The organism is Micromonospora coriariae (assembly GCF_900091455.1).
Classification (GTDB): Bacteria; Actinomycetota; Actinomycetes; order Mycobacteriales; family Micromonosporaceae; genus Micromonospora; species Micromonospora coriariae.
Window position 1 is genome coordinate 3,526,326 of record NZ_LT607412.1, and the last position, 56,667, is coordinate 3,582,992.

Here is a 56,667-nt window from a genome sequence, read left to right on the forward strand (position 1 = left end):
CTGGTCTTCGCCGGTCTGATCAGCGCGATCTGGTGGTTGTGGTTCAGCTTCTCCTATTTCGCCGATCTCTTCGACGACGACCGTCCGCCGAGCCGCCTGGCACAGCTGACCGCGATGCTCGGGGTCCTCGCGTTGGCAGCTTCCCTCCCCGGTGAGGCCGCTGCGAACGCCAGCCGCTTCGCGGTGATCTACGCGCTGCTGCTGGCGCTGCTCACCGCGATGTACGTGGTCGTGGGCTGGCTCGATGTCGAGGCACGGGAATTCTGCTGGTGGAACGCCGCCGGCTTCCTGGCCGCCGCCGGGCTCTGGTGCGGCTCGCTCCTGGTGTCCCCACCCGTGCAGTACGGCATCTGGGGCGTCGCACTCGTCGTCAACGCCACTATCGCCGGGCCACTGGCCTACGCACTGGTGGGCCGGGCGCCGACGCAGAAGTCCCACATGCCCGAGCGGTTCGGTCTGTTCACAATCGTCGTGCTCGGGGAGGCGGTCCTGTCGGTCGCGAACGGCATCGACGCCACGGGTTGGCGGGGTGTCTCGGTGGTGATCGGGATTGGCGGCTTCGTCATCGCGAGCGGGGTGTGGTGGGTGTACTTCATCGCCACGTTCGACAGCGAGGCGGGGAACAGGGCGCTGCGCGCCGGGCGACAGGCGGTGGTCCGGAGCTACCTCTACGCCTACGGACACCTGCTGGTCTACGCGGCGATCGTGACCGCGGGCGTCGCCGTCGAGTTGGCGGCGGAGGAGGCGGGGGCCCACCGAGGGCCCGGACAGGACGTGGCCGGGCGGCTGCTGGGCGGGAGTCAGCTGGCGATGATCGTCGGCTGCGTCATCATCTACCGGGGAATCAGTCTGTCGGTCAGCCGCCGGGTCGCGCTGGCTCAGGCCGGGGTGGGGCTCGTCGCGCTGGTGGTCGCGCTGGGGGGACTGCCGCCGCTGGTGGCGGTTTGGCTCAGTGCGGTGGCCTGGGTGGTGCTGACGGTCGTCGAACAACACGCCGCGTCGCTCCGGTCCCGCTGACGGTCTTTCCCGTAGTGCCGCGACCGCCGGTCACGCACGGGGCGCCCCAACTCGGCTGGCCGCGGCCCGCCCCACGGTCGGAGCACCGTGAAGCGGGCCGCGAGGTGGTGCCGGGCACCTCAGACGGCGATGCGTCCACCGTCGACGGGCAGCACCGCGCCGTGCACGAAGCTCGACCGATCGGTGGCCAGGAAGGCGACCGCCTCAGCGATCTCCTCGGCTGAGCCGGGCCGGCCGGCCGGTGCCATGGTGGCCAGCTGGTCAAGGTTGTCCCCCATGCCGGCGGTGCCCTCGGTGCGGGTCGGGCCGGGGCTGACCGCGTTCACCCGGACGCCCTGCGGCCCGTACTCGGCGGCCCAGGACTTTGTGAGCAGGACCAGCGCGGCCTTGCTCGACCCGTAGAGGCTCATCCCCGCCTGACCGAACTCGGCGACCATGGTCGTCAGGTTGATGATCACGCCGTGGCCGCGCTTCGCCATCTCTGGCGCGAGTTCGGCGACCAGGAAGTACGGGGCCTTCACGTTCAGCGCGAACACCGAGTCGAAGTCCTGCTCGGTGGTCTGCTCGGTGGGGCCGAACGGGTAGATACCGGCATTGTTGACCAGTACGTCCACCTGCCCGACCAGCTCCCTGGTCCGCGCGGCCAGGGACCGGGCCGACGCCTCGTCACGCAGATCGGCGACGAGGAAGTCCGCCCGTCCGCCTGCCGCACGGATCTCCCGGACCACGTCGCCGCCCCGGGTCTCGTCCCGCCCGGTGATCACCACGTGGGCACCGAGCGTGGCCAGCGCCAGCGCGGTCGCCCTGCCGATGCCGCTGTTGCCACCGGTCACCAGCGCCGATTTTCCTCGAAGGTCTGTCATCGTTTCTCCACCCACATTCAGTTCCGCCAATCGGCGGCTTCGGTCGGGGCTGTCCCGACCAGTGGGTGCAAGTCGTCCAGGGGCTCAGCGTTTCCCATCGCCCTCTGCGGGCTGCTTATGGTCGCCATAAGCACAGCGGTCGTGCGGCTGCCGGAGCTACTCCGGGCCCCGCAGTTCCAGCGCGGCGATGAAATGACCGAGGTCGCGCCGGTGGGAGTCGGCCGGCCAGGCCGCCCAGGTGCGCCGGACCAGGGGATGCCCGACCAGTGGTGACCAGGTGACCGGGTCGGGAATCGGTGGTGACCAGTCGGGTGGCGCCAACGCGAAGGCTGCGCCGGCGGTCACGGCGGCGAGCTTCACCGCGGGGATGAGTTCCTGTCCTTCCGGCGCGGCGGGCCCGAGATCGAGCCCATGGCTGCGCAGGATCGCGGTGAGTTCGTCGTACCAGGCGGGGCTCCCGGCGCGAGGGAAGCCCACCCAGCTCAGCCCGGCCAACGCGTCCAGGCGAATCCCGGCGGGCCCGGCGATCTTGGCGGCCTGTTCGGTGGCCAGCAGCACACCCAGCCGTTCCTCGATGACCAGCACAGCGTCCAGGTCCGGGCCGACCGGGTGTTCCCGGACCAGTCCGACGTCGATGCCGCCGGCCCGCAGTGCGGCGACCTGCGCCGCAGTGGACATGTGGCGAGCCTGCACCCGGGTGCCCGGGTAGGCCGCGGCGAGGTCGGCCAGCGGTCGGGAGAGCAGGTCGGTGGGGAGTTCCAGCGGGATCCCGAGTCTGAGCACGCTGGCGCCGACGGAGGTGTGCCGGGCGACGGCGGCGACTGCCTGGTCGTGCCGGGCGAGCACCGCGCGAGCCTCGTCGAGCAACGTCATGCCCGCCTCGGTGGCCCGCACTCCCGTGCTGCCACGAATCAGCAACTGCACGCCGAGTTGTCGCTCCAAGGCGTTCATGCTCTGCGACAGGGCGGGCTGGCTGACGTGCAATCCGCGCGCGGCCGCGGACAGGCTCCCCTCCTCAGCGACCGCGACGAACGCCCGCATTTCCCGTATTTCCACCCGCTCATTCCACCACGCGGGCCGATACCCCTTTCGCGGCAAGCTCCCGGATGTCTGGGTAGGCGTCGCCGCCGCGCCCCGGTGACGGGGCGCGGCGGCGAGTGTCGGTGTCGGTGTCGGTGTCGCGCAGGTGGGACCGCTCAGGCGACGTTGCGCTGGGCCGGGACGGTGGACTTGTGCGGGCGGCCCAGCCGGGCCTCCAGGCGGGCCACGTCGACCCGGGTCTGCCGGCGGTCCGCCAGGTCCTCCCAGCCGACGGCGAGCAGGCGCAGCCGCTCCGACTCGCTGAAGCCGCCCCACACGCCGTACGGCTCGCGGACCGACAGCGCGTGCGCGGCGCACTCGGCCCGGACCGGGCAGGCGCGGCAGACGGTCTTGGCGGCGGACTCCCGACGCAGCCGGGAGGAACCCCGCTCACCGTCGGGGTGGAAGAACTGAGCGCTGTCCCGCCCTCGGCAGGCACCGAGCCGCTGCCAGTCCCAGAGATCGACGATGGGTCCGGGCAGTCTACGTACGTTCGACATCAGCACCCCTCCTCCCGCGCGGCACCGCGAGATCCTTGTGGCCGGCTTCCGGGCGGCGGGCCGCGCAGGCGCACCGTTCCCGGCCTGGACTTCTCGGTACCCGGGCTGTCCCCAACTCACACGTCTGTGATCGGGAACGCCCCGGAAGTTGCGGCTTTTGCCCTATCTGTCGGAAAAGTTCGGAGGATTGCCGGGAACCCCCTCCCCAGCCGACCCCGTCATGGTCTGCTCGTTGGCGGAGAGGAGATCACAGTGCGTACCGTTCTTGTGTGCGTTCGGACACCACTCGCGGCCCAGCACCTGACTTCAGCCGCGGCGCGGCTGGGGTTGTCCGCGATCGTTCGTACCGCAGTCTCCGATCCCGAGGTGATGCTGCGGCTGGCCGAGCGGCCGGCCGACGTGGTGCTGGCTGACACGGCCCTCACCCGGCCGGACAGCGCGGGCTTCGTCCGCCGGGTCCTGGCCCGCGCGCCGCAGGCCGCGGTCGTGCTGCTCGGCGCCGAGGAGTCCGAGGCGGCGGCGGCCACCATCAGCGCCGGGGCCCGGGGCCTCATTCAGAACGCCGACCATGACCTGACCAGCGCGGTGGCCAAGGCTCTGCTGCTGCTCACCGCGCCCGGCCGGGCGTCCCGGCAACGGGTCACCGACCCGGCCCGGGACACCGCGGCGGTCGGCGGGCGCTCCGCGCCGTCGCTGCGCGGCTCGGGCGAGCCCGGCTGGGGCGCCGCCCCGGGCGAGGGGCCGGCGGGCGTGCCGTCGGTACCCGTGCAGCGGGGCGACGACGAGGCCGAGTCGGCGACCGGTGAGCCGGAAGCGGACCAGACCGACCCCGCCCGCCCCGCCCCTGCCGCCCGGCCTGCCCGGGCCATCGGACTCACCGAGCGGGAGCTCCAGGTGCTGCTGGGCATGGCCGAGGGCAAGAGCAACGCGGAGATCGGCCGGGAGCTGTTCGTCTCGGAGGACACCGTCAAGACCCACGCCCGTCGGCTGTTCCGCAAGCTGGGCGCCCGGGACCGGGCGCACGCGGTGGCCGCCGGGTTCCGCGCCGGGCTGGTCGCCTGACCCCCGCTCGCACCAGCCCCGCTGATCGTGCTCGATCCAGGATGTAGTGGCTTCCCGGACCAGGGAGGTCACTACATCCTCGTTGCAGCACGATCTTGCCGGCCGGAACGCGGAGTCGGGACGCGACTCATTCGGCGGCGGTGGGGGTGCCCGGTTCGTCCTCGGTGCCCTCGGTCAGGGTGTCGTGCACCCCGTCGGCGTACCCGCGGGCGTAGTCCCAGGTCACGTAGTGGTCCGGGTCCGGGTCGTACGCCGGCTCGTGCACCCGCGGCCGGCCCGAGTTGAGCAGGTGTCGCAGGTTGCCCCGGAGCAGGTCCCAGTCGAAGTAGTGCGGCTCCCGGCAGTCCTCGCACTCGATCACCAGCCCGCGGACCCCGATGGGCGCCAGCAGCGCCTGGTAGATCTCCAGGTCGGCGAGGTCTTCCAGCACATCCTGCCGCTCGACGTCGGTCAGCGGATCCGGCGTCGCGTCGTCGCCCGGATCGTCCAGCCCCGCGGTCGGATCGGCCGGGTCGCCGTTGAACGGGTCGATGGGCTCGTCGTGCACCCCCTCACCGTAGACCCAAGACGGTGGGAGCGTCCGCCCCCGGCCCCGCGCCGGGCCGGCCCGCCACCGCAGGAGTCGCCCAGCTCACTGGGTACGATGGGACGACGCGCCGGCACCATGGCGCGTTCCGGTGCCCGCCCGCGCCACCTCGCTGAAGCCCATCCGAGCAGCTCAGGGGAGCAATCGTGGAAAATTCGCCCAGCACCGACCTTCCGGCCGGCGCCGAGCACGCCGAGCTGGGCGGCCACCTGCCCGAGCTGCCGGCCGGCTCGGCCCGGGTGGTTCCACTCGGGCTCACCTTCGACGACGTGCTGCTGCAGCCGGGCGAGTCGGACGTGGTGCCCAGCCGGGTCAACACCCGGACGAAGCTCACCCGCAACGTCGAGTTGTCGATTCCGCTGCTGTCCAGCGCGATGGACACGGTGACCGAGGCGCGGATGGCGATCGCCATGGCCCGACAGGGTGGCATCGGCGTGTTGCACCGCAACCTCTCCATGGAGGACCAGGCGCTCCAGGTCGACCTGGTCAAGCGCTCCGAGTCCGGCATGATCACCAACCCGGTGACCGCCAGCCCGAACGACACGCTGCGCGAGGTGGACGAGCTGTGCGGGCGTTACCGCATCTCGGGCGTGCCGGTGGTGGACGGCGACGGGCAGCTGGTCGGCATCGTCACCAACCGGGACATGCGTTTCGTCTCCGAGCCGGACACCCCGGTCCGCGAGATCATGACGCACACCCCGCTGGTCACCGCCCGGGTCGGCGTGAGCAAGGACGACGCCCTGGCGCTGCTGCGTCAGCACAAGGTCGAGAAGCTGCCGATCGTCGACGACGCGGGCCGGCTGCGCGGCCTGATCACCGTCAAGGACTTCACCAAGAGCGAGCAGTACCCGGACGCCAGCAAGGACGACGCCGGCCGACTCCGGGTCGCCGCCGCCATCGGTGTGGGCGAGGACGCCTACAAGCGGGCCCGTGCCCTGGTCGACGCGGGCGTCGACGTGCTGATCGTGGACACCGCGCACGGTCACCAGCGGGCCGTGCTGGACATGGTCCGCCGGCTCAAGGCCGACGTCACTGTCGACATCATGGGCGGCAACGTGGCCACGTACGCCGGCGCGAAGGCGCTTGTCGACGCCGGCGCCGACGGCGTCAAGGTGGGCGTGGGGCCGGGAGCGATCTGCACCACCCGGATCGTCGCCGGGGTCGGCGTGCCGCAGGTGACCGCGATCATGGAGGCGGCTCGGGCCGCCCGTCCGGCCGGCGTACCGGTGATCGGCGACGGCGGGATCCAGTATTCCGGTGACATCGCCAAGGCCCTGGTGGCCGGCGCCGACACGGTGATGCTCGGCAGCCTGCTGGCCGGCTGCGAGGAGAGCCCCGGCGAGCTGATCTTCGTCAACGGCAAGCAGTTCAAGACGTACCGCGGGATGGGGTCGCTCGGCGCGATGCAGTCCCGGGGCCAGGCCAAGTCGTACAGCAAGGACCGCTACTTCCAGCAGGACGTGCTCAGCGACGACAAGCTGGTCCCGGAGGGCGTGGAGGGTCAGGTGCCCTACCGGGGGCCGCTCTCCCGGGTCGCCCACCAGCTGGTCGGCGGTCTGCGACTGGCCATGGGGTACGCCGGTGCGGAGAACATCCCCGATCTGCACCGCCGTGGCCAGCTCATCCGGATCACCGCGGCTGGCCTGAAGGAGAGCCACCCGCACGACATCCAGATGACCGTCGAGGCGCCCAACTACCACACCCGCTGACCCACCACCCCCAACCACCTGGAGTCCCCCATGCGTGACGTGGTCGAGATCGGGCTGGGCAAGACCGCGCAGCGCGGCTACCACCTGGACGACATCGCCATCGTGCCGAGCCGCCGGACCCGGGACGTCGACGACGTCTCGACCTCCTGGCAGCTCGACGCGTACCCCTTCGGCATCCCGTGTGTCGGGCACCCCTCCGACGCCACCATGAGCCCGGCCTCGGCGGTCCGGCTCGGTGAGCTCGGCGGCCTCGGCGTGCTCAACGTCGAGGGGCTGTGGACCCGCTACGAGAACCCGACAAAGGTGCTGGAGGAGCTGGCCGGCCTCGACGAGGAAGCCCGTGCCACCAAGCGGCTCCAGGAGGTGTACGCCGAGCCGATCCGCCCGGACCTGATCGCTGAGCGGGTACGCGAGCTGCGCGCCGGTGGAGGCACGGTGGCGGTGCGGGTGTCCCCGCAGCACACCCTGGCGCTGGCGCCGGTGATCCTGGACGCCGGGGTGGACATCCTGGTCATCCAGGGCACCATCGTCTCGGCCGAGCACGTGTCGACCACCGACGAGCCGCTGAACCTCAAGGAGTTCATCGCCGACCTCGACCTGCCGGTGATCGTCGGCGGTTGCACTGACTACAAGACGGCGCTGCACCTGATGCGTACCGGCGCGGCCGGCGTGATCGTGGGCATCGGCGGCGACGAGTGGTCGACCACCGAGTCGGTGCTGGGCATCCGGGTGCCGATGGCCACCGCGATCGCCGACGCCGCGGCGGCCCGCCGGGACTACCTCGACGAGACCGGCGGCCGGTACGTGCACCTGATCGCCGACGGCGACATCCAGACCTCGGGTGACATCGCCAAGGCGCTCGGTTGCGGCGCGGACGCGGTGATGCTCGGGGAACCGCTGTCGCTCTGCGACGAGGCGCCCGCCGGTGGTGCCTGGTGGCATTCGGCGGCCAGTCACCCGTCGCTGCCCCGTGGCGCGTTCGAGGTGGCCGGCGAGCCGATCGGCTCGATGGAGCAGCTGCTCTTCGGGCCGGCCGACGAGGCCGACGGCCAGCTCAACCTGTTCGGCGGGCTGCGCCGGGCGATGGCCAAGTGCGGTTACCGCGACCTCAAGGAGTTCCAGAAGGTCGGTCTGGTCCTCGACCGCTGACCCGTCTCCCGTACGCCGGAAGGCCGGCCCCGCCACATTGCGGGGCCGGCCTCCGTCGTACCGGGGGCGTCAGCCCTCGGTGAACTCGGGCCGCGCCGGCGTCACTTCCTGAGGTAGATGGTCAGGTCGGACATGTTGCGGTAGCTGGTCGCCGCGAAGTCGAGCGACTGGCCGCGGTTGGCGGCGCCGCCGGGGGCGGTGTCCATCTCCCAGTTGGCGTGGTGGAAGTCCCGCTCGCCGATGGTCTGGAAGAACTGCTGGAAGTTGAGGTCACCCTCGCCCAGCGGGGTCATCTGGTAGCCGTTGGGCACGCTGGTGTCCCGGTCGCCGTCCTTGGCGTGGAAGAGCGGGAACCGGGTGGTCCGGTCGGCCACGGTGAGGATCGGGTCGAACAGGTCGGTCACCTCGCGGCCCGCCGGGTCGACGTACTTCTGGTGCTTGTAGCGGGCCACGTAGGCCCAGTAGATGTCGAGTTCGAAGAAGACGTACCGGGGGTCGGTCCTGCCGAAGAAGTACTCCAGCCGCCGGACGCCGGAGGAGCGGGTGGGCCGGCCCTGGTCGTCCAGCGGACCGGAGTCGAGCAGGAAGCTGTACGCGACATCGTGGTTGTGCGTGTAGAGCCGCATGCCCCGGGCCCGGGCCTGCCGGCCCAGCTCGTTCCAGGTGTCGGCGGCGGCGTCCCAGTCGGCCTTGTACGCGCTGTTGGTCGGGTCGCTGCCGGTGCCGATGTTCTTCATGCCGAGTTCCTCGGCGATGTCCAACTGCTGCTGGAAGGTGGCCGCCTGGATCGAGGCGTGGGTGCCGTTGGCCACCAGGCCGTTGTCGTCGAGGATCTTGCGGATCTCGCGCGGCGTGATCTGCCGGCCGAGGATCTCGGTGCTCTGGGTGTAGCCCGCGAACTCGATCTCCTTGTAACCGATCTCGGCGAGCCGGGCGAGGACCCGCTCGAAGCCGTACGGCACACCGCTGTCGTCGGGCGCGGCGGTGATGCGGTCCCGGACGCTGTAGAGGATGATGCCGCGGTTCCTCGACGGGATCAGCGGCTCGACCCGAAGCTTGCTCTTCCCCTTGTCCTTGGGGTGGGCGAGCGCCGGGGTGCCGGTGGCGAGGACCGGCAGGCCGGCCGCGCCGAGTGCGGCGGCCGCGCCGGCGGACGCGGCGAGCAGTGACCGGCGGCTGAGCCGGCCGGGGGAGGAGGCGTCGGGTGCGTGGTGATCTGGCATCTGTTCCACCTTTCGCGACGGCGGTCGCCGTCGATGTCGATCAGCAGAGGTGCGACGAGGGGTCAGGTCCGCGGAGCGCCGTCGAGCGACCGTTCCGCCTTCCCGACGGGCCGCGAGCGTGCGGGTGCCGCGAGGTCGAAGGGGCAGGTCCACGCCGCCGTCACGGCGTGTGCAACGGGACGGTCGTCCCGTCCGAACGCGACCGGCGTGAATGTTCCGAGCGCGTTACATCCTGGTGGCAGACACTAACGTCGGTCGAAGCCGAAAGAAAGTATTGATCAGAGCCAACTTTTGTCGGATTCGACGAAAGCAAATGATGGTCTTCGATACGGGCTTCCTGCCCGGTGGTGCTGGCTAGGCTCGTCGTGACCCGGGAGGCCGCAGGAGGAGTGTGCATGGTCCTGACCGGACGGTCGCCGGCCCGCCGCCGGCTCGCCGCCGCCGTCACCACGCTTGCCTGTGCGATCGCGGTGGCCGCGGCCGGCTGCACCCGCGACGACGACGGGTTCCGGCCCGGTGCCGCCGACGCCGGAGACCCGTACGTCCCGGGCCGTGGCAACGGCGGCTACGACGTCACGCACTACGGGCTGGACGTCCGCTACGACCCGGCGACCGACCGGCTGACCGGCCGGGCCACCATCACGGCGACCGCCATCCAGGACCTGTCCCGGTTCAACCTGGACCTGGCCGGGCTCGAGGTCAGCACCGTCACCGTCGACGCCGCCCGCGCCGAGCACCGCCGCGACGACGGCGAGCTGCTGGTGACTCCGCACGACGGGCTGTCCCGCGGCCGGCCGTTCACTGTGGCGGTGGAGTACGCGGGCGTACCCACCGCCATCGCCGATGGGGAACTGGGCAGCGGTGGTTTCCTGCACACCGCCGACGGGGCGGTCGCCCTGGGCCAGCCGGACTCCGCCGCCACCTGGTTTCCGGTCAACGACCACCCGTCCGACAAGGCCAGCTACGACCTCGCGGTCACCGTCCCGGACGGCCTGTCGGCGCTCAGCAACGGGGTGCCCGGGCCGAAGACCAGCGCCGACGGCTGGACCACCTGGCGTTGGTCGGAGCGCACCCCGATGGCCAGCTACCTGACCACGCTGGTGATCGGCGACTACCGGGTGGCGAGTGGCAGCCACGCCGGCCGGCCGATGGTCACCGCCGTGGCGGCGAGCCTGCCGGCGACCGGTGGCGCGGCCGACTCGCTGGCCCGCACCGGCGAGATCGTCGACTTCCTGGCCAGCCGCTTCGGTCCGTACCCGTTCGACTCGTACGGCGGGATCGTCGTCGCCGACGACCGGATCGGCTACGCGCTGGAGACCCAGTCCCGCCCGGTCTACGGGCCAGCCTTCTTCGACGACGACCGGCCCAACCCGGGCGTGGTCGCGCACGAGCTGGCCCACCAGTGGTTCGGCGACAGCGTCTCGCTCAGCAGGTGGGGCGACATCTGGCTGAACGAGGGCTTCGCCAGCTACGCCGAGTGGCTGTGGGAGGAGCACGACGGCGGGCGTACCGCGCAGCGCAACTTCGAGCTCCAGTACGCGGCGACCGACTGGTCGCAGCCGTCGGTCGAACCGGGCCGGGAGCGGATGTTCGGCACCGCCGTCTACAAACGCGGAGCGCTCACCGTGCACGCGCTGCGCCGGACCGTCGGAGACGACACCTTCTTCCGCATCCTGCGTACCTGGACCGCCGAGCGGGCGGCGGGCAACGCCACCACCTCCGACTTCGTCGCGCTGGCCGAGCGGGTGGCGAATCGCCAGCTGCGCCCACTCTTCGACGCCTGGTTGGTGGGCGGTGCGGCGCCCACCCTGCCGTGACGGGGCCGTGATGGTCGGTCGATAGGCTGCCGCCCTGCGGTCGGCGGGCGGACGCCGTTCGCGTGGGGCGGCGCGGGCCGCCACCGTACGGGGGAGGGCTCGTGATGTGGGTGACGGGGCACAGGCTGCGGGTGGGTGCCGGTCTGCTGGTGACCGCGGCGCTCGCACTGTCCGGATGCGACTCCGCGACCCCGGAGGCGACGCCGTCCGCGGGTGCCTCCCCGACGCCGTCGCGGACCTTCGCCCCCGGCGCGGCCGGAGTCGGTGACACCTACTTCCCCACCTACGGCAACGGTGGCTACGACGTCGGCCGGTACACCGTCAAGGTGCGTTACGACCCGGCGAAGGACCAGCTGACCGGAACGGTCACGGTGCACGCCACCGCGACCGCCGACCTGTCGTCGTTCAACCTCGACCTGGCCGGCCTGACCGTCAAGACGGTCACCGTGGACGGCGCCCCGGCCCCCCACACCCGGGAGAAGAACGAGCTGGTGATCAAGCCAGCCGTCGGCCTGATCACGGGCAACGGCTTCGTCGCCGAGATCGGGTACGAGGGCCAGCCGAAGCCGTTGAAGAACGAGGTGCTCGGCGACGGCGGGTTCCTGCACACCTCGGACGGCGCGATCGCGCTGGGCCAACCCGAGTCGGCGAGCACCTGGTTCCCGGTCAACGACCACCCCTCGGACAAGGCGGCCTACGACTTCGAGATCACCGTCCCGGACGGTGTGACAGCCGTCAGCAACGGCGTGCCGGGTGGCAAGACCAGCAAGGACGGCTGGACCACCTGGAAGTGGTCGGAGAAGTCGCCGATGGCCAGCTACCTGAGCACGCTGGTCATCGGCAAGTTCCGGATCACCACCGGGAAGCACAAGGGACGGCCGGTGTACAGCGCGGTCACCACGAAGGTGACCAAGGGTGCGGCGGACGCCTCGATCGCAAAGACCGTCAAGGTGGCCGACTACCTGGAGAGCGTGTTCGGGCCGTACCCGTTCGACGCGTACGGCGGTGTGGTGGTCTCCGACAGCCGGATCGGGTACGCGCTGGAGACCCAGAGCCGCCCGGTCTACTCCGCCGCCTTCTTCCGGCGGGGCGAGAACACCGAGGTGGTCGCGCACGAGCTGGCCCACCAGTGGTTCGGCGACAGCGTGGCGCTGGCCAAGTGGGAGGACATCTGGCTCAACGAGGGCTTCGCCACGTACGCGGAGTGGCTCTGGGCCGAGCACACCAAGGAGTACACCGCCGAGCAGGCGTTCGACAGCCGGTACGCCCAGATGTCGGCGCAGGTGTGGAAGACGCCACCGGGCAAGCCCGGCGTGAACGGGCTGTTCAGCGAGTCGGTCTACCAGCGCGGCGGGATGACGCTGCACGCGCTGCGGGTGGCCGTCGGCGACAAGGCGTTCTTCGAGATCGTCAAGACCTGGGCGGCGGAGAAGCGCAACGGCACTGCCACCACCGCCGAGTTCGTGGCTCTCGCCGAGCGCGTCTCCGGCAAGCAACTGGACGATGTCTTCGACACCTGGCTCTACGCCACCAAGAAACCCCCCACCCCCAAGCCCCTCTAGCCCCGGCTCCCCCTCCCTCGCGCCCCCTCCCCGCGCCCCCATCCTCGTCGATCTAGGGCATATAACCGTGAGTTGATCTCCGACAGCAGCGATATGCCCTAGATCAACGGGGGCGGGGCGGCGGGGCGGCGGGGCGGCGGGGCGCGGGGGGACCGGGGCGGCGGGGGAGGGCGGGGTCAGGTTTTGACTCGTAGGGTTGGGTGGGCGGACAGGTAGGCGTCGGCGCGGCCGGCGCGGAGTTCGGTGATGAACTTCTTGCCGACGCTGGTGAGCTGTTCGCCGCGGTAGGCGCTGCCCTTGCCGACGCCCGAGCCGGGCAGGCCGACCAGCACGAAGCGGTTCTCCGGCACCCCGCCCAGCGCGTACGCCAGGTCGACGATCCGGCGACCACCCACGTAGAGCAGGGTGTCGCCCAGTGCGGCGACCACCTGGTCGACCCGCTCCGGCTGCCGGGCCAGGCCCTCGTCCAGGATCTTGCGGGTCAGCGCCCGGATCAGCTGCTGCTGGTGGCGCTGCCGGGCGTAGTCGCCGCCGGTGATGTAGCGCTGCCGCGCGTAGTCCAGGGCCTGCCAGCCGTTGAGGTGCCGGTCGCCCTTCTCGTAGACCATCTGCGGCCCGGTGTACCCGCCGGGGACGCTCTCCCGGTACTTGCCGTCGGGCCGGCGGTGCAGTGAGGCGACCCGCTGGTCGACGTAGATGTCCACCCCGCCCAGGGCGTTCACCAGCCGGTCGAACCCGGTGAAGGTGAGCACCGCGCCGGCGTCGATGCGCAGGCCGGTGTATCCGCTGACCGTGCTGCGCAGCAGCTCGTACCCCTGGGCGGTGCTCGGCTGCTTGGGCTTGCCCGGCACCCGGCTGCCGAAGCTCATCGCGTGGGTGAGCTTGGTCTTGCCGCCGGCGTAGTCGGCCTTCGGGAACGCCGGGATGTCCACCAGCAGGTCGCGGGGGAGCGAGAAGAGGTACGCCCGGCCCAGGCCCTTGGGTACGTGCAGCACCAGCACGGAGTCGGCGTGCGGCTCCCAGCCGGGCACGCTGACCCGGGTGTCCACGCCGACCAGCAGCAGGTTCAGCGGCCCGGTGATGTTGGCGCCCGGCGGCGGCCCGGTCGGGCTGGGGCTGGGCGTGCCGGCCGGTGGTGCGCTCGGCGAGCCGGCCGGTGCCGAGCGGTCCGGCGTGTTGTCGCCGGTCAGCCGGGTGACCACCACCGCCCCGGCCGCGACCAGCGCGACGACGGCGAGGGCCGCCAGCCCCAGCAGCAGCCACCGTCGACGTGGTGCCATCGATCCGAGGACCATCTTGAATTCCCTTCCACCCGTGTCCGGAACAACGCTCCGACGGGTGCTCCGGGTTGCGGCCGGAAGGCGCCGGGTCGGTCGGCCGGAGCATGATCGCGCGAAAACTGCCGCTGGCGCGAGCGCTACTCACCGGTAATGATGCGTTCATGCGGTACGACGTGATCGTCATCGGGTCCGGCTTCGGCGGCAGCGTCACCGCGCTTCGGCTGGCCGAGAAGGGCTACTCGGTCGGCGTGCTGGAAGCGGGCCGGCGGTTCGCCGACGACGAGTTCCCGCGGACATCGTGGCGGGCCCGCCGATTCCTGTGGGCGCCGAAGCTGGGCTGCTACGGCATCCAGCGGATCACCCTGCTCCGTCCGGCCGACCGGCAATCCGGCGGCGGCGTGCTGGTGCTCTCCGGAGCCGGCGTGGGCGGCGGGTCGCTGGTCTACGCGAACACCCTCTACGAGCCGCTGCCGGCCTTCTACAGCGATCCGCAGTGGCGGGACATCACCGACTGGCGCGACGAGCTGGCCCGCCACTACGACCAGGCGAAGCGAATGCTCGGCGTCACCACGTACCCGGTGGACACCGGAGCGGACCGGGCCATGCGGGCGGTGGCCGAGCGGATGGGGGTGGGGCACACCTTCCACGCCACCCCGGTCGGCGTTCACATCGGCCGCCCCGGGCAGCGGGTCGCCGACCCGTACTTCGGCGGCGCCGGCCCGGAGCGCACCGGCTGCCTGCACTGCGGCTCGTGCATGACGGGTTGCCGGCATGGGGCGAAGAACACGCTGGTCAAGAACTACCTGTGGCTCGCCGAGCGGCTTGGCGCCACGGTGCACCCGCTGACCACGGTGACCGCCGTCCGGCCGGCCGCCGGCGGCGGGTACGAGGTGCACACCGTCCGCACCGGTGCCTGGCTGCGTCGCCGCCGCCAGGTGATCCGGGCGGACCAGGTGGTCTTCGCGGCCGGGGCGCTCGGCACCCAACGGCTGCTGCACGCCATGAAGGCCGATGGGGCGTTGCCGGGGCTCTCGCCGCGTCTGGGCGAGCTGACCCGGACCAACTCGGAGGCGATCCTGGGGGCGTCGGTGCCGCGCCAGCGCGCCCGGGCCGAACGGCTGGACTTCACCGAGGGGGTGGCGATCACCAGCTCGTTCCACCCCGACCCGCAGACGCACATCGAGCCGGTCCGCTACGGACGCGGTTCCAACGCCATGGGGTTGCTCCAGTCGCTGCTTGTCGACGGCGGCCCGCACCGGGTCCGGCGCTGGCTGGGCAGCATCGTGCGGCAGCCCGGGCTGGCCGCCCGGATGCTCTCGGTGCGTGGCTGGTCGGAGCGCACGGTGATCGCCCTGGTGATGCAGTCGGTGGACAACTCGCTGACCACCCGGTGGCGGCGTGGCGTGCTCGGCCGCCGGCTGGTCACCGGCCCGGGCCACGGCGCGCCCAACCCGACCTGGATCCCGGCCGGCAACACCGCGGCCCGGTTGCTCGCCGACGAGATCGGCGGTACGCCCGGCGGATCGCTCACCGAGCCGTTCGACATCCCGGTGACCGCGCACATCCTGGGTGGCGCGGCGATCGGGGCCACCCCTGCCGACGGGGTGATCGACCCCTACCACCGGGTGTACGGGCACCCGGGGCTGCACGTGGTGGACGGCGCGGCGGTCTCGGCCAACCTCGGCGTCAACCCGTCGCTGACGATCACCGCCCAGGCCGAGCGGGCCATGTCCCTCTGGCCCAACAAGGACCACCCCGACCCGCGACCTCCGCTCGGCAGCCCGTACCGCCGGGTGGACCCGGTCGCGCCGCGCAATCCCGCCGTTCCCGCCGACGCTCCCGCCGCCCTGCGCCCCTGACCTCCCCCCGGCGGCGCGCTGCGGGCGAGCCGGTGCCGGGGCCGGCGGTGACTGTCGGTAGGCTTTGTGCACATGAGCCTGCCTCGCCCCGTCCTCGTGGTGGACTTCGGAGCCCAGTACGCCCAGCTCATCGCCCGTCGGGTCCGTGAGGCGAAGGTCTACTCGGAGATCGTGCCGCACTCGATGCCGGTCGCCGAGATGCTGGCGAAGAATCCGGCCGCGATCATCCTCTCCGGCGGCCCGTCCAGCGTCTACGCGCCGGACGCCCCGCAGATCGACGCCGGCGTGTTCACCGCCGACGTGCCGGTCTTCGGCATCTGCTACGGCTTCCAGGCGATGGCCCAGGCGCTCGGCGGCACGGTCGCGAGGACGGGCAACCGCGAGTACGGCGGCACCCCGCTGCGCCCCCGCCTCCTCGACCCTGGCGTGCTGCTCCGCGACCTGCCGGCCGACCTGCCGGTCTGGATGAGTCACGGCGACTGCGTCACCGAGGCGCCCGAGGGCTTCACGGTGACCGCCGAGTCGGCGGGCGCGCCGGTGGCGGCGTTCGAGGACCTCGCCGGTCGCCGGGCGGGCGTGCAGTTCCACCCGGAGGTCGGGCACACCGCGCACGGCCAGGAGATGCTTACCCGCTTCCTGTACGACATCGCCGGCATCGAGCCGACGTGGACGGCCGAGAACATCATCGACGAGCAGGTGGCCCGGATCCGCGCCCAGGTCGGCGACAAGGAGGTCATCTGCGGCCTGTCCGGCGGGGTGGACTCGGCGGTCGCCGCCGCGCTGGTGCACAAGGCGGTCGGTGACCAGCTCACCTGTGTCTTCGTCGACCACGGCCTGCTGCGCGCCGGCGAGGCGGAGCAGGTCGAGAAGGACTACGTGGCGGCCACCGGCATCAAGCTGAAGGTGGTCGACGCGGCGGACCGGTTCCTGGGCGCGCTGGCCGGCGTGACCGACCCGGAGCAGAAGCGCAAGATCATTGGCCGGGAGTTCATCCGCGTCTTCGAGGCCGCCGCCCGCGAGATCGCCTCGCACGGCGATGTGGAGTTCCTGGTCCAGGGCACCCTCTACCCGGATGTGGTCGAGTCCGGCGGTGGCACCGGCACCGCCAACATCAAGAGCCACCACAACGTCGGCGGCCTGCCGGAGGACCTGAAGTTCGCGCTTGTCGAGCCGCTGCGGACGCTGTTCAAGGACGAGGTGCGGGCGCTCGGCCTGGAGCTGGGCCTGCCCGAGGCGATGGTCTGGCGGCACCCGTTCCCGGGTCCCGGCCTGGCGATCCGGATCATCGGCGCGGTCGACCAGGAGCGCCTCGACCTGCTGCGCCGGGCCGATCTGATCGCCCGGGAGGAGCTGACCGCGGCCGGCCTGGACCGCGGTGTCTGGCAGTTCCCGGTGGTGCTGCTCGCCGACGTGCGCAGCGTCGGCGTGCAGGGTGACGGGCGCAGCTACGGGCATCCCGTGGTGCTGCGCCCCGTCTCCAGCGAGGACGCGATGACAGCCGACTGGTCACGACTCCCCTACGAGGTGGTGGCCCGTATCTCCACCCGGATCACCAACGAGGTGGCTGAGGTGAACCGGGTGGTGCTGGACGTGACCAGCAAGCCGCCGGGCACCATCGAGTGGGAGTGAGCGCAGCTCAGGCGGCCGGCGGGTAGGGCGGCGTCGGGGCGTACCCCGGATCCGGACCGCCGGGCGCGGGCCCGGCGGTGGGCGGCGGGCCCTGCGGCGCCACGCCCGCCGGGTGCGGCCAGGCCGGCGCGCCGGTGGGCTCCTCGGGCATCAGGAACCACATGATCGGGTACGTGAACAGCGCCAGCCCGCCGGTGAGCAGGCCGGTGACCGCGAAGATCACCCGAACCAGTGTGGGGTCGACGTCGAAGTAGCGACCGAGGCCGCTGGCGACGCCGGCCACCATGCGGTCGGTGGTGGGTCGCCGGAGCTGCTTGTACGGGGCGTGGGGAGCGGTGGTGGATGTCATGCCTCCACCATCCGCGCCGATGCCCGGCCCGCCCTCGGTGACCGCCCGGATCCTTACCCTGACCGATCCCTGATCGGGGTCAGACAGTCAGGAATCCGACTCTTTTCCGTTCCGGTAACCCGGCCCGGGGAGAATTTGCTTCCGTGACCACCTTGCTGGAGCCGCTCCGCAGGATCGCGGCATACGCAGTTTGTGCTGACTCAGACGGCCGAGTGTTGCTGATCCGTGCATCGGAGCGCTCCGGCACGCCCGGCACGTGGTCGCTGCCCGGCGGGGCTGTCGACCACGGCGAGGACCCGAACCACACTGTGGTCCGCGAGACCGCAGCCGAGACCGGCCTCTCGGTCGCCGTCTCGGGCCTGGCCGACGTGCTCGCCGACATGCGGGCCCTGCCGGAGCGCGGCATCACCATCCACACCGACCGGCTGATCTACCGGGTGGCGGTGCGCGGCGGCACCCTCGCGGACCGGGTCGGCGAGCGCCCCACAGACCTGGCCCGCTGGTACACCCTCGACGAGGCCCGGCAGCTGCCGCTGCGCTCGTTCACCGCCCGTGCCCTCGGTCTGCCCGCCTCCTCGGCCGACGTGGTGCCCGACGAGGCGCCGGAGTTCCCCTCCTTCTACGCGGTGCCCGGCCCGGACGGGCTGCACCGGGCGCAGCGCTTCGCCGCGTACGCGGTCTGCACCGATCCGGCGGGGCGGGTGCTGCTCACCCGGGTCTCCGACGGCTACCCGGGCGCCGGCTGCTGGCACCTTCCCGGCGGCGGCACCGACTACGGCGAGCAGCCGGGCGCGGCGCTGATCCGGGAGTTGGTCGAGGAGACCGGCCAGACCGGCCGGCTGGTCGAGCTGCTCGGCGTGGCCAGCCACCGCGACGCCGCCTCGCTCGGTCCGGAGGGCTACCCGATCGACTGGCACGGGGTCCGCGCGTTCTACCGGGTGGTGGTCGACCAGCCCAACCCGTTGACGGTGGCCGACGTGGGCGGCTCCACCTGCGAGGCCCGCTGGTTCGCCCGCGAGGAGCTGGGCGCCCTCCCCACCCACCACCTCACCGAGGTAACCGCCGAAGCCGTCCAAGCCGCCCAACTCACCTAACCTCCCCCAACCCCCCCAACCCCCCCAACCCCCCCAACCCCCCAACCCCCCAACCCCCGTCCCCCTCCCCGGCCCACCCCTCCCAGCGTTGATCATGAAGTTATTGTCAGGACACGCCGAGATGGACGGCGATAACTTCATGATCGACGGGGCGATGGCGGGAGCGGGGGGCGGGGAGTGGGATGGAGCTGCGGCGGGGTGTGGGGGTCTACGGGGTTCTGTGGGACTCGGGGCGGGTTCTGGTGGTGCGGGAACGGGGTGGGGACGAGGTTCCCGGGGTGTGGCGGTTGCCGGGGGGTGCGGTGGCGCATGCCGAGCATCCGGAGCACGCCGTGGTGCGCGAGGTCGCCGGGCAGACCGGGCTGACCGTGACGGTGGACCGGCTGCGGGCGGCCGTCGCCGACGTGACCACCTACCCGGAGGACGACGTCGCAGTGCACACCGACCGGTTGGCGTTCGAGCTGAGCACGCGCGGCGGCGCGCTGCGTGACGCCGGGGACGGCCCGACCGACCAGGCCCGCTGGGTCACCATGGCCGAGGCGGAGCGGCTGCCGCTGGCACCGTTCAGCGCCGAGCTGCTCGGCCTGCCGGTCACCCCACTCCCGACCGGAGCCCATCGGCCCGCCGAGCCGTTCCCGCCGGCGCACCCCGACCGTAGGCTGCGCTTCGGGGCGTACGGGCTGGTCACCGATCCGGCCGGGCGGATCCTGCTCACCCAGATCGCGGCCGGCTACCCGGGGGCCGGCAGGTGGCACCTGCCGGGTGGCGGCACCGATCACGGTGAGCAGCCAACCACCGGGCTGCTCCGTGAGCTGGTCGAGGAGGGCGGTCAGCTGGGCCGGGTGGTGGAGCTGCTCGGCGTGGACAATCTGCACAACCCGGCTGCGTTCGGCCCGGAGGGGCGGCCGCTGGACTGGCACGGCGTCCGAGTGATCTATCGGGTGCTGGTGGACGTACCTACCGACGCGGTGGTCACCGAGTCGGCCGGCGGCTCGACGGCCCGGGCCGGCTGGTTCACCCCCGTCGAGGCCGCCGACCTGCCGTTGACCGGGATCGCTGCCTCGGCAATCGGACAGTCGGGTCGATAGCCCCACGCTCGGTGAGCCGACATGGTGACCCTCCGGTACAGTCGATGGCGGGAATGGTGGAGGAAACGGGCGATGAGGCCCGGCATGGGAACAAGAGTGCGGTTCGCGCGGTTTAAGCCAGATATAAGTACCGCCGGCAGCTATCGCCAAGTCCCGTTCCCCTATGCGATGGTGTACTCCGCAAAACGGCTGCCGGGCCACGCAAGGTCCGGCACGAGACAGCCGGACACCCGCCCCACGGCGGGCAGCCGATCCGGTGATGGAGGAAACGTGCCGAGAGCCCTATGGCGCCGGCGTCGTACGACTGACAGTCCGCGCCCCGCCGGGCGTCGCTGGGCGGGCCGGTTGCGCCGCAGCAGCACGTTCGCCCGTCAGGTGCTGCTGGTCCGGGTGGGCCGCCGCGATGGCGACCTGCGGACCACCGACCTGGCGCTGCCCGAGCACCGGTACGCCGACCGGCAGCGCCGCCGCTACGGCCTGGACCGCCTCGGCCGCTCATCGCTCCGCGTCGATCGGTCGGAGATCGAGGCCGTCATGCCGGTCAGCCCGGCGCTGCCGCCGGTGACACACGCCGACGAGGCTTCGTCCCGGTCGATCCCACTGCTCCCCGGCGAGCGCACGGTCGCCCGCCGGATGAAGTTCGGCCTGGTCAACGCGTGCACGCTGGCCAGCCTGATGCTCGGCATGCTCGCCATCTTCCAGGCCATGCAGGGTGAGGTGCGCATCGCCGCGCTCTGCCTGATCGCCTGCGTCGCCTTCGACGGCCTGGACGGCGCGCTGGCTCGCCGGCTCAACGTGGCCAGCCCGTTCGGCGCGCAGATGGATTCGCTGGCCGACATGTGCTCGTTCGGCCTCGCCGCACCGGTCGTGGTCTACGCCTCGCTCGCCGGCTCGGTGTCGACGGCCGCGGCGGCGGTGGCCTGCGCCCTGGTCGCGGCATGTGCCGCGATCCGGCTGGCCCGGTTCAACGTCTCGCCGAAGGACGGCCGCTTCTTCTGCGGGGTGCCCACCACCATGGCGGCGGCGGTGCTCGCCGTGACCGTCGCGATCGGCCTGCCCGTGCCCGGCCCCGTGCTGGTCGCCGGGGTGGCGCTGCTCGCCTTCGCGATGGTCTCCAGCTTCCCGTACGCCAAGCTCGCCCGCCTGGTCAAGCTGCCGCCGTGGCTCTGGCTGGCCCCGGTGATCGGCGCGCTTGTCGACATTCGGCTCACGTTCGCCCTGATCGTGGTGGGTTACCTGGTCAGCGGGCCGGTGCTCTGGCTGCGGCAGCGTCGTACCGCCTGATTCGCGCACAGAGAACGGGGCGCCCGCCGATCGGCGGGCGCCCCGTTTCTCGTTGGACGGGTCAGCGCCAGCGGGCGATGACCGTGGAGCCCCCGACCACCTTGTCGCCCGGCCCGACCAGCGGCTCGGCGGCCTCGGCCGGCAGGTACACGTCGGTCCGGGAGCCGAACCTGATCAGCCCGAACCGCTCGCCCTTCGCGAGCAGCGCGCCGATCGGCGCGCGCTGCACGATCCGGCGGGCGATCAACCCGGTCCGCTGCGCGACCACCACAGTGCCGTGGCTGGTGTCCAGCACTGTGTACGCGGCCACGTTGTGCTCGGCGTCCGGCTTCATCGCGTTGACGAAGCCGCCGTCGGCGACGAAGTAGTCCACCACCTTGCCGGCGACGGGCGCCCGGTTGACGTGCACGTCCAGCACGGACAGGAAGACCGCGATCCGCAGCCACTCACCCTCGCCGAAACGCTCGTCGTGCAGTCGCTGCACCGACAGGACCTGCCCGTCCGCGCTGGCGACCACGGCCGCCGGGTCCTCCGGCACGTCGCGCTGCGGGTCGCGGAAGAACGCGGCCACCGGCCCGGCGGCCAGCGCCGGCAACAGCCAGAGCTTGGACGAGGGGCGCGCCACCCGGGCCAGCACGGCCAGGCCCAGCGTGATGCCCGCCGCGGCGACCCCGTTGGAGTCGATGTGCATGCCACGGGTCAGCGGCACGCTCGACGGCCGGTGCGCCGGCGCCAACCGGTCGGCCGCGGCCGGGCTGGCCGGGGTGAACCGCAGCCGGTAGATCCGGACCGGCGGTGAGTTACGCAGCACCAGGTCCGTGCCGACGCCGTAGAGGGCGTCCTGTCGAACCAGCTCCGCCGCCGCGCCGGTGGTCCGGCCGGGCGTGGCGGTGGTGGCGACGCTCAACACCCCGCCGTCGGCCAGGTGCTTGACCAGCGTCTCGATGGTGTTGCGGGTGTCTTCGGCGGTGCCGGTGAACGCCTCGCCGGCGATGACCACCCCGGCGGCCTCGGCCTCGGCCAGCGAGTCGATCACGCTAACCCGGTCGGCGACCCACCGGCCCTGGGCGGCGACGTGCTCGCGGAGCGCGGTGACGCCGGACGACTCGGCGGGTACCACGGTGAGCCGGTCACCGGGGAGCAGCGCCTCGATCGCGGCGGCCAGCACCGCGGACTCCGGGCTCGCGCCGACCAGGAGGGCGACCTTGGGATCGTTGATCCGGGCCAGCTCGGTGGCGAGCGTACGGGCGGCTCGCTCGCCGATGCGGACCGGACCGGACCGACCGGTGGTACGCACGGCGGGGGACTGGGTCATGTCGGACGGGCTCCTGACGGGGTAGAGACGGGAATCGCGGCGGGGCCGCCATGGCGGGACGGGCCGGCCGGCGGAGGCGAGATCTCCACCGGTCAGCATATGCGCCTGCCCGCGCCGGCCGCACCGCCGGAGCGGTGGAGAAGGCCGGCGCGGGCAGGCGGCGGGTCAGGGCTCTCGCCGCTGGTCGTCCCGTTCGTCCGCCGGGTGGTCGACCCGGGTCGGCTCGTCGGCCCCGGCCGGGCCGGCGAGGAGGCCGGTGGTCGGCTCGTCGCCCCCGTCGGCGCGCTGACCGGAGACCGGGCTGGTTTCCGGCTCGGACGGCGGGTGGGCCAGCCAGGCCGGGTGGATCACCTCAGCGGTCGGCGTCTCCGGTGCCCGCACCTCGGTGGTCGGCGTCTCCGGCGTCGGTCCCACCGAAGGAGCGTCCCAGGTGGAGCGTTCGGCGTCCCAGGACGGCAGGCCCGCGCCGGAGATCGGCGCGGACGCACCGGAGACCGGCACGGCGGAATCGGTGGTGACGGCGTCCTGAGCGGTCGGTTCCGCGTGGACCGGACGGCTGGAGCGCAGTGCGCCGACCAGCCCGAAGACCCCGATCAGGATCAGTGCGCCGGCGAGGAACCAGCCGACCGGCGGCAGTGCGAGCCCGAGTAGTTGGGCGAGCAGCCACCAGGCGGACAGCCCCAGGAACACCAACCCGAAGGCGAACGACACCAGATCCGTACGGTGAGCCTTCACCGGGTCACCTCCAGGTTGCCGGCATTGACGTGGATGTACAGGCGCAGTGTCCCGCCCCCGGGCCCGTCCGCGCCGAGGTCGGTGGACTCCCGCAGGCGCCCGTCCAGCCCGCCGGACCGGTTGCCGAAGATGGTGGCGTCGCCCGCGTTGACGTCCGCCACAGTGGTGACGTCCACGTTCGGGGGCACGACCACTGTCGCCTGGCCGAAGTTGATCGCCACGGTCACCTGGCTGTCCCGCTTGGCGAAGTCGATACCGCGTAGGTCGAGCACGGCGTCACCGAAGCTGTTCTCGTACCGGTCGGCGAGGTCGCGGATGTCGGTGGGCGCCCAGGTGACCGCGCCGTCGACACCGCGGATCCGGTCGTACGACTCGGCCACCGTGGCCGTTCCCAACGCGGCGGCGGTCACCAGGCCGAGCGCGATCAGCCAGCGGGCCCGGCCGAACCAGGTGCCGACCAGCAGCCCCAGCGCGATCGTGGCCAACGCGGCGGCGAAGTACGCCGACGCGCCGACGTCGAAGACGTCCAGCAGGTCGAGCAGGGCGACGACGCCGAGGGCAAGAAAGATCAGCGAGAAGGTCACCGCGCCGAGTGGCGACCGCTCCCGGGGTCGCTTCGGCGGCTTCGGTGGCTTCGGCGGCTTGGGCGGGGGGTACGCGGCCGGTGAGGCGTACGGCCCGTGCGGCGCGAACGGAGGGCGGTATCCGGACGGTGACGGTGGCGTGGCCGGGTAGCCGGCAGCGGGCGCACCGGTCACCGGCGCCGACGGCCAGCCTCCGCTGGGCGTGCCGGTGCTCGGCCAGCCCGGCGTGGCGGCCGGTGGTGCCGGCCAGGCGGCCTGCGGCGCCGTCGTGGCGGTCGGGTCTCCGGACACCGGTCCCACTCCGGACACCGGCTGTGCGCTGGTGACCGGGGCGGAGGCGGCCGGCGCGCCGTACACCGGGGCGTGCGGGGTCGGCGCCCCACTCGGGGAGGCGCCGGCGTACGCCGGATCGCCGCCGGCCAGCGGTGCGGTCGCCAGCGGGCCGGTGGGCGGCACGGCGCCGGAGGCCGGCGCCGGCCAGGCGACCGGCGGGACGGGCCCGGGTGGCGTACCCATCGGTCCGGAGGGCGCCGCCGCACCGGGGACGCCGGGCTGTGGCCCTCGGTTGTCCCGGTTGAGCAGGAGCGCACCGCCGATCAGGATGGCCGCGCCGAGCAGCACCGCGCGGAAGGCGTCGGTGACGATGTAGCCGAAGCTGGCCGCGACGAGGATGCCCAGGATGATCACGGTCACCGGCGACATGCTGGACCGGCCACGCCCGAGCATGGACTCCACGGGGGACGCGGTGTCGCCCTCGTTGGGGATGATCAGCCAGGCGGCGACGTACACCAGGATGCCGATGCCGCCGAAGAACCCGAGCACCGCGAGCAGCACCCGCCAGAGCACCGGATCGGTGTTGGTGGCTCGTCCGATGGCCGCGCAGACCCCGGCCAGGTAGCGCCCGTCACGCGGCCGGACCAGCCCGTACCGCGAGGTGAAGCCGGCGCCGCCCAGCGGCGGTGCCGACGGCCCGGGACCACCCGGCCCGGGTGGCGTGCCCCCGGGCCCGCCCGACCCGTAGCCGGTGCCGGGCGCGTAGCCGGTGCCGGGCGCGTAGCCCGCGCCGCCGGGCTCGTAGCCGCTGCCCGGAGCGCCCGGTGTGGGGTCGGCGGCCGGACCGGCGTCGAAGCCGGTGGTGGCGCCGGTGGGCGGGCCGAACGGGGTGGGCTCGGCCCAGCCGGCGGGTGTCGCGGCTGGTGAGGGCGGTGATGAACCGCCCGGCTGTGCCGACCCGGGTCGGGGCGGCGGGGCAGCTTCCTCGGTCATGCCTCGATCCTGCTGCCAGGTGGGCCCGAGCGACCTCAGGACCCGACCCTGACCCCACCCTGAGATCCGGGCGGCCGGAATGTCGGGGGCGTCCCCGTGGTCGCGGTACGCCGCAGCGTGTGACGATCGGATCCACCAACCTCGCCCGACCCGCCACCGTGACCAGGGAGCCTCCGATCAGCATCGTGACCCCGCCGCCGCGCCTCTACCGCGCCCCCGAGCACCGGATGGCCGCCGGCGTCGCCGCCGGCATCGCCGACCACCTCGGCATTTCGGTGCTGCGGGTGCGGGTCGCGTTCATGGTGCTGCTCGGCCTGAGCGGGCTCGGCCTGCTGCTCTACGCGGCCTTCTGGGCGGTGGTGCCGCTGCGGCCCGGTGACACCGCGGTGCCGCCCCGGCGGGACGTGGCCCAGCTCCTGCCGTTCGTGGGGATCGGGCTCGGCGTCCTGCTGATCCAGGTGATGGTCTTCGACTCGGTCGGCGCGGCGGGCACCGCCGGCTGGCTGGTGGCCATCATCGCGGTCGGCGCCGGGGTCATCTGGCACCAGTCCGCGCCCGAGCGGCGGCGGCGGTGGGGCGACACGATGCCGGTGCCCTGGCTCGGCGCGGTGGTCGAGGAGAGTGACCGGCGAGCCTTCGTGCTGCGGTTCATCGGCGGCGGGGTGCTGGTCGCTGTCGGCATCATCGGCGTCGCGGCGGTCTACTCGCCGGCGCAGAACTTCGACGCGGTGATCAACGGCGTCATCTTCGCGCTGGTCGGGCTGGCCGGGGTCGGTGTGGTCGCCGCGCCGGTGCTCTGGCGTACGTACAGCCAGCTCCGCTCCGAGCGCGAGGGGCGCATCCGCGAGCAGGAGCGGGCCGAGCTGGCTGCGATGGTGCACGACCAGGTGCTGCACACGTTGGCCCTGATCCAGCGCAACGCCGGTGACGTCAAGACGGTGCAGCGGCTGGCCCGGGGGCAGGAACGTTCGCTGCGCAACTGGCTCTACAAGCCCACCGCCTCGCCGAACGAGCGGCTCGCGGCCGCGCTCGAGCAGGCCGCGGCCGAGGTCGAGGACACCTTCGCGATCACGGTGGAGGCGGTGGTGGTCGGCGACCGGGAGACCGACGAACGGGTCGGCGCGCTGGTCGCCGCCGCGCGGGAGGCGCTGGTGAACGCGGCCCGGCACGCGGGGGTGCAGACCGTGTCCCTCTACGCCGAGGTCGAGCCCGATCAGGTCAGCGTCTTCGTCCGGGACCGGGGAGCGGGCTTCGACCCGGATACCGTGGAGGACCACCGGCACGGCGTACGCGGCTCGATCATCGGGCGGATGAAGCGGCACGGCGGACGGGCCGAGATCCGGTCCGGCCCGGGGGAGGGGACCGAGGTCCGGTTGATCCTGCCGATCTCCCGGGACTCGTCCGCAGCGGAGAGGAACAGATGACCATGGCCGAGCAGTCGATGGAGCACCTCGATCCGGCGGACGCCCGCCCCGAGCGGCTGCGGGTGTTCCTGGTGGATGACCACGCGATGTTCCGGGCCGGGGTACGCGCGGAGTTGGGCGCCCACGTCGAGGTGGTGGGCGAGGCGAGCACGGTGGCCGAGGCGGTCACCCGGATCGCCGCGACCGGACCGGACGTTGTGCTGCTCGACGTGCACATGCCCGACGGTGGCGGACGCGCGGTGCTGGAGGCGATGCGGCGCAGCCATCCGCAGGTCAAGTTCCTGGCGCTGAGCGTCTCCGACGCGGCGGAGGACGTGATCGGGCTGATCCGCGCCGGCGCCCGTGGTTACGTCACCAAGACCATCTCGCCGGACGAGCTGGCGGCGGCGATCCGTCGCGTCGCCGACGGCGACGCGGTGTTCAGCCCTCGGCTGGCCGGGTTCGTGCTGGACGCCTTCGCGGCCCGCCCGGACGCCCCGGTGGCCGACCCGGAGCTGGACCAGCTCACCAACCGGGAGCGGGAGGTGCTGAGGCTGCTCGCTCGGGGGTACGCGTACAAGGAGATCGCGAAGGAGCTGTTCATCTCCATCAAGACTGTGGAGACGCACGTGTCGAACGTGCTGCGCAAGCTCCAGATGTCCAACCGCTACGAACTCTCGCGCTGGGCGGCGGACCGCCGGCTCGTGTGACCTGGTGAGGTCGACGGCGTGATCCGGGGCGGGGCCGCCGGCGTCGCCCCGGGTGATGATCAGACAAGCCGCCTCGACGCCCTCGTCCACCCAGCCGGCAATCGTGCCTGTGCAGCCGAAGTCGACATCGTCCGGATGGGCAGAGACGGCCAGCGTGCGCCGGACGTCGGACGGCACCGGAGCGGACGCGGGGGAGCTCACAGCACCCGAGTCTGCGCCGGGCGCCGGTGTCCGGCTGGGCCACGTATTTCCTGCTCAGGGCTGTCCGACCCGACCAGTTTGTGATCGTTTTTCAAGTATCGGCAACGCGGCGGGCAACTAACGGCTTGATAACGGCACCTTCACGGAAGCGGCCGGTGAGTGTCACAGTGGCAGCACCTCACCCTCGGTGTGCGGCACTCCGTACGGCCCACGACCACGACCTCCGCGTTTCGCGGCCGGTTCGTGGCTGTGTCGCCTGCGCCGGGTCGTACCTCGTCGGGTGGGGGAGCCCGGCGGATCGGAACATCAGGGGTGTCTCCAGCTTCCCTGTGAACCCGGCGACCCGCGCCCCGGGGTGGTCGGGCGGTGTCACCCCCAGACGTGCGTGAAACCCACGACGGAACCAGGTTTAGAAAGAGGAGGCCCCTCGGAATGAGAGTCTCGAAGCGGGCGACGAGCGCGATCGCGCTCAGCGCGGCTGCCGCGCTTGTCGCGAGCGGTTGCTCGAGCGGTGACGGCGACGGCGACGCCGCCGCCAGCAAGGACGGCTCGATCGTTATCCACGGCGTCCAGCCGGAGAACCCGCTGGTCCCGTCGAACACGACGGAGACCGGCGGCGGCAAGATCATCGACTGGATGTGGACCGGCCTGGTCGAGTACCCGAACGACGGTGGGGCCCCGCGCAACGCGCTGGCGGAGTCCATCAACACCACGGACTCCAAGGTCTTCACGATCAAGATCAAGAAGGGTACCAAGTTCCACGACGGTACCGAGGTGAAGGCGAAGAACTTCGTCGACGCCTGGAACTGGGCCGCCTACTCGCCGAACGGCGCGCAGAACGGCTCCTTCTTCTCGGACATCGCGGGCTTCGACAAGACCTACACGTCGGACCCGGACGGCGAGGGCCCGAAGAAGGCTCCGGCGCCGACGGCCGAGAAGCTGTCCGGCCTGAAGGTCATCGACGACCAGACCTTCGAGGTCACCCTGGCGGCCCCGACCGCGGTCTTCCCGACCAAGCTCGGCTACAGCGCCTTCATGCCGCTGCCGGACGTGTTCTTCACCCAGAAGCCCGAGGAGTTCGGCAAGAACCCGATCGGCAACGGCCCGGTGAAGTTCGTGTCGTGGGACGACAACGTCCTCATCAAGCTGACGCGCTTCGACGACTACAACCTGCGCGACACGATGAAGGTCAAGGACGTCGACGTCAAGCTCTACCAGGACGAGACGGCGGCCTACAACGACCTGCTGGCCAACAACCTGGACTTCCTGGAGTCGATCCCCACCTCGGCGCTCGCCGGTGACAAGTGGAAGACCGACCTCGGTGAGCGGGGCCTTTCGACCACCACGCCGACGACCGGTCTGATCGCGTTCCCGATCTACGACAAGCGCTTCCAGAACCCGAAGCTGCGTCGTGCCGTGTCGCTGTCGATCGACCGCCAGGAGATCACCGACAAGATCTTCTTCGGTACCCGCAAGCCGGCCGACAGCTGGGCGAACCCGCTGACCCCGGGCGCCAAGCCGGGTAACTGCACCGCCTGCAAGTTCGACAAGGCCGAGGCCCAGCGGCTGCTGGCCGAGGCCGGTGGCTTCACGGGCGAGATGGTCTTCTACTACAACACGGACTCCAGCCACAAGGACTGGATGGACGCCGTTGCGCAGCAGGTCAAGACCAACCTCGGCATCGAGGCTCGCGCCGAGGGCATGCCGACCTTCGCGGTCTTCCGCCAGCAGGTCAACGCGCACAAGATGACCGGCCCGTACCGCGCCGCCTGGCAGCAGGACTACCCGGACGTGGAGAACTGGATCAACCCGCTCTACGTGACTGGTGGCTCCTCGAACGACGGCCTCTACAGCAACCCGCAGGTCGACGCCCTGGCCAAGGCCGCTGGCGCCGCACCGAGCCTGGAGGCCTCGCACGAGCAGTTCGCCAAGGCGGTCGAGCTGGTCGACCAGGACGTCCCGAGCATCCCGGTCTACTTCTACGGCCAGCAGTCCGGCCACTCGGAGAAGGTCAAGAAGCTCGAGCTGAACAACGTCGGCGAACTCGACATCACCTCGGTCGAGCTCTGATCCGAACGGTCTGACCCCGGGTCGGGCTCGCCACATCAGGTGAGTCCGACCCGGGGCCGTTCCGCGAGTGAGTGTTACAACATCCACTCGCCACGTTGTCGCCACCGTGTCGGCCGTCCGACGCGCCCCCTGTCTGGAGGACCACCCCATGGGCCGTTATCTGTTGAGACGGCTGCTCCAACTCGTGCCGGTCTTCATCGGTACGACGTTCATGATCTACGCCCTCGTCTGGGCCGTTCCGGGCGATCCGTTCGCCGGCAAGTGCGGTGACCGCCGCTGCCCGGACCAGTACATCGCCTTCATGACCGAGAAGTACCACCTGGACCAGAACGTCTTCGTGCAGTACGCGAACTACATGAAGAACCTGCTCCAGGGTGACTTCGGTCAGACGTTCTCGCAGCGCGAGATCAGTGACATCATCCTGACGTCGTACCCGAACACGCTGAAGCTGGCCCTGGTGGCGCTCAGCATCGAGGCCGTGATCGGCCTCGGCGCCGGCGTGCTTACCGGTCTGCGGCGCAACGGGTTCCTGGACAACCTGGTCCTGGTCTCCACGCTGTTCCTGATCGCGCTGCCGGTCTTCGTCGTCGGCTTCGTGCTTCAGTGGCTGCTGGGCGTGCAGTGGGGCATCATCAAGCCGACCGTCTCCTCCGAGATGCGGCTCTCCGAACTGATCGTGCCGGGCTTCGTGCTCGGTAGCGCGTCAGTGGCGTACATCGCCCGGGTGGCAAGAACGAGCATCGCGGAGAACCGCCGCGCCGACTACGTGCGTACCGCCATCGCCAAGGGCCTCCCGATGCGCCGGGTGGTGGGCGTGCACCTGCTGCGCAACTCGCTCATCCCGGTGGTCACCCTGCTCGGCACCGACCTCGGTGCCCTGATGGGCGGCGCGATCGTCACCGAGGGCATCTTCGGCATCAACGGAATCGGCCGCCAGGTCTTCCGCGCGATCGTCACCAAGGAAAGCGCTACCGTGGTAGGGATCGTGGTCGTCCTGGTGCTGGTTTATCTCCTGATGAACCTGCTGGTTGACCTGCTCTACGCCGCCCTGGACCCAAGGATCCGCTATGAGTGACCCGAGCACCGCATCGATCGTCAGCACCCCTCCCGCGCAGCCCACCGACGCCGGCACCCCCGCCGCGGCGGGCGTGCCGCAGAGCAACGAGAAGCCGCGCGGCCTGCTCGGCGACGCCTGGCGGGACCTGCGGCGCAAGCCGCTGTTCTGGATCTCGGCCACGCTGATCGTGGTCTTCCTGCTGATGGCGGCCTTCCCGGCGCTGTTCGCCCCGGGCGACGCGGTCAACGGCACGCTGTCCCGGAGCCTCAACAAGCCGTCCGCCGATGGCTGGTTCGGTTACGACGTGCAGGGTCGGGACGTCTACGCCCGGGTCATCTACGGCGCGCGTGCCTCCATCGTGGTCGCCGTGCTCTCCGTGCTCGGCACCCTGCTGGTCGGCGGTGCGATGGGCATCATCGCCGGCTACCGAGGTGGCTGGGTGGACGCTCTGCTCAGCCGGATCGCCGATGTCTTCTTCGGCCTGCCCTTCGTGCTCGGCGCGATCGTCATCCTGACCACGTTCAACGGCTCGAACTCCGGCAACAGCAAGGCCCAGATCATGGGCCTGGTGATCGCCTCCCTGATGGTGCTGAGTTGGCCGGTCGTGATGCGGCTGATGCGTTCCTCGGTGCTGGCCACCAAGGAGGCCGACTACATCGTCGCGGCTCGGGCGCTGGGTGCCGGCACCGGCCGGATCATCCTCAAGCACCTGCTGCCGAACTGCCTGGCGCCGCTGCTGGTCTACGGCACGATCATGGTCGGCTCGTTCATCGGCGCCGAGGCCACCCTGTCGTTCCTGGGCGTCGGCCTGAAGTCGCCGGTGGTGTCCTGGGGCATCATGATCAGCGACGGGCAGCAGTTCATCCGGGTCGCGCCGGGGCTGGTGTTCTTCCCCGCCGCGTTCCTCGTCACCGCCGTGCTGAGCTTCGTGATGCTCGGTGAGGCGGTCCGCGAGGCCCTCGATCCGAAACTCCGCTAGGGGAGATCCAGTTGTCCGACATTCTCGTGTCCGAGCAGTCCGCGCCGGGAACCGGCGGCTCCGGACGTCCCTCCGGCCGGCTGCTCGAGGTCGACGACCTGCGGGTGGAGTTCCGTACCCGGGACGGCGTCGCCAAGGTCATCAACGGGGTCACGTACCACGTCGACGCGGGGGAGACCCTCGCCGTGCTCGGCGAGTCCGGCTCCGGTAAGAGCGTCACGGCGCAGACCATCATGGGCATCCTCGACACCCCGCCCGGCTTCGTCACCGGTGGGCAGGTCCGCTTCCACGGCAAGGACATGCTCCACATGTCCAACGAGGAGCGCCGCCGCATCCGCGGCGAGGGCATCGCGATGATCTTCCAGGACGCGCTCTCCGCGCTGAACCCGGTCTTCACCGTCGGGTTCCAGATCGCCGAGCAGTTCCGGGTCCGGCGGGGCATGGGTCGCGCGGAGTCCAAGAAGCGCGCCATCGAGATGCTCGACCAGGTCAAGATCCCGAACGCCAAGGGCCGGTTCAGCAACTATCCGCACCAGTTCTCCGGCGGTATGCGGCAGCGCGCCATGATCGCGATGTCGCTGGCGCTCGACCCGGAGGTGCTGATCGCGGACGAGCCGACCACCGCGCTCGACGTGACCGTGCAGGCCCAGATCATGGACCTGCTCGCCGAGCTTCAGCGTGAACGGCAGATGGGCATGATCCTGATCACCCACGACCTCGGTGTGGTCGCCGACGTCGCGGACCGGATCGCGGTCATGTACGCGGGCCGGATCGTCGAGGAAGCCGACGTGTACGACCTGTACGCCAAGCCGGCGCACCCGTACACGTTGGGCCTGATCGACTCGATTCCGCGGCTGGACGAGAAGGGGCAGCAGCTCCGGACGATCAAGGGCCTCCCGCCGAACCTGATGAACATCCCGCCGGGCTGCCCGTTCAACCCGCGCTGTCCCATGGCTCAGCCGGTGTGCCGGGAGAAGCTCCCGCCGCTGCTGCAGGTGGGCACCGCACGGGCCAGCGCCTGCCACTTCGCCGAGGAGCTGGTGAACCGTGTCTGAGAACATCATCGAGGTCCGTGACCTGGTCAAGCACTACCCCGTCACCCAGGGCGTGGTGTTCAAGAAGACCGTCGGTCAGGTCAAGGCGGTCGACGGGGTCTCGTTCGGTCTGGGTGCCGGTGAGACCCTGGGCGTGGTCGGCGAGTCCGGCTGCGGCAAGTCGACCCTCGCCCGCGTGCTGATGAACCTGGAGCGGCCGACCGCCGGCAGCGTGGTCTACAAGGGCCAGGACATCTCCAAGCTCTCCGGCGGGGCGCTGCGGCGCCTCCGCCGGCAGATCCAGCTGGTGATGCAGGACCCGTACACCTCGCTGAACCCGCGGATGACCGTCGGTGACCTGCTCGGTGAGCCGTTCGAGATCCACCCGGAGGTGGCGCCGAAGGGCAGCCGTCGGGCGAAGGTCAGGGAGCTGCTCGACCTGGTCGGGCTCAACCCGGAGCACATCAACCGGTACCCGCACCAGTTCTCCGGCGGTCAGCGTCAGCGCATCGGCATCGCCCGGGCGCTCGCGCTGCGGCCCGAGGTGATCGTCTGCGACGAGCCGGTGTCGGCGCTGGACGTCTCCATCCAGGCCCAGGTGATGAACCTGCTGGAGCAGCTCCAGGGCGAGTTCGGGCTCTCGTACGTCTTCATCGCGCATGACCTGTCGGTGGTCCGCCACCTCTCGGACCGCGTCGCGGTGATGTACCTCGGCAAGATCGTTGAGATCGGCACCGAGGACGAGATCTACGAGCGGCCGACCCACCCGTACACCCAGGCACTGCTGTCGGCGGTGCCGGTGCCGGACCCGACCCAGCGGCACAACAAGACGATCATCCGGCTCACCGGTGACGTGCCGTCGCCGATCAGTCCGCCCTCGGGCTGCCGGTTCCGGACCCGCTGCTGGAAGGCGCAGGACGTCTGCGCCGAGCAGGTCCCGCTGCTGGAGATCCGGCGCAGCTCGGACCACCCGAGCGCCTGCCACTTCGCGGAGAAGCGCGAGATCGTCGCGAGCCACGAGGCCGCCTGAGTCACCGGAACCGCCTGCCGACGTCACCATGACGACGGCAGGCGGTTTCGTTTGTCCGGGAACCCGGGCTGCCTCCTCCGGCGGCCACCGGCCAGCCGTGGCGTCGGCCGGTCGCCGCGCGCGCCGGCGAGCGGCTGCCGACCGAGCCGGATGGCCGGCCCGGGCGGCTCACAGCGGGCCGCGCCCCGCCCGGAGCAGCAGCAACGCCAGTTGGGTGCCGTCGGCGCCGAGCGCGACCCGGAAACGCTCCAGGATCTCCCGTTCCCGGGAGAGCACCAGGCGCGTCCCGCCGGACGCCATCCGGGTCGCCCCCACCTCCTGGGACAGCGTGGCCCGCTCGTGCCAGAGCGAGATCAACGCGTTGTCGATCTCGTCGATGCGTTCCCTGATCTGCACGATCCGTGCGGCGGCGGCCGGCTCCGCGGTGCCGGTCCGTGCCCCACCCGGCCCGCCGTCCTCGGCCGGTGGCGCCATTCCCGCCACGGGCTCGCTCCCGTCGACCGGGGGCTGCTCCGCCCCTGGCCGGACCGGCCCGCCGCTCTGCTCCGCCACGTCTGTCATCATCGGGTACCTCTCGCACTGTCGTGCCCGGTGCCCGGATCCCGGGACGAAAAAGCCCCGGGCTCCAGGAGCCCGGGGCTTTCGCAGGTCTGATCGATCAGGCGCGACCTACGGCTGCCGGACTCCCGGTGCCGTAGTAAAAGTAGTAGCGCTGAGCGAACACGCCGTCGAGTATGCCCATGTCGCCCGCCCGTGCGCAAGGATTCCGTGTCAACAGGGCACCTCCCGGGCTCCGGCATTCCGCAGGCGGGCCCCTGAGTGACCACCAGGTTGCCTCCACCGTCATCGTTCCGCGGCGCGGGCGGGCGCGCCGGCGACGCCACCGCACGGTCGGGAAGTGTCTGGCCGGCGGCATAGACTTGTCGCGCGATGCATCCTCTCTTCGACATTCCCGCGTCCCCGCCTGCGCCGGAGTCCGCGCCGGCCCGTCCGGACCGGCCCCGGCCGGCCGCCGTCCGCCTCGATTCGCAGCAGCTGCTCGCCGGGCTGAACGGGCCGCAGCGCGACGCGGTCACCCACGCCGGCTCGCCGCTGTTGATCGTCGCCGGCGCCGGGTCCGGCAAGACCCGGGTGCTCACCCACCGGATCGCCTACCTGCTCGCCGCGCGGGACGTGCACCCCGGCGAGATCATCGCCATCACCTTCACCAACAAGGCGGCCGGCGAGATGAAGGAGCGGGTGGCCGCACTGGTCGGCCCGCGGGCCCGGCTGATGTGGGTGTCGACGTTCCACTCCGCGTGTGTCCGGATCCTGCGCGCCGAGCACGAGCACGCCGGGCTCAAGTCCACGTTCTCGATCTACGACGCGGACGACTCGCGCCGGCTGATGCAGCTGGTCACCCGCGAGCTGGACCTCGACCCGAAGCGCTATCCGGCGCGCGGGTTGGCCGCCCAGGTCTCCAACCTGAAGAACGAGCTGGTCGACCCGGAGCAGTTCGCGGAACGGGCCAAGGGGCCCAACGAGCGGGCGCTCGCCGAGGCGTACACGCTCTACCAGCGGCGGCTGCGCGAGGCGCACGCGCTGGACTTCGACGACCTGATCATGACCACGGTGCATCTGCTCCAGTCCCATCCGCACGTGGCCGAGAGCTACCGCCGTCGGTTCCGACACGTGCTGGTCGACGAATACCAGGACACCAACCACGCTCAGTACACGCTGATCAAGGAGCTGGTCTCCGGCACCGCGGGGCTGGATCCGGCCGAGCTGTGCGTGGTCGGTGACGCCGACCAGTCGATCTACGCGTTCCGGGGCGCGACGATCCGCAACATCCTGGAGTTCGAGCGGGACTTCACCGACGCGCGGACGATCCTGCTGGAGCAGAACTACCGCTCCACCCAGACCATCCTGAACGCGGCCAACGCGGTGATCGACCGGAACACCTCGCGCAAGCCGAAGCGGCTGTGGAGCGAGGCCGGCGCCGGCGAGCAGATCGTCGGCTACGTGGCCGACACCGAGCACGCCGAGGCGGACTGGGCGGCCCGGGAGATCGACCGTCTGGTCGACGCCGACGAGACCCGCCCCGGCGACGTCGCCGTCTTCTACCGCACCAACGCCCAGTCCCGGGTCTTCGAGGAGGTGTTCATCCGGGTCGGCCTGCCCTACAAGGTGGTCGGCGGAGTGCGCTTCTACGAGCGCAAGGAGGTCCGCGACGCGCTCGCGTACCTGCGTTCGGTGGTCAACGACGACGACACGGTGAGCCTGCGGCGGGTGCTGAACACCCCGCGCCGGGGGATCGGCGACCGAGCGGAGGCGTGCGTCGAGGCGCTCTCCAGCCGCGATCGGATCTCCTTCGGCGCGGCGCTGCGGCGGGCCCGCGAGGCGCCGGGCATCTCCAGCCGGGCGGCCAACGGCATCGCCGACTTCGTGGCGCTGCTCGACGGCGCCCGGGAGCTGGCCGAGACCGGCACTCCGGAGGAGGTGCTGGAGGCGCTGCTGACCCGTTCCGGCTACCTCACCGAGCTGGAGGAGAGCCTGGACCCGCAGGACGCCGGCCGGGTGGACAACCTCCAGGAGCTGGTCAGCGTCGCACGGGAGTACACCGAGCGGATCGAGGCGACCGGCGCCGAGGGCGAACGGGCCACCCTGGCGGGCTTCCTGGAACAGGTCGCGCTGGTCGCCGACGCCGACCAGATCCCCTCCGACGATCCCGACCATCAGGGCGTCGTCACCCTGATGACGCTGCACACCGCCAAGGGACTGGAGTTCCCGGTGGTCTTCCTGACCGGGCTGGAGGACGGCGTCTTCCCGCACCTGCGTTCGCTGGGCGACACCCGTGAGCTGGAGGAGGAGCGCCGGCTGGCGTACGTCGGCATCACCCGGGCCCGACAGCGGCTCTACCTCTCCCGGGCGGTGACCCGCTCGGCCTGGGGGCAGCCGGCCTACAACCCTCCGTCGCGGTTCCTGGAGGAGCTGCCGCCGGAGCTGGTGCACTGGGAGCGCACCGAGGGGTCGTACACCTCGTGGGCCGGTGGGGGCGGCGGCGTCGGTGGTCGCGCGGACCGCGCGCCGGGCGTGCGAGGGACCTTCAGCGGGGGAACGCCGAAGGCGGCGCAGCTGGCCAAGCGGCTCGGTGTCGACGGCAGCCGCCTGACCACGGCCAGCGAGCTGCCGCAGGGGCCGAAGGTGGCGGCCGGTGACCGGGTCAACCACCAGCGGTACGGGTTGGGGCGGGTCGTCGCCGTCGAGGGGCACGGCCCGGGTGCCCGCGCGCAGATCGACTTCGGTGACCAGACCATGTGGCTGGTGTTGCGCCACGCCCCGATCGACAAGCTCTGACCCTGAGGACCGCGGGCGCTCAGATCCGCACTAGGTAAGGGAAATGGTGGCCTCCGCATCGCTGGAGGCCACCATTTCCCTTAGGTTGGGTGCGTCGGCTCAGCAGCCCAGGTTGACGCCGTGGGCCCGCATGAACGGCGCCGGGTCGATCTGGTTCCACATGCCCTTGTGCACCTCGAAGTGCAGGTGCGGGCCGGTGGCGTCGCCCGTGGCGCCCTCGTAGCCGATCACCTGGCCGGCCTTGACCTTCTGACCCACGGTGACCGCGATGCGGCTCTGGTGGGCGTAGTGGGTCAGGTAGCCGTTGCCGTGGTCGACGAAGACGGAGTTGCCGTACCCGTCGGCGGCGTCACCGGCCTGGACGACCGTGCCGGCGGCCGCGGCGTGGATCGGCGTGCCGGAGGGCAGCGCCAGGTCGATACCGGCGTGCAGGGTGCCCCAGCGCTGGCCGTAGCAGGACGTGACCGAGGCGCCCGGCATCGGGTCGACCCAGGCCGGCGTCGGCTTGGTGGTTCTCTTCGGCTTGGGCTTCGGCTTCGCGGTGGCCGTCTTCGTCGGCGCCGGGCTGACGCTGGCCGCCGTGGGGGCCGTCGGGCTGGCCGAGGGGGAGACCTGCGCGTTCGGCTCGCGGGCGGAGCGGTCCGCCCGGCTGGCGGCCTCGGCCCGGGACTGCGCGTCCAGGGAGACGGCGGTGGGCGTCGGGCGGTCCGGGCCGGTGGTGGCGACGGCGACGCCGCCCAGGCCGAGGGCCACCAGGGCGGCCGCGCCGAGCACGATCAGGCGGTTCCGCCGGCCGGCGCGCTGCGGCCGCTCGGCGGCGGTGTCGGGGGTGTTCTCGTTCTGGACGGGGCTGTCTTCCTGCACGGCGGACCTTCACAGTCGAGGGGGCACTTGACCTCGAAATACTGGTGTCGGGCAGAGCCGGGACAGGTACGGGGACCGGGTGGCCAGCCGACGGGTCGGGTGCCACCTGTCCGGATATGCCCCGCTCAGGGGTATTCCATCCCGAAAATTGATCTTGGTGTTCAGTGGCGCCGGCCACACTCGGTGCTGTGATCCAGCAGACATTCGGTCCACACCAGCGACAAAAAACCGCCCGGATCAACAGATCCGGGCGGTCAACGGTCAGTACGCAGCGTCAGGACGCGGCTACCTCGTTGTAGATTGCCTCGACTCCCAGCTTGATGTCCACTCTGCGGTCTTCCAGGAACGGCACGGGGTCGATCGGCTCGCCCTTGACATGGATCTCAAGATGCAGGTGGGTGCCGTAGGCGTGGCCGGTCTGGCCGACCAGGCCGAGCTGATCGCCCGCCTTGACCCGCTGCCCCTCCTTGACGCTCAGGGCGGAGGAGTGGCCGTAGATGGCCTCGCTGCCGTCGGCGTGCTGGACGATCACCGCGTAGCCGTACCCGCCGAACCAGCCGGCCTTGGTGACCAGCCCGTCGTGGATCGCCACGTAGGGCGTGCCCTCGGCGACCACCAGGTCCACGCCGGTGTGCATCTTGCCCCAGCGCACCCCGTAGGGAGAGTTGAAGTCGTAGCCCTGCAGTGGCAGCAACCAGAGCTCGGGCTCGGCCGCGTCGTTGCCCCGGTCTGCGCGGGAGGCGCGGTCGGCGTTGTCGGCACGGGCCGCGGCGTCCTGGCTGGTGATCGACGCCTGCTTCAGCTCGTCGAGCACCGACGGGCTGACGTCCTTGGCGTCCGGAAGGGCGCTGGCGCCGAGCGCGACGATGCCGGCTCCGACGAAGGCGGTGGTGACGACCGCGGCGTAACGGCTGCGCGGGGGGGTGGGTACGCGGCGACGACCGCGATATCTATCGGGCTCAGACGACAGGCGCTGGCGCACGCACACCCTCCGTTGTCGGGGTTCCGAGGCGGCCGGTGGAGGTTCGTGAAGCTCCGGTGAACCTCCGCTGACCGCGTCGTCACCCGTCCTTGGACTTGATGACAACCGTGGACACGTTAGCCAACCACCAGACGAGTCACAAGCCAGAGCGCCGAATTGGCGTGTCGGTCTGTCCGTTTGCGTCCATGATTGTCACGCCTCGTGACGTCAATCGGTGCCCTCGTTACTGCCCGTTCGTCGCCGACCGTGACCGGTCCGGCGGAGTCGTCCGGCTTGACGACGAGGGCCGTCGGAGTCCGGCGGGTGCCGACCCGTACTCGCCGTGACCGTTTCCCGGGGCTGGCGCAGCGCCGGGCGTGTTTTCCGGCCCGGATTTCCCGGGCCCGGCCGGCCGGGTTACCGTTCGTTCAGGTGAAGGCCGTGAAGCCGGTGAAAGGTGTGCGCTGATGAGCTCTCGTATTCGGGTCGTCGTCGCCAAGCCAGGCCTGGACGGCCACGACCGGGGCGCCAAGGTGGTCGCGCGGGCCCTGCGGGACGCCGGGATGGAGGTCGTCTACACCGGCCTGCACCAGACTCCCGAGCAGATCGTGGAGACCGCCATCCAGGAGGACGCCGACGCGGTCGGTCTCTCCGTTCTCTCCGGCGCGCACATGACGCTCTTCCGTCGGGTGCTGGAACTGCTCGGCGAGCGGGACGCGCGGGACATCGTCGTGTTCGGCGGCGGCATCATCCCCAACGGCGACATCCCCGAGTTGGAGAAGCTGGGCGTCGCCAAGATCTTCACGCCGGGCGCCACCACCCAGTCGATCGTGGAGTGGGTCCGGCAGAACGTCGCGCAGCCGGTCGCCTGAGGCACGCCGGAACGGATCGTCGGCGGGGCCGGGCACGGGGGAGGGGCCGGACGCACCCCTCACACGTCCGGCCCCTCTATGCACGATGCCCCGCCGCCACCCCTCGACCGACAGGGCATCGGCCGTCTCCCGTCATCGCGCTGATCAGCGCTCCGACACCTGACTCAACGACGCCCCGACGGCCGGGTTACGCACCCTCGGCAACATCGCCCGGACGGCTGACGCCGCCCGCGCCGCGCCGGGAACCGGCCGTGTCCGACGCCTGGTTGTGCATTACCGCACACCGTGCACCCGCTCGGTTGCCGGTCGTGCCCACCTCGCTAGGCTGCGGCCAATGGCCTGTGTCAAGTGATGACAGGCGTCAAACTGTTTTCTGAACGCTGGTGGCGGCGCGACGGCGCGCCGCGGAGACGGGACGGGACGCGCAATCGTGGACCTGTACGAGTACCAGGGGCGGGACCTGTTCGAGCGGCACGGCTTGCCCGTGCTCGCCGGCGGCGTCGCCACTACCCCGGAGGAGGCCCGCGCGATCGCCGAACGCCTCGGCGGTCGGGTGGTCGTCAAGGCGCAGGTGAAGGTCGGCGGCCGAGGCAAGGCCGGCGGCGTCAAGCTGGCCGAGGGCCCGGATGAGGCGGTGGCCAGGGCCACCGACATCCTCGGCATGGACATCAAGGGTCACACCGTCCACAAGGTCATGATCACGGTGACCGCGGACGTGGCCGAGGAGTACTACTTCTCGTACCTGCTCGACCGGGCGAACCGCACCTTCCTCTGCATCGCCAGCGTCGCCGGCGGCATGGACATCGAGCAGGTCGCCGCCGAAACCCCGGATCGCGTGGTCAAGGCTCCGATCGACGCGAACGTCGGCGTCGACGAGGCCAAGGCGCGGGAGATCGTTTCCGCGGCCGGCTTCCCGGCCGAGGTCGCCGACCAGGTGGTCGAGGTGGCCGTCGGCCTGTGGCAGGCGTTCGTCGCCGAGGACGCCACCCTGGTCGAGGTCAACCCGCTGGCGAAGAACGGCGACGGGCGGATGCTGCTGCTCGACGCCAAGATCACCCTTGACGAGAACGCCGCGTTCCGGCACCCGGACCACGAGGCCCTGGTCGACCAGGCCTCGGTGGACCCGCTGGAGCAGGCCGCCAAGGAGAAGGACCTCAACTACGTCAAGCTCGACGGCGAGGTCGGCATCATCGGCAACGGCGCGGGTCTGGTCATGTCGACCCTCGACGTGGTCGCGTACGCCGGTGAGCGGCACGGCAACGTCAAGCCGGCCAACTTCCTCGACATCGGCGGCGGCGCGAGCGCCGCGGTGATGGCGAACGGCCTGGAGATCGTCCTCTCCGACCCGTCGGTGAAGAGCGTCTTCGTCAACGTCTTCGGCGGGATCACCGCCTGCGACGCGGTCGCCAACGGCATCGTGCAGGCGCTGGCCCTGCTGGAGCAGCGTGGTGAGAAGGTCACCAAGCCGCTCGTCGTCCGCCTCGACGGCAACAACGCCGAGGCCGGACGGGCGATCCTCGACGACGCGAACAACCCGCTGATCCAGCGGGTCGACACCATGGACGGCGCGGCCGAGCGGGCCGCCGAGCTGGCAGCTGCGGGGGTCTGATCATGGCTATCTGGCTGACCAAGGACTCCAAGGTCATCGTGCAGGGGATGACCGGTTCCGAGGGTTCCAAGCACACCCGGCGGATGCTCGCCGCCGGCACCAACGTCGTCGGTGGCGTCAACCCGCGCAAGGCGGGCCAGAAGGTCGACTTCGACGGCACAGAGCTGCCGGTCTTCGCGTCCGTCGCGGACGCGATGGCCGAGACCGGGGCGGACGTCACTGTCATCTTCGTGCCGCCGCAGTTCACCAAGGCCGCCGTGGTCGAGGCGATCGACGCCGCGATCCCGCTGGCCGTGGTGATCACCGAGGGTGTGCCGGTGCACGACACCGCCGCTTTCTGGGCGTACAACCTGGCGCAGGGCGAGCGGACCCGGATCATCGGGCCGAACTGCCCGGGCATCGCCTCGCCGGGCGCCTCCAACGCCGGCATCATCCCGGCCGACATCACCGGCTCCGGCCGAATCGGCCTGGTCAGCAAGAGCGGCACCCTGACCTACCAGATGATGTACGAGCTGCGCGACATCGGATTCTCCACCTGCGTCGGCATCGGTGGCGACCCGATCATCGGGACCACCCACATCGACGCCCTGAAGGCGTTCGAGGCCGACCCGGAGACCGACGCCATCGTCATGATCGGTGAGATCGGCGGTGACGCTGAGGAGCGGGCCGCCGAGTTCATCAAGGCGAACGTCACCAAGCCGGTGGTCGGTTACATCGCCGGCTTCACCGCGCCGCCCGGCAAGACCATGGGCCACGCCGGGGCGATCATCTCCGGTTCGGCCGGCACCGCCGAGGCGAAGCAGGCGGCGCTGGAGGCGGTCGGAGTCAAGGTCGGCAAGACGCCGACCGAGACCGCCCGCCTGATGCGCGAGATCATGTCCGGCAGCTGAACGGACCAGGCAACACCGCAGGGGGTCGACCGGTTCCGGTCGGCCCCCTGCGCGCACCACCCGGGAGATCCGTGTCGACGGCCGTGGCGGCCTGCGGTACGAGCATCGGCTCGTCGGCTGACCAGCCCGCTCAGTCGTTGTTCCAGAACGGGTAGTTGCCGGTGGAGCGCAGGATCGCTCCGCCGATGATGTTGATCACGCCGAACGCGATGGCGAGGTAGCCGAGGACCGGCGACTGGTTGTACCGCCGGGCGTCGCGGATGGACAGGTAGCCGAAGATGATGCCGAGGATGCCGCAGCAGATCAGGCCCAGCACGATGCCCAGCACGCCCCAGAGGGTGGTCCGGTCCCGTCCCCTCGCCGGTGGTGGCGGGGGCGGCGGGTATGCGCTCGTCACGGCGTACTCCCGGAAGTCATGGACGGTGGGTCGACCTGGACCGCGACCGGCGGATCCGACCCGGGCGGCGGCGACAGCCGATCCCTCAGGGCCGAGGCTAGACCGGGCCGCTCGTCCCGAAGCCGGATTCGGTCAACTCGCCGCCCTTCGGGGTGGCTTAACGGACTGCTCCCGCACCCGGGACGTGCCAGAGTAGAGCGGATGTCCCCCGTCACCCCTGACCATCCGAGCCGTGCCGGCGGTGTGAGTGCCGACGACCGGCCCGTCGGCCGTGCCGTGCCGGCCCGGCGGGTGCCCGCACCCCGCGCCGGTGGGTCGCCGCGCGGGCGCGCACCACTGCCCGTCGCCGCCGGGGTGGCCGCCGGCTGGGCCGCACTCACCTCGTACCTGCCGGTCGCCATCGTGCTCGGCCTGGTCCAGCTCGGCGCGGATTCCGCGACTCTGAGCGGCACAGTGCGCACCGCGCTGGCCGGCTGGCTCCTCGGGCACGGTGTGCCGCTGCGCACCGAGTCCGGCCCGTTCGCGCTCGCCCCACTGGCGCTGACCGTGCTGGCGCTCTGGCGGCTGACCCGGGCCGGCGTGCACGTCAGCCGCGCGATCGGGGCCCGCGACACCCGCTCACCGCGCCGCGCGCTGCTCGCCGCGGGCGCGGTCGGCATGGCGTACGCGCTGCTCGGCGCCCTGGCGGCGGTGCTGGTCGGCGCCGGTGGGCCGGCGGTGTCCCCGATACGGGCGGCAGCCACGTTCGCGGTCGTCGGCACGCTCGCCGCGCTGGTCGGCGCGACCCGGATCACCGCCGTCACCCGGCTGCTCGTCGCCCGGATGCCGGGTCCACTACGGGACGGCGTGCGCACCGGGCTGGTGGCCGTGCTGCTGCTGCTCGGGGCGGGTGCCGGCGCGGCCGGCCTGGCGGTGGCCACCAGCGGTGGGGATGCGGCGGACATGATCGGGGCGTACCGGACCGGGGTGGCAGGGCAGGCCGGCATCACGCTGGTAAGCGTGGCGTACGCGCCGAACGCCGCGATCTGGTCGACGAGTTATCTACTCGGGCCGGGCTTCATGGTCGGCACCGACACCGCGGTCCGCACCAGTGAGGTGTCGGTCGGCGCGCTGCCGGCCGTACCGCTGCTCGCCGGCCTGCCGCGCGGCCCGGTGGACGGCCTCGGCGCCCTGCTGCTCGCGGTGCCGGTGCTGGTCGGGATGGTCGCCGGCTGGCTGCTCGCCCGGCGGGTGGCCCGGGTCGCCGGGCCGGAGCGGGCCCCGCGGCGCTGGGCCCAGTTGCTGGCGCCGGCAGCGTTGGCCGGGCCGGTGGCCGGCGTGCTGGTCGGCGTGGCCGCCAAGGTCTCCGGCGGCCCGCTCGGCGCCGGCCGGCTGGCGCAGCTCGGGCCGGTGGCCTGGCAGGTCGGCCTCGTGACGGGCGGTGTCATCGCGGTTGGCGCGCTGCTCGGTGCCGCCGCCACCCGCGCGCTCACCCGTGCCCCAGCTCAGTGACCACGCGCCACCGGTGCGACCGCGGGGCGCCCCGGACGAATCCAGAGCGCCCCGTCACGATCAGACCGGTCAGGGCTGGGTCGGAAGGCTGACCTGCGCCACGACGCTCAGGATGAGCAGCAGGATGCCCAGCCCGACACCAACGGCGCCGCAGATCAGGCCGGCCTTGGCCTGCCCGGCGTTGCTGGCCTGGCCCTGGGCGACCTTCTGCCGGGCCAGGTAACCGGTCACCACGCCCGCGATGCCGAGCGGGATGCCCAGGTAGAGACAGCAGACCAGCGGGATCGACGCGATACCGAGAATCATCGACACCAGGCCGAGGGTGTTGTTCTGCCCCTGCGCCTGCTGTGGGTAGCCGGCGTTCGGGTACGTCGGCGCGCCGTACGGCGGCTGCTGCTGCTGGCCGTACGGGTCCTGGTACGGCGGCTGCTGGCCGTACGGCTGCCCCGAGGTGGGCTGCTGGCCGTAGGGCTGCCCGGAGGTGGGCTGCTGGCCGTACGGGTTCTGCGGCGGCTGGCCGTACGGGGCGGCCGGCGGCGGGGCGTACGGGTCGTGCGGCGGCTGGGGGGCGGTCGGGTCCTGATTGGGCTGCTGGCCGTACGGGTCCTGACCGGGGTTACCGGGCTGCATTCGAGAAGCTCCTTGGACTGGTTCCGTCAGTAGCTGCTGTTGTTGTCGCTACTCATGATCGCGCCAAGACCGCCCAAAGCACAGCACACCAAGAAGATGACATACCACGCGATGCCCACGATCAGGGCCCACTTCGACCACTTCCGCGACTCCGCGGCGGCCGCCTGGGCCCCTGCGTAGTCGCCCTGCTGGAGCAGAGGGTTGACCTTCGACGCGTTGATGATCGCCGGGATGGCCAGCGGCCAGAAGAGGAAGATGGCGACGATCGACATCGTCATGTTGTTGTTGATCGGTGGCGGCTGCTGCTGGGGGTGGTAACCGGGCTGCACGGGGTGCTCCTCATTCCAACGACACGGCTGGCGTGCCGGATCAGCGACGGGGTGCGGGCCGGCACAGCGTCCAGCCCGAGCGACCGGCAGCGTACCGGGTCGATGCCCGTCGGCACTGTCAAAGATCGGCGCGCCGCCCAGCCGATGGGTGTCCTGACCTGCCCGATAGGGTGGCCAAGTGACCGAGCCCGCGTCCGCCGCCCGCATCGTCGTCCTCGTCTCCGGCTCCGGGAGCAACCTGCAGGCGCTGCTGGACGCCGCCGCCGACCCCGCGTACGGCGCACAGGTCGTCGCGGTCGGCGCGGACCGTGACGGCATCGCGGGCCTGGACCGGGCCGCGGCCGCCGGCGTGCCGACGTTCGTCGAGCGGGTCCGCGACCACGACACCCGGGAGGACTGGGACCGGGCGCTCACCGCGCACGTCGCGAAGCACCAACCCGACCTGGTCATCTCCGCCGGGTTCCTCAAGCTGGTCGGCCCGCACTTCCTCGCCGCCTTCGGTGACCGCTACCTGAACACGCACAACACCCTGCTGCCGGCGTTCCCCGGCATCCACGGCCCGCGCGACGCTCTCGCCTACGGCGTGAAGCTCACCGGGGCCACGCTCTTCTTCGTCGACGCCGGCATGGACACCGGGCCGATCGTGGCGCAGGTCGCGGTTCCGGTCCTCGACTCCGACGACGTGGAGACGCTCACCGAGCGCATCAAGGAAGCCGAGCGGCGCCAGCTCGTCGAGCAGGTCGGCCGTCTGGTCCGCGAAGGCTGGACCATCACCGGAAGGAAGGTCACGGTTCCGTGAGTTCCACTCAGGACGGGCGCCGCCCGATCAGGCGGGCGCTGGTCAGCGTCTACGACAAGACCGGGCTGGTCGAGCTGGCCCAGGCCCTGCACGCGGCCGGTGTGGAGATCGTGTCCACCGGCAGCACGGCGGGCACCATCGCCGCCGCCGGGGTGCCGGTGACGCCGGTGGAGACGGTGACCGGCTTCCCCGAGGTGCTCGACGGCCGGGTGAAGACCCTGCACCCGAAGGTGCACGCCGGTCTCCTCGCCGACCTGCGCAAGGACACCCACGTCGCGCAGCTCGACGAGCTGGGAGTGGCCGCGTTCGACCTGCTGGTCTCCAACCTCTACCCGTTCCAGGCGACCGTCGCGTCCGGCGCCGGCGTCGAGGAGTGTGTGGAGCAGATCGACATCGGCGGCCCGGCCATGGTCCGGGCCGCCGCCAAGAACCACGCGTCGGTCGCCGTCCTCACCGACCCGGCCGGCTACCCGGCGCTGATCGGCGCGCTCGGCGAGGGGGGCTTCACACTGGCCCAGCGCCGCGCGCTGGCCGCCAGGGCGTTCGCCGACATCGCCGAGTACGACGTGGCCGTGGCCCGGTGGTGCGCCCAGGAGTTGGCGCCCGCCGACGACTGGTGGCCGCAGTTCGCGGGGCTGGTGCTGCGCAAGTCGACAGCGCTGCGCTACGGCGAGAACCCGCACCAGCCCGCCGCGCTCTACACCGACCCGGACGCCCCGGCGGGGCTGGCCCAGGCCGAGCAGTTGCACGGCAAGGAGATGTCGTACAACAACTACGTCGACGCGGACGCCGCCTGGCGGGCCGCGAACGACTTCGCCGACCAGCCGGCCGTCGCGATCATCAAGCACGCCAACCCGTGCGGCATCGCTGTGGGCGCGGACGTGGCCGAGGCGCACCGCAAGGCGCACGCCTGCGACCCGGTGTCGGCGTACGGCGGCGTGATTGCGGTCAACCGTCCGGTCTCGGTCGAGTTGGCCCGGCAGGTGGCCGACATCTTCACCGAGGTGGTGGTCGCCCCCGGCTTCGACGAGGGCGCGGTGGAGGTGTTGCAGGGCAAGAAGAACATCCGGCTGCTGCGGGCGCCGGCCTGGACGCCGGGGCTTGTGGAGTTGCGGCCGGTGACCGGTGGCGTGCTGGCCCAGGTCGCCGACCGGGTGGACGCCCCCGGCGACGACCCGGCGACCTGGCAGTTGGCGACCGGCGAGGCCGCCGACGAGGAGTTGCTGCGGGACCTCGCGTTCGCCTGGCGGGCGGTCCGCGCGGTGAAGAGCAACGCGATCCTGCTCGCCCGGGACGGCGCCACCGTGGGGGTCGGCATGGGGCAGGTCAACCGGGTCGACTCGGCGCAACTGGCGGTCAGCCGCGCGGGCGCCGACCGGGCCCGGGGGTCAGTCGCCGCGTCGGACGCGTTCTTCCCGTTCGCCGACGGCCCGCAGATCCTCATCGACGCCGGCGTCCGCGCCATCGTGCAGCCCGGCGGCTCGATCCGCGACGAAGAGGTCATCGCCGCGGCCAAGAAAGCCAACGTCACCATGTACCTGACAGGCACCCGCCACTTCTTCCACTAACCCTCCCGCCCCCGCGCCCCGCGCCTCTCCCCGCCCCCGCGCCCCGCCCGCACCCCCACCCCGCGCCGATCTAGGGCATGTTGTCGCTCGTTGATCTCGAACAGCAGCGATGAGCCCTAGATCGACGGCGTGGGGGGCGGCGCGGGGCGGCGGGGGGCAGCGCGGGGCGGCGTGGGGGCGGGTGGGGTGGGTTAGAGGGTTGGGGTTGGCGGGCGGAGTTCGGCGAAGTGGCAGGCCGACGGGTGTGGGTCCGCGGCACGGGGCACGGTCTGCGGATCCTCGACGGCGCAGATGTCCTGGGCCTTCCAGCAGCGCGTCCGGAAGTGGCAGCCGCTCGGCGGGTCGGCCGGGCTGGGCACGTCGCCGACCAGCCGGATCATGTTGCGCTGGTCGCGTGCCTCCGGGTCCGGGACCGGCACCGCCGAGAGCAGCGCCTGGGTGTACGGGTGGGTGGCCCGCTCGTAGATCTCGTCCTCGGTGCCGATCTCGACGATCCGGCCGAGGTACATCACCGCGACCCGGTCGGCGATGTGCCGCACCACCGACAGGTCGTGGGCGATGAAGATGTACGAGAGCCCGAACTCGTCCTGGAGCTGCTCCAGCAGGTTGATCACCTGGGCCTGGATGGAGACGTCCAGCGCCGACACCGGCTCGTCGCAGACGATCACCTCGGGCCGCAGCGCGAGCGCCCGGGCGATGCCGATGCGCTGACGCTGACCGCCGGAGAACTGGTGCGGGTACCGGTTGATGTGCTCCGGGTTGAGCCCGACCACATCGAGCAGCTCCTGGACCCGTCGATCCCGGCTGCCCTTCGGCGCGGCGTCGCGGTGGATCTCGAACGGCTCACCGATGATGTCGCCGACGGTCATCCGCGGGTTGAGCGAGGTGTACGGGTCCTGCATGACCATCTGCATGTTGCGGCGCACCCGGCGCAGCTCGGCTCCGGAGGCCTTGAACAGGTCCTTGCCCTCCAGGGTGGCGCGCCCGGAGGTGGGCGTCTCCAGCCGCATCAGCAGCCGGGCGAGGGTGGACTTCCCGCAGCCCGACTCGCCGACCACGCCCAGCGTCTCACCGCGGCGCAGCTCGAAGCTCACTCCGTCGACGGCCTTGACCGCGCCGATCTGCCGCTGGAACAACACGCCCTGACTGATCGGGAAGTGCTTGACCAGGTTGTCGACGGAGAGGATGGTCTCGCCCCGGACCTTGGTGGAGCTAGCGGGCGCTGTCATCACGGACCTCCTGCGCGAAGTGGCATTCGCTGGTCCGGCCGTCGCCGAGGACCAGGTCGTGCGGCACCACGTCCACGCAGACCTGCTGGACGTACGGGCACCGGGGGTGGAACGGGCAACCGGAGGGAATCCGCATCAGGTTCGGCGGGAGCCCCTTGATCGTCGACAGCTCCTGGCCGCGGACGTCCATCCGCGGGATCGACTCCAGCAACCCCTTGGTGTACGGGTGGGCCGGCGCCTTGTAGAGCGAGCGGACGTCGGCATGCTCGACGATCCGGCCGGCGTACATGACAGCGATCCGGTCCGCGACACCGGCGACCACGCCCAAATCGTGGGTGATCAGGATCATCGCCATGTTGAGTTCCCGGCGCAGGTCGGCCAGCAGGTCCATGATCTGGGCCTGCACGGTCACGTCGAGCGCCGTGGTGGGCTCGTCGGCGATCAGCACCTTCGGGTCCAGCGCCAACGCCATGGCGATCATGACGCGCTGCCGCATGCCGCCGGAGAACTGGTGCGGGTAGTCGCCGATCCGCTTCGCGGCACCCGGGATCTTGACCAGGTCCATCAGTTCGATGGCCCGGCGGCGGGCGTCACCCCGTGACATGCCGGCGCGCTGGCGCAGCGTCTCGCCGATCTGCCAACCGACCGGAAACACCGGGTTCAACGCGGAGAGCGCGTCCTGGAAGATCATCGCGATCTCCTTGCCGCGGACCTGCCGGCGCTGCTCCTCGGAGCGGGTGAGCAGGTCCTGACCCTGGTAGAGGATCTGGCCGGAGCGGACGAACGCGGGCGGGGTGTCCAGGATGCCCATGATCGCCTGGGCGGTGACCGATTTGCCGGAGCCGGATTCGCCGAGCACGGCGAGAGTCTCCCCGGCGTCCAGGTGGTACGACACGCCGTTGATCACCCGGGCCACACCCTCGTTGGTCCGGAACTCGACGTGCAGGTCCCGGAGCTCGAGCAGGTGGCCGCCCTCCGGTGTGGCGGAGGCGGGCGTGGGTTGGACGGTGGAGTGGGTCATGAGATTCTCACCGCAGCTTCGGGTCGAAGGCGTCACGGATCGCGTCGCCGAGCATGATGAACGCCAGCACGGTCAGCGCGAGGAAGGCCGACGGGACGAGCAGCGGTGTGGCCGCCTCCCGCATGTGGATGCGGCCGGTGTCGATGTCCTGGCCCCACGAGATGGTCGGCGCCTTCAGGCCGATGCCCAGGAACGAGAGCGTCGCCTCGGCGGCGATGAATGAGCCGAGCGCGATGGTCAGCACGACGATGGCCGGGGCCAGCGAGTTCGGCAGGATGTGCCGCCACATGATCCGGCCGTGGCCGGCACCGAGCATCCGGGCCGCCGCCACGTAGTCCTGCTCCTTGGCGGTGATCACCGAGGAGCGCACGACCCGGGCGGCCGTGGTCCAGCCCAGGATCGCCAGCACGAAGATCACCGCGGCGATCCGGGCGTTCACGCTGTCGCTGGACACTCGCTTGAGCAGCACGATCGCGGCCAGCAGCAGCGGGATGCCGAGCACCACGTCGATCACCCGGGAGAGCACCGCGTCGACCCAACGGCCGAAGTACCCGGCCAGCATGCCGACCACGAGCGCGATGACCCCGGTGCCGAGCGCGGAGAGCGCGCCGACCAGCAGCGAGGCCCGCGTGCCGTAGACCGCCCGGGCGTACGTGTCGCAGCCCTGGAAGTCGTACCCGAAGATGGCGCCTCCGGACGGTCCGGCGTGCTGCCGGGAGAGCAGGCAGTCGTTCGGGCTGTTTGCCGTGAAGACCCCGGGAACCAGGGCCATCAGGGCGAAGACGACGACCAGCGCCAGCGAGATCCAGAAGATCGGGTTGCGGCGCAGGTCGCGCCAGGCGTCCCCGGCCAGGCTGCGGGCCTTGTTCGGCGCACCGATCTGGTTCGGCGTGCCCGGCTCGCCCGAGGGGCCACGGCGCGCGGCCTGGTTCTCGGTGGCCGCCACAGTTTCAAAGTCACTCATAGCGGATCCTCGGGTCGAGTACGGCGTACAGGACGTCCACCACCAGGTTCGAGACCAGGTAGACCACGACGAGCACGCTGACGATGCCCACCACCAGGGGGCCGTCCTCGGTGCGGATGCCGCGGAAGAGGTTGAAGCCCACGCCGGGAATGTTGAAGACGCCCTCGGTGATGATCGCGCCACTCATCAGGTTGCCCAGCTCCACACCGAGGAAGGTGACCACGGGGATGAGCGAGTTCCGCAGCACGTGCACGGTGACGATGCGGCGCTTGACCAGGCCCTTGGACCGGGCGGTCCGTACGTAGTCGGCGCGCAGGTTCTCCGCCACCGAGGTGCGGGTCAGCCGCAGGGCGGTGGCCAGCGACAGTGAACCGAGCACGATGCCCGGCAGCAGCAGCGCGTAGAACGTCGGCTCGGAACCGGCGGTGGGCGGGAAGAGCTGCCACTTGACGCCCAGGAAGTACTGCGCGAGCGGCGCCAGCACGATGGTCGGGATACCCAGCACCAGCAGGGTCAGCACCAGCGTCGAGTTGTCGAAGATGCTGGCCCGGCGGATGCCGGCGACCACGCCCGCGGTGACCCCGAAGATGATCGCCACGGCGAGCGCGATGAGCGCGAGCTTCACTGTGACCGGCCAGGCCGCCTGCAGGATGTCGCCGATCTGGCGGCCGGTCAGCGACTGGCCGAGGTCGCCCTGGAGCAGGCTCTTGACGTAGTCGAAGTAGCGGTAGAAGAAGCCGCCGACGCCTGTGGCGTCCAGGTGGTACTTCTCGGTCAGGTAGGCCCGCTGGGCTTCGGTCACCGGCCGCTCACCGGCGAGGGCCTGGATGGGGTCGCCCTGGCCGGCGAACATCAGCGCGTAGACGATCAGGGTGGTCCCGAAGAACGCCAGGACCATCTGCAGTAGGCGCCGCAAGATGTAGCGGAACATGCTTAGCAGTCTCTCCGGAAATGTGCGAAAGGGTCGCAGGACGGCATCTCTGGTCGTACCCGAAATATCCGGGATGCCCGCCCGTCCGGCCCGGGGATAGCCGGCGCTACCGAGGCCGGGTCCGTGGCCCGGACCCGGGGAGCGCGGTCCGGGCCACCCGGGCGTCATCGCCCGGGTGGCCCGCACCATGGTCAGCTCAGCTGGCCGCTTCGATCTTGACGAGGTTGACCCGCTGGAACAGGTCCATCTCGACGTTCTTGACCTTGGACGAGTGGCCGAACACGTTCTCGCCGAAGCGGAGCGGGATCACCGGCATGTCCTTGGCCAGGATGTCCTCCGCCTGCTGGTACTTGGCGATCGCCTCGTCCTGCGTCTTGGCGGCGGAACCCTCCTTGACGAGCTTGTCGAACTCCGGGTTGCTGTAGCCGTAGTAGTTCGACGAGCCGTTGGTGCTGTACAGCGGGCCGAGGTAGTCCTCCATGGTCGGGTAGTCCATGACCCAACCCATCCGGAAGGCACCCACCGGCGTCTTCTTCTCGACCTTGGTCAGCAGGTCGGCGAACTTCGGCTCGGCCGAGCCGACAGCGTCGACACCCAGGTTGGCCTTGAGCTGGTTGACCGTGGCGTCGACCCAGTCCTTGTGGCCGCCATCGCCGTTGTACGAGATGACGATCTTCGACGGACCACCCGCGGCCTGGTAGAGCTTCTTGGCCTCGGTCGGGTTGAACTCCCCGGCCGCGCCAGCGCTGTTCTCCCGGTAGCCCGGCAGCACCGGCGAGACGAACGAGCGGGCCGACTGCTGCGAACCCTTGAAGACCGACTTGGTGATCTCGTCCCGGTCGATCGCCATCGAGATGGCCTTGCGCACGTCCGGGTTGCTGTAGTCCTTGTCGAACGTCGGGAACGCGAGGAACTGGAACGACGACATCGGGCTGGTCTTGTACCGGTCACCGAGGTCGGTCGGAGCGGTGCTCAGGCTCTCGGTCGGGATCGTGGGCAGCACGTCCAGGTTGTCCGCCAGGACGTCCGCGTAGGCCGCGGTGAGCTGCTGGTAGATCCGGAACTGGATGTCCTTCACCTTGGGCTTCTCGCCCGGGTAGGCGTCGTACCGCTCGACATCGATCTTGCTGTCGTGCTGCCAGGTGCCCTTCATCTTGAAGGGGCCCTGCCCGATCGGCGCCTGCTCGTAGGAGTCCTTGAGCACGCCCGGGGCGGAGAACGCAGCCTCCGGCATCGGGTAGAACGCGGTGTAGCCGAGCATCGTCCGGAAGTCGATGTACGGCTCGGCGAGCGTCACCTGGAAGGTGAGGTCGTCGACCTTCTTCAGGCCGGACATCTCCTTGGCCTTCGGCGCCTTGCCCTGCAGGTCCGGGTAGCCAGCGATCTTCTCGAAGAAGTAGTTGCTGTCCTGCCCGTTGGGGGCGTACGCGCCGTAGTTCCAGGCGTTGATGTAGTCCTCGGACGTGACCTTCTCACCGTTGTGGAAGGTGAAGCCGTCCTTGAGCTTGATCGTCCAGACCTTGTTGTCCGACGACGTCACGGACTGGGCCGCGACCTCGTACGGCTTGTTCTGGGCGTCGTAGTCGACGAGCGGGGAGAACAGGCCGGTGAGCACCTGCGCACCGGACGTCTCGGTGGTGTTGGTCGGAACCAGGTGCTTCGGTTCCGCGATCTGGATGCTGACAGTCGAACTGCCGCTGCTGGACCCACCGTCTCCGCCGCTGCCGCAGGCCGCGAGGCCCAGCGTCACCGCGAGCGGGAGGGCGGTCCAGGCGGCGAGCCTACGAACTCGCATTGAGCCTCCTCATCTCCTCACGCTGCGCAGTCAAGCCCGACGCTGGGTTTACGCTGCGCAACAAGCGGTAACGGTAGGTCGGCCGACGGGCTTCGACAACGACCCGGTTGCGGCTGCGTAACGGTCCGGGGTGCCCTCCCTTGCCAGGTGCTCCGGAACCTGCTAGCGCCAACGTGCCTTACCGCCACTGAGGTGCGCATCCTCCGGCCGGTTCACGTACCTTGTGTGATGGGCTCGGCCCGAAAGGGCTGCTGCGAGCCTGCCGCCGGGTTTCGGTCGTCCGTCGCCACCTGTCCTGTTCGGCGGTGACGAGCTCCACAAACCGTCACCGACAGTGACGAGCAACACGTCACACTTCGTTACTGTCGGCGATTGGCTGGGATCTCGGCCGCCGGCCCGTTGAGGTCGTCCGAATGGTGGGCCGCAGCCGTGAGACGATCTGATCGTGACGGCGACGCTTCTGGACGGCAAGGCGACCGCGGCGGAGATCAAGGACGAGCTGCGGATACGGGTGAAGGCGCTCGCGGAGCGCGGCATCACTCCCGGGCTGGGCACGGTGCTCGTCGGGGCGGACCCGGGCAGCCAGGCGTACGTCAACGGCAAGCACCGGGACTGCGCCGAGGTGGGCATCGCCTCGATCCGCCGGGAGCTGCCGGCCGACGCCACCCAGCAGCAGGTCGACGACGTGCTGGCCGAGCTGAACGCCGACCCGGCGTGCCACGGCTACATCGTCCAGCTGCCGCTGCCGGCCCACCTGGACACCCAACGGGTGCTGGAACTGATCGACCCGGCCAAGGACGCCGACGGCCTGCACCCGGTCAACCTGGGCCGGCTCGTCCTCGGGTACGACGGCCCGCTGCCCTGCACGCCGCGCGGAATCGTGGAACTGCTCCGCCGGCACGACGTGGCGCTGCGCGGCGCCACCGTCGCGGTGGTCGGCCGGGGCAACACCGTCGGCCGCCCGCTCGGCCTGCTGCTCACCCGGCGCAGTGAGAACGCCACGGTCACCCTGTGCCACACCGGCACGCTCGACCTCGCGTCGCACACCCGGGCCGCCGACATCGTCATCGTCGCGGCCGGCGTACCGGGTCTGCTCACCGCCGACATGATCAACCCTGGCGCGGTGGTGGTGGACGTCGGCATCACCCGGGTGATCGGCCCGGACGGCAAGGGCCGCTACACCGGCGACGTGGACCCGGGCGTCGCCGAGACGGCCGGCGCGCTCGTCCCGATGCCCGGCGGCGTCGGCCCGATGACCCGGGCCATGCTGCTCAGCAACGTCGTCGAGCGCGCCGAGCGCGGCTGACGTGTAAGGAAGGGCACCTTGTTAACGCCTGGTGCAGGGTAAGGGGCCCTTCTTAACCCACCGAGGCCGTAACCGTCCGCCCCTGGCCTGATCGGTGCCAGGATGACTGATACGGTCCGGAAAACCGACTGGTATCAGGGAGTGGGACGACCATGGGTAAGAAGGTCACTGTCGTCGGGGCTGGCTTCTACGGCTCCACCACCGCACAGCGCCTGGCCGAGTACGACGTCTTCGACACCGTCGTGATCACCGACATCGTTGAGGGCAAGCCCGCGGGTCTCGCACTCGACCTCAACCAGTCGCGGGCCATCGAGGGCTTCGAGACCAAGGTGGTCGGCGTGACCACCGGCCCGAACGGTGAGGGCTACGAAGCCATCGAGGGCTCCGACGTCGTGGTGATCACCGCTGGCCTGCCGCGCAAGCCGGGCATGAGCCGGATGGACCTGCTGGAGACCAACGCCAAGATCGTGCGGCAGGTCGCCGAGAACGTCGCCAAGTACGCCCCGAACGCCGTCGTCATCGTGGTCTCCAACCCGCTGGACGAGATGACCGCGCTGGCGCAGCTCGCCACCCAGTTCCCGAAGAACCGGGTGCTCGGCCAGGCCGGCATGCTGGACAGCGCCCGGTTCACCAACTTCGTCGCCGAGGCGCTGAACGTGCCGGTCGCATCGGTGAAGACGCTCACCCTGGGCTCGCACGGCGACACCATGGTCCCGGTGCCCTCGAAGAGCACGGTCAACGGCAAGCCGCTGCGCGAGGCGATGCCGGCGGAGCAGATCGAGGAGCTGGTCGTCAAGACCCGCAACGGTGGCGCCGAGGTGGTCGCGCTGCTCAAGACCGGTTCGGCGTACTACGCCCCGTCCGCCGCCGCGGCCCGGATGGCCAAGGCCGTCGCCGAGGACTCCGGCGAGGTCATGCCGGTCTGCGCGTGGGTCGACGGCGAGTACGGCATTTCCGGCGTCTACCTGGGCGTCGAGGCCGAGATCGGTGCCGAGGGCGTCAAGCGGGTCGTCGAGACCGACCTGGACGCCGACGAGCGGGCCAGCCTCCTGGCGGCCGCCGACGCCGTCCGCGCCAAGCAGGGCGACGTCGCGAACATGTGACCGCACCAGACAGACCCGGAAGGGGCGCGCCGGCACCGCCGGCGCGCCCCTTCCACATCTCCCCCCGGCCCCCACCCCCTGCCCCGGGCCTCCGCCACCCCGTCGATCATGAAGTTGTTGCCGGCCCGTCCGGCGTGTCGGAGCAATAACCTCATGATCAACGGGGCCGGGCGGGAGCCGGGGCGGGGCCGGGGCCGGGCCCGGCCCGGGGCGGGGCCGGGGCCGGGCCGGCCCGGGGCGGGCGGCGGGGGCGGGTTAGGCGGGGGTGAAGGGGGTGCCGAGGTGGGGGGTGGCCAGGAGGGTGGGGGAGAGGGCCTTGAGGAGGGTGGTGCGGGATCGGCGGGCCTCGTCGGGGTCCTCCTCGTGGGCGTACGACAGGTCGGGGTCGACCAGTTGCACGGCGTGCACCAGCAGGTCGCCGGTGAGCAGCATCCGCTGGTCGGCCGACGTCAGGAGCACCGACTGGTGGCCGGGGGTGTGCCCCGGGGTGGCCAGTAGGCGTACCGCAGGGGTGAGGGCCGTCTCGCCGTCCACGACCCGGAGCTGGCCGGCGGCGCGCAACGGCGCGACCAGGCCGGCCGGCAGCCCGGGATTGATCTTTTCCGCGGCGTCCAGCTCGGCGCGTTGCAGCAGGTAGCTCGCGTTCGGGAAGTACGGCCGCCCAGGATTGCCGGTCACCGCCCAGCCGATGTGGTCGCTGTGCAGGTGGGTCAGCACGACGGTGTCGACGTCGGCCGGGTCGATGCCGGCGGCGGCCAGTTCGGCGGGCAGCCGACCGGGCACGGGCGCCCAGCTCGCGGCGGGCGCGTCGGCCGGGCCGATCCCGGCGTCGATGAGGGTCACCGGCCCGTCGCCGGCCCGGATGGCGAAGCTGCGGAACGGTAGCCACCACTGCCCGTCGGCGGTCACGGAGGTCGGGTCGCGCCGGTCGGCCTCCCGCCAGTGCGCCGCCGTGGCGTGCGGAAACGCCTCCGTCCGGGGCTGGAAGAAGGCACCCTCGGAGTCGGTGAGCGCGGTGACCGTGATAGACCCGAGGG

Annotated in this window: 48 protein-coding genes and 2 pseudogenes (2 of these 50 running past the window's edge); 27 read left to right on the forward strand and 23 right to left on the reverse strand. The window is 71.2% G+C overall.

Annotated features, from left to right (window positions below; translation table 11 throughout):
• On the forward strand, positions 1 to 1,017 hold the 3' portion of the coding sequence (locus GA0070607_RS16570) for a low temperature requirement protein A (protein ID WP_157743171.1). 156 nt of this gene lie to the left of the window's left edge; only the last 1,017 of its 1,173 coding nucleotides appear in the window; the start codon falls outside the window, past its left edge; its stop codon occupies positions 1,015 to 1,017.
• A 119-nt stretch (positions 1,018 to 1,136) separates the two neighbouring features.
• On the opposite strand, the gene GA0070607_RS16575 is transcribed toward GA0070607_RS16570, so the two are convergent.
• From GA0070607_RS16575 to GA0070607_RS16585, 3 genes are all read right to left on the reverse strand, one after another.
• Complete coding sequence (locus tag GA0070607_RS16575) at positions 1,137 to 1,880, reverse strand: SDR family NAD(P)-dependent oxidoreductase (protein ID WP_089019014.1); 744 nt, start codon at positions 1,878 to 1,880, stop codon at positions 1,137 to 1,139.
• 156 nt (positions 1,881 to 2,036) lie between these two features.
• Positions 2,037 to 2,936, reverse strand: a complete 900-nt coding sequence (locus tag GA0070607_RS16580; RefSeq protein ID WP_197701104.1) for a LysR family transcriptional regulator — start codon at positions 2,934 to 2,936, stop codon at positions 2,037 to 2,039.
• Positions 2,937 to 3,076: 140 nt separating this feature from the next.
• Complete coding sequence (locus GA0070607_RS16585; protein WP_089021887.1) at positions 3,077 to 3,460, reverse strand: WhiB family transcriptional regulator; 384 nt, start codon at positions 3,458 to 3,460, stop codon at positions 3,077 to 3,079.
• A gap of 252 nt (positions 3,461 to 3,712) precedes the next feature.
• Between GA0070607_RS16585 and GA0070607_RS16590 the strand changes: the two genes are divergently transcribed.
• The gene (locus GA0070607_RS16590) at positions 3,713 to 4,522 is read left to right on the forward strand and encodes a helix-turn-helix transcriptional regulator (protein WP_089019016.1); all 810 of its coding nucleotides are present in this window, start codon (positions 3,713 to 3,715) and stop codon (positions 4,520 to 4,522) included.
• Positions 4,523 to 4,649: 127 nt separating this feature from the next.
• Here GA0070607_RS16590 and GA0070607_RS16595 read toward each other — a convergent pair whose 3' ends face one another.
• Entirely contained in the window at positions 4,650 to 5,069 is a 420-nt protein-coding gene (locus GA0070607_RS16595; protein ID WP_089019017.1) for a DUF5319 domain-containing protein, read from the reverse strand.
• 185 nt (positions 5,070 to 5,254) lie between these two features.
• Between GA0070607_RS16595 and guaB the strand changes: the two genes are divergently transcribed.
• Together guaB and GA0070607_RS16605 are read left to right on the forward strand one after the other, a co-directional pair.
• Entirely contained in the window at positions 5,255 to 6,817 is a 1,563-nt protein-coding gene (gene guaB, locus GA0070607_RS16600) for an IMP dehydrogenase (RefSeq protein WP_089019018.1), read from the forward strand.
• Between the two features lie 30 nt (positions 6,818 to 6,847).
• The gene (locus GA0070607_RS16605) at positions 6,848 to 7,966 is read left to right on the forward strand and encodes a GuaB3 family IMP dehydrogenase-related protein (RefSeq protein WP_089019019.1); all 1,119 of its coding nucleotides are present in this window, start codon (positions 6,848 to 6,850) and stop codon (positions 7,964 to 7,966) included.
• A gap of 101 nt (positions 7,967 to 8,067) precedes the next feature.
• Here GA0070607_RS16605 and GA0070607_RS16610 read toward each other — a convergent pair whose 3' ends face one another.
• Positions 8,068 to 9,189 carry a sugar phosphate isomerase/epimerase family protein gene (locus GA0070607_RS16610; RefSeq protein WP_089021888.1) on the reverse strand — a complete coding sequence of 374 codons (1,122 nt, stop codon included), beginning with the start codon at positions 9,187 to 9,189 and terminating at the stop codon, positions 8,068 to 8,070.
• A 395-nt stretch (positions 9,190 to 9,584) separates the two neighbouring features.
• Here GA0070607_RS16610 and GA0070607_RS16615 point away from each other — a divergent pair, with 395 nt between their 5' ends.
• Together GA0070607_RS16615 and GA0070607_RS16620 are read left to right on the forward strand one after the other, a co-directional pair.
• Positions 9,585 to 11,006: a M1 family metallopeptidase gene (locus tag GA0070607_RS16615; RefSeq protein ID WP_089019020.1), complete on the forward strand. Its 1,422-nt coding sequence runs from the start codon at positions 9,585 to 9,587 to the stop codon at positions 11,004 to 11,006.
• Between the two features lie 104 nt (positions 11,007 to 11,110).
• Entirely contained in the window at positions 11,111 to 12,568 is a 1,458-nt protein-coding gene (locus GA0070607_RS16620) for a M1 family metallopeptidase (protein WP_089019021.1), read from the forward strand.
• 176 nt (positions 12,569 to 12,744) lie between these two features.
• On the opposite strand, the gene GA0070607_RS16625 is transcribed toward GA0070607_RS16620, so the two are convergent.
• A complete protein-coding gene (locus GA0070607_RS16625; protein ID WP_089019022.1) occupies positions 12,745 to 13,863 on the reverse strand; it encodes an LCP family protein in 1,119 nt (372 codons plus the stop codon).
• 146 nt (positions 13,864 to 14,009) lie between these two features.
• On the opposite strand from GA0070607_RS16625, the gene GA0070607_RS16630 reads away from it, so the two are divergent.
• Together GA0070607_RS16630 and guaA are read left to right on the forward strand one after the other, a co-directional pair.
• Positions 14,010 to 15,707 (forward strand): FAD-dependent oxidoreductase, encoded by a 1,698-nt coding sequence (locus tag GA0070607_RS16630; protein ID WP_089019023.1) that lies wholly within the window; start codon positions 14,010 to 14,012, stop codon positions 15,705 to 15,707.
• Positions 15,708 to 15,779: 72 nt separating this feature from the next.
• Positions 15,780 to 17,336 (forward strand): glutamine-hydrolyzing GMP synthase, encoded by a 1,557-nt coding sequence (gene guaA, locus GA0070607_RS16635; protein ID WP_089019024.1) that lies wholly within the window; start codon positions 15,780 to 15,782, stop codon positions 17,334 to 17,336.
• A gap of 7 nt (positions 17,337 to 17,343) precedes the next feature.
• On the opposite strand, the gene GA0070607_RS16640 is transcribed toward guaA, so the two are convergent.
• On the reverse strand, positions 17,344 to 17,685 hold the full coding sequence (locus GA0070607_RS16640; protein WP_089019025.1) for a PspC domain-containing protein: 342 nt from the start codon (positions 17,683 to 17,685) through the stop codon (positions 17,344 to 17,346).
• A 143-nt stretch (positions 17,686 to 17,828) separates the two neighbouring features.
• Between GA0070607_RS16640 and GA0070607_RS16645 the strand changes: the two genes are divergently transcribed.
• From GA0070607_RS16645 to GA0070607_RS16655, 3 genes are all read left to right on the forward strand, one after another.
• Positions 17,829 to 18,779, forward strand: a complete 951-nt coding sequence (locus GA0070607_RS16645) for an NUDIX hydrolase (protein ID WP_089019026.1) — start codon at positions 17,829 to 17,831, stop codon at positions 18,777 to 18,779.
• A 182-nt stretch (positions 18,780 to 18,961) separates the two neighbouring features.
• Positions 18,962 to 19,867, forward strand: coding sequence for an NUDIX hydrolase (locus GA0070607_RS16650; protein WP_089019027.1), 906 nt, complete (start codon positions 18,962 to 18,964; stop codon positions 19,865 to 19,867).
• 345 nt (positions 19,868 to 20,212) lie between these two features.
• Positions 20,213 to 21,151, forward strand: a complete 939-nt coding sequence (locus GA0070607_RS16655) for a CDP-alcohol phosphatidyltransferase family protein (protein WP_089019028.1) — start codon at positions 20,213 to 20,215, stop codon at positions 21,149 to 21,151.
• Positions 21,152 to 21,212: 61 nt separating this feature from the next.
• On the opposite strand, the gene GA0070607_RS16660 is transcribed toward GA0070607_RS16655, so the two are convergent.
• From GA0070607_RS16660 to GA0070607_RS16670, 3 genes and pseudogenes are all read right to left on the reverse strand, one after another.
• Positions 21,213 to 22,466 (reverse strand): phosphatidylserine decarboxylase, encoded by a 1,254-nt coding sequence (locus GA0070607_RS16660; protein WP_089019029.1) that lies wholly within the window; start codon positions 22,464 to 22,466, stop codon positions 21,213 to 21,215.
• A 552-nt stretch (positions 22,467 to 23,018) separates the two neighbouring features.
• Positions 23,019 to 23,201: pseudogene (locus tag GA0070607_RS16665) on the reverse strand (hypothetical protein); the annotation flags it as partial.
• Positions 23,198 to 25,051 carry a PspC domain-containing protein gene (locus GA0070607_RS16670; protein ID WP_231929962.1) on the reverse strand — a complete coding sequence of 618 codons (1,854 nt, stop codon included), beginning with the start codon at positions 25,049 to 25,051 and terminating at the stop codon, positions 23,198 to 23,200. The gene GA0070607_RS16670 and the pseudogene GA0070607_RS16665, both read right to left, overlap by 4 nt.
• A gap of 158 nt (positions 25,052 to 25,209) precedes the next feature.
• Between GA0070607_RS16670 and GA0070607_RS16675 the strand changes: the two genes are divergently transcribed.
• Positions 25,210 to 26,475, forward strand: a complete 1,266-nt coding sequence (locus tag GA0070607_RS16675) for an ATP-binding protein (RefSeq protein WP_089021890.1) — start codon at positions 25,210 to 25,212, stop codon at positions 26,473 to 26,475.
• A 2-nt stretch (positions 26,476 to 26,477) separates the two neighbouring features.
• Entirely contained in the window at positions 26,478 to 27,164 is a 687-nt protein-coding gene (locus tag GA0070607_RS16680; RefSeq protein ID WP_172899192.1) for a response regulator, read from the forward strand.
• On the opposite strand, the pseudogene GA0070607_RS33410 reads toward GA0070607_RS16680, so the two are convergent.
• A pseudogene (locus tag GA0070607_RS33410) lies at positions 27,162 to 27,365 on the reverse strand (PIG-L deacetylase family protein); the annotation flags it as partial. The gene GA0070607_RS16680 and the pseudogene GA0070607_RS33410 sit on opposite strands and share 3 nt — an antisense overlap.
• 432 nt (positions 27,366 to 27,797) lie before the next feature.
• Between GA0070607_RS33410 and GA0070607_RS16690 the strand changes: the two are divergent.
• From GA0070607_RS16690 to GA0070607_RS16710, 5 genes are all read left to right on the forward strand, one after another.
• Positions 27,798 to 29,435, forward strand: a complete 1,638-nt coding sequence (locus GA0070607_RS16690; protein ID WP_089019030.1) for a peptide ABC transporter substrate-binding protein — start codon at positions 27,798 to 27,800, stop codon at positions 29,433 to 29,435.
• A gap of 148 nt (positions 29,436 to 29,583) precedes the next feature.
• Positions 29,584 to 30,510: an ABC transporter permease gene (locus tag GA0070607_RS16695; protein ID WP_089019031.1), complete on the forward strand. Its 927-nt coding sequence runs from the start codon at positions 29,584 to 29,586 to the stop codon at positions 30,508 to 30,510.
• The gene (locus GA0070607_RS16700; protein WP_089019032.1) at positions 30,503 to 31,471 is read left to right on the forward strand and encodes an ABC transporter permease; all 969 of its coding nucleotides are present in this window, start codon (positions 30,503 to 30,505) and stop codon (positions 31,469 to 31,471) included. Before GA0070607_RS16695 ends, GA0070607_RS16700 begins: the two co-directional genes overlap by 8 nt.
• Before the next feature lie 26 nt (positions 31,472 to 31,497).
• Complete coding sequence (locus GA0070607_RS16705; protein ID WP_089019033.1) at positions 31,498 to 32,526, forward strand: ABC transporter ATP-binding protein; 1,029 nt, start codon at positions 31,498 to 31,500, stop codon at positions 32,524 to 32,526.
• Positions 32,519 to 33,535: an ABC transporter ATP-binding protein gene (locus GA0070607_RS16710; RefSeq protein WP_089019034.1), complete on the forward strand. Its 1,017-nt coding sequence runs from the start codon at positions 32,519 to 32,521 to the stop codon at positions 33,533 to 33,535. The genes GA0070607_RS16705 and GA0070607_RS16710 overlap by 8 nt, the downstream gene beginning before the upstream one ends.
• 168 nt (positions 33,536 to 33,703) lie before the next feature.
• Here the strand turns inward: GA0070607_RS16710 and GA0070607_RS16715 are convergent, their stop codons facing one another.
• Entirely contained in the window at positions 33,704 to 34,009 is a 306-nt protein-coding gene (locus GA0070607_RS16715; protein WP_089021892.1) for a chorismate mutase, read from the reverse strand.
• A 456-nt stretch (positions 34,010 to 34,465) separates the two neighbouring features.
• Between GA0070607_RS16715 and pcrA the strand changes: the two genes are divergently transcribed.
• On the forward strand, positions 34,466 to 36,871 hold the full coding sequence (gene pcrA, locus GA0070607_RS16720) for a DNA helicase PcrA (RefSeq protein ID WP_089019035.1): 2,406 nt from the start codon (positions 34,466 to 34,468) through the stop codon (positions 36,869 to 36,871).
• Between the two features lie 99 nt (positions 36,872 to 36,970).
• On the opposite strand, the gene GA0070607_RS16725 is transcribed toward pcrA, so the two are convergent.
• Positions 36,971 to 37,735: a M23 family metallopeptidase gene (locus tag GA0070607_RS16725; protein ID WP_089019036.1), complete on the reverse strand. Its 765-nt coding sequence runs from the start codon at positions 37,733 to 37,735 to the stop codon at positions 36,971 to 36,973.
• A gap of 274 nt (positions 37,736 to 38,009) precedes the next feature.
• On the reverse strand, positions 38,010 to 38,717 hold the full coding sequence (locus GA0070607_RS16730) for a M23 family metallopeptidase (protein ID WP_089019037.1): 708 nt from the start codon (positions 38,715 to 38,717) through the stop codon (positions 38,010 to 38,012).
• A 446-nt stretch (positions 38,718 to 39,163) separates the two neighbouring features.
• Between GA0070607_RS16730 and GA0070607_RS16735 the strand changes: the two genes are divergently transcribed.
• The 3 genes from GA0070607_RS16735 (at position 39,164) to sucD (ending at position 42,067) form a co-directional block, all read left to right on the forward strand.
• Positions 39,164 to 39,568 carry a cobalamin B12-binding domain-containing protein gene (locus tag GA0070607_RS16735; protein WP_074314422.1) on the forward strand — a complete coding sequence of 135 codons (405 nt, stop codon included), beginning with the start codon at positions 39,164 to 39,166 and terminating at the stop codon, positions 39,566 to 39,568.
• 430 nt (positions 39,569 to 39,998) lie between these two features.
• Positions 39,999 to 41,177: an ADP-forming succinate--CoA ligase subunit beta gene (sucC, locus tag GA0070607_RS16740; protein ID WP_089019038.1), complete on the forward strand. Its 1,179-nt coding sequence runs from the start codon at positions 39,999 to 40,001 to the stop codon at positions 41,175 to 41,177.
• A gap of 2 nt (positions 41,178 to 41,179) precedes the next feature.
• Entirely contained in the window at positions 41,180 to 42,067 is an 888-nt protein-coding gene (gene sucD, locus GA0070607_RS16745; protein WP_089019039.1) for a succinate--CoA ligase subunit alpha, read from the forward strand.
• Positions 42,068 to 42,197: 130 nt separating this feature from the next.
• On the opposite strand, the gene GA0070607_RS16750 is transcribed toward sucD, so the two are convergent.
• On the reverse strand, positions 42,198 to 42,464 hold the full coding sequence (locus GA0070607_RS16750; protein ID WP_089019040.1) for a hypothetical protein: 267 nt from the start codon (positions 42,462 to 42,464) through the stop codon (positions 42,198 to 42,200).
• A 201-nt stretch (positions 42,465 to 42,665) separates the two neighbouring features.
• Between GA0070607_RS16750 and GA0070607_RS16755 the strand changes: the two genes are divergently transcribed.
• Positions 42,666 to 43,955: a cell division protein PerM gene (locus tag GA0070607_RS16755; protein ID WP_089019041.1), complete on the forward strand. Its 1,290-nt coding sequence runs from the start codon at positions 42,666 to 42,668 to the stop codon at positions 43,953 to 43,955.
• 69 nt (positions 43,956 to 44,024) lie between these two features.
• Here the strand turns inward: GA0070607_RS16755 and GA0070607_RS16760 are convergent, their stop codons facing one another.
• Positions 44,025 to 44,585 carry a DUF4190 domain-containing protein gene (locus tag GA0070607_RS16760; protein WP_089019042.1) on the reverse strand — a complete coding sequence of 187 codons (561 nt, stop codon included), beginning with the start codon at positions 44,583 to 44,585 and terminating at the stop codon, positions 44,025 to 44,027.
• A 26-nt stretch (positions 44,586 to 44,611) separates the two neighbouring features.
• On the reverse strand, positions 44,612 to 44,914 hold the full coding sequence (locus GA0070607_RS16765) for a CD225/dispanin family protein (RefSeq protein ID WP_089019043.1): 303 nt from the start codon (positions 44,912 to 44,914) through the stop codon (positions 44,612 to 44,614).
• 178 nt (positions 44,915 to 45,092) lie between these two features.
• Between GA0070607_RS16765 and purN the strand changes: the two genes are divergently transcribed.
• Positions 45,093 to 45,713, forward strand: a complete 621-nt coding sequence (gene purN / locus GA0070607_RS16770; protein WP_089019044.1) for a phosphoribosylglycinamide formyltransferase — start codon at positions 45,093 to 45,095, stop codon at positions 45,711 to 45,713.
• Positions 45,710 to 47,281 carry a bifunctional phosphoribosylaminoimidazolecarboxamide formyltransferase/IMP cyclohydrolase gene (gene purH, locus GA0070607_RS16775; RefSeq protein WP_089019045.1) on the forward strand — a complete coding sequence of 524 codons (1,572 nt, stop codon included), beginning with the start codon at positions 45,710 to 45,712 and terminating at the stop codon, positions 47,279 to 47,281. The genes purN and purH overlap by 4 nt, the downstream gene beginning before the upstream one ends.
• A gap of 191 nt (positions 47,282 to 47,472) precedes the next feature.
• Here the strand turns inward: purH and GA0070607_RS16780 are convergent, their stop codons facing one another.
• From GA0070607_RS16780 to GA0070607_RS16800, 5 genes are all read right to left on the reverse strand, one after another.
• Positions 47,473 to 48,510 (reverse strand): ABC transporter ATP-binding protein, encoded by a 1,038-nt coding sequence (locus GA0070607_RS16780; protein WP_089019046.1) that lies wholly within the window; start codon positions 48,508 to 48,510, stop codon positions 47,473 to 47,475.
• Complete coding sequence (locus tag GA0070607_RS16785; protein ID WP_089019047.1) at positions 48,494 to 49,531, reverse strand: ABC transporter ATP-binding protein; 1,038 nt, start codon at positions 49,529 to 49,531, stop codon at positions 48,494 to 48,496. Before GA0070607_RS16785 ends, GA0070607_RS16780 begins: the two co-directional genes overlap by 17 nt.
• A gap of 7 nt (positions 49,532 to 49,538) precedes the next feature.
• On the reverse strand, positions 49,539 to 50,495 hold the full coding sequence (locus GA0070607_RS16790) for an ABC transporter permease (RefSeq protein WP_089019048.1): 957 nt from the start codon (positions 50,493 to 50,495) through the stop codon (positions 49,539 to 49,541).
• Positions 50,488 to 51,426, reverse strand: coding sequence for an ABC transporter permease (locus GA0070607_RS16795; RefSeq protein ID WP_089019049.1), 939 nt, complete (start codon positions 51,424 to 51,426; stop codon positions 50,488 to 50,490). Before GA0070607_RS16795 ends, GA0070607_RS16790 begins: the two co-directional genes overlap by 8 nt.
• 196 nt (positions 51,427 to 51,622) lie before the next feature.
• A complete protein-coding gene (locus tag GA0070607_RS16800; protein ID WP_089019050.1) occupies positions 51,623 to 53,221 on the reverse strand; it encodes a peptide ABC transporter substrate-binding protein in 1,599 nt (532 codons plus the stop codon).
• A gap of 445 nt (positions 53,222 to 53,666) precedes the next feature.
• Between GA0070607_RS16800 and GA0070607_RS16805 the strand changes: the two genes are divergently transcribed.
• Together GA0070607_RS16805 and GA0070607_RS16810 are read left to right on the forward strand one after the other, a co-directional pair.
• On the forward strand, positions 53,667 to 54,527 hold the full coding sequence (locus tag GA0070607_RS16805) for a bifunctional methylenetetrahydrofolate dehydrogenase/methenyltetrahydrofolate cyclohydrolase (RefSeq protein WP_089019051.1): 861 nt from the start codon (positions 53,667 to 53,669) through the stop codon (positions 54,525 to 54,527).
• Positions 54,528 to 54,679: 152 nt separating this feature from the next.
• Entirely contained in the window at positions 54,680 to 55,630 is a 951-nt protein-coding gene (locus GA0070607_RS16810; protein WP_089019052.1) for a malate dehydrogenase, read from the forward strand.
• Positions 55,631 to 55,885: 255 nt separating this feature from the next.
• Here the strand turns inward: GA0070607_RS16810 and GA0070607_RS16815 are convergent, their stop codons facing one another.
• A protein-coding gene (locus GA0070607_RS16815) for an MBL fold metallo-hydrolase (RefSeq protein WP_089019053.1) crosses the window boundary here: on the reverse strand, positions 55,886 to 56,667 show its 3' portion. 16 nt of this gene lie beyond the right edge of the window; 782 of the gene's 798 nt are visible here — the last part of the coding sequence; the start codon falls outside the window, past its right edge — the gene reads right to left on this strand; the stop codon is at positions 55,886 to 55,888.

Bases quoted from the DNA above. Each gene is read 5' to 3' on its own strand.
- GA0070607_RS16575 (WP_089019014.1), bottom strand. From the start codon at position 1,880: ATGACAGACCTTCGAGGAAAATCGGCGCTGGTGACCGGTGGCAACAGC.
- GA0070607_RS16585 (WP_089021887.1), bottom strand. From the start codon at position 3,460: ATGTCGAACGTACGTAGACTGCCCGGACCCATCGTCGATCTCTGGGAC.
- GA0070607_RS16605 (WP_089019019.1), top strand. From the start codon at position 6,848: ATGCGTGACGTGGTCGAGATCGGGCTGGGCAAGACCGCGCAGCGCGGC.
- GA0070607_RS16610 (WP_089021888.1), bottom strand. From the start codon at position 9,189: ATGCCAGATCACCACGCACCCGACGCCTCCTCCCCCGGCCGGCTCAGC.
- GA0070607_RS16615 (WP_089019020.1), top strand. From the start codon at position 9,585: ATGGTCCTGACCGGACGGTCGCCGGCCCGCCGCCGGCTCGCCGCCGCC.
- GA0070607_RS16620 (WP_089019021.1), top strand. From the start codon at position 11,111: ATGTGGGTGACGGGGCACAGGCTGCGGGTGGGTGCCGGTCTGCTGGTG.
- GA0070607_RS16625 (WP_089019022.1), bottom strand. From the start codon at position 13,863: ATGGTCCTCGGATCGATGGCACCACGTCGACGGTGGCTGCTGCTGGGG.
- GA0070607_RS16630 (WP_089019023.1), top strand. From the start codon at position 14,010: ATGCGGTACGACGTGATCGTCATCGGGTCCGGCTTCGGCGGCAGCGTC.
- guaA (WP_089019024.1), top strand. From the start codon at position 15,780: ATGAGCCTGCCTCGCCCCGTCCTCGTGGTGGACTTCGGAGCCCAGTAC.
- GA0070607_RS16640 (WP_089019025.1), bottom strand. From the start codon at position 17,685: ATGACATCCACCACCGCTCCCCACGCCCCGTACAAGCAGCTCCGGCGA.
- GA0070607_RS16650 (WP_089019027.1), top strand. From the start codon at position 18,962: ATGGAGCTGCGGCGGGGTGTGGGGGTCTACGGGGTTCTGTGGGACTCG.
- GA0070607_RS16660 (WP_089019029.1), bottom strand. From the start codon at position 22,466: ATGACCCAGTCCCCCGCCGTGCGTACCACCGGTCGGTCCGGTCCGGTC.
- GA0070607_RS16670 (WP_231929962.1), bottom strand. From the start codon at position 25,051: ATGACCGAGGAAGCTGCCCCGCCGCCCCGACCCGGGTCGGCACAGCCG.
- GA0070607_RS16680 (WP_172899192.1), top strand. From the start codon at position 26,478: ATGGCCGAGCAGTCGATGGAGCACCTCGATCCGGCGGACGCCCGCCCC.
- GA0070607_RS16690 (WP_089019030.1), top strand. From the start codon at position 27,798: ATGAGAGTCTCGAAGCGGGCGACGAGCGCGATCGCGCTCAGCGCGGCT.
- GA0070607_RS16695 (WP_089019031.1), top strand. From the start codon at position 29,584: ATGGGCCGTTATCTGTTGAGACGGCTGCTCCAACTCGTGCCGGTCTTC.
- GA0070607_RS16700 (WP_089019032.1), top strand. From the start codon at position 30,503: ATGAGTGACCCGAGCACCGCATCGATCGTCAGCACCCCTCCCGCGCAG.
- GA0070607_RS16715 (WP_089021892.1), bottom strand. From the start codon at position 34,009: ATGGCGCCACCGGCCGAGGACGGCGGGCCGGGTGGGGCACGGACCGGC.
- pcrA (WP_089019035.1), top strand. From the start codon at position 34,466: ATGCATCCTCTCTTCGACATTCCCGCGTCCCCGCCTGCGCCGGAGTCC.
- GA0070607_RS16735 (WP_074314422.1), top strand. From the start codon at position 39,164: ATGAGCTCTCGTATTCGGGTCGTCGTCGCCAAGCCAGGCCTGGACGGC.
- sucD (WP_089019039.1), top strand. From the start codon at position 41,180: ATGGCTATCTGGCTGACCAAGGACTCCAAGGTCATCGTGCAGGGGATG.
- GA0070607_RS16755 (WP_089019041.1), top strand. From the start codon at position 42,666: ATGTCCCCCGTCACCCCTGACCATCCGAGCCGTGCCGGCGGTGTGAGT.
- GA0070607_RS16760 (WP_089019042.1), bottom strand. From the start codon at position 44,585: ATGCAGCCCGGTAACCCCGGTCAGGACCCGTACGGCCAGCAGCCCAAT.
- GA0070607_RS16780 (WP_089019046.1), bottom strand. From the start codon at position 48,510: ATGACAGCGCCCGCTAGCTCCACCAAGGTCCGGGGCGAGACCATCCTC.
- GA0070607_RS16785 (WP_089019047.1), bottom strand. From the start codon at position 49,531: ATGACCCACTCCACCGTCCAACCCACGCCCGCCTCCGCCACACCGGAG.
- GA0070607_RS16790 (WP_089019048.1), bottom strand. From the start codon at position 50,495: ATGAGTGACTTTGAAACTGTGGCGGCCACCGAGAACCAGGCCGCGCGC.
- GA0070607_RS16795 (WP_089019049.1), bottom strand. From the start codon at position 51,426: ATGTTCCGCTACATCTTGCGGCGCCTACTGCAGATGGTCCTGGCGTTC.
- GA0070607_RS16800 (WP_089019050.1), bottom strand. From the start codon at position 53,221: ATGCGAGTTCGTAGGCTCGCCGCCTGGACCGCCCTCCCGCTCGCGGTG.
- GA0070607_RS16810 (WP_089019052.1), top strand. From the start codon at position 54,680: ATGGGTAAGAAGGTCACTGTCGTCGGGGCTGGCTTCTACGGCTCCACC.